This is a genomic window from Kiloniella laminariae DSM 19542 (genome assembly GCF_000374005.1).
In the GTDB taxonomy this organism is placed as follows: Bacteria; Pseudomonadota; Alphaproteobacteria; order Kiloniellales; family Kiloniellaceae; genus Kiloniella; species Kiloniella laminariae.
In genome coordinates this window covers 1-42167 of record NZ_KB893142.1, presented here as the reverse complement: position 1 = coordinate 42167, position 42167 = coordinate 1, and the positions used below count along the sequence as shown (strand labels likewise).

Annotated in this window: 51 protein-coding genes and 1 rRNA gene; 48 read left to right on the top strand and 4 right to left on the bottom strand. The window is 50.3% G+C overall.

Annotated features, from left to right (window positions below; all coding sequences use genetic code 11):
• The 28 genes from B152_RS0110355 to rplQ form a co-directional block, all read left to right on the top strand.
• Nucleotides 1–484, top strand: a 484-nt coding sequence (locus B152_RS0110355) for an EF-Tu C-terminal domain-related protein (protein WP_020592348.1), incomplete at its 5' end; no start/stop codon positions are given.
• A 159-nt stretch (nt 485–643) separates the two neighbouring features.
• Nucleotides 644–958, top strand: coding sequence for a 30S ribosomal protein S10 (rpsJ, locus tag B152_RS0110350; RefSeq protein WP_020592347.1), 315 nt, complete (start codon nt 644–646; stop codon nt 956–958).
• Nucleotides 959–961: 3 nt separating this feature from the next.
• Nucleotides 962–1675 (top strand): 50S ribosomal protein L3, encoded by a 714-nt coding sequence (gene rplC / locus B152_RS0110345; RefSeq protein WP_020592346.1) that lies wholly within the window; start codon nt 962–964, stop codon nt 1673–1675.
• A 2-nt stretch (nt 1676–1677) separates the two neighbouring features.
• Entirely contained in the window at nt 1678–2295 is a 618-nt protein-coding gene (gene rplD / locus B152_RS0110340) for a 50S ribosomal protein L4 (protein WP_020592345.1), read from the top strand.
• A complete protein-coding gene (locus tag B152_RS0110335; protein WP_020592344.1) occupies nt 2292–2624 on the top strand; it encodes a 50S ribosomal protein L23 in 333 nt (110 codons plus the stop codon). The genes rplD and B152_RS0110335 overlap by 4 nt, the downstream gene beginning before the upstream one ends.
• 4 nt (nt 2625–2628) lie before the next feature.
• On the top strand, nt 2629–3459 hold the full coding sequence (gene rplB, locus B152_RS0110330; protein WP_020592343.1) for a 50S ribosomal protein L2: 831 nt from the start codon (nt 2629–2631) through the stop codon (nt 3457–3459).
• 15 nt (nt 3460–3474) lie between these two features.
• Entirely contained in the window at nt 3475–3759 is a 285-nt protein-coding gene (gene rpsS, locus B152_RS0110325) for a 30S ribosomal protein S19 (protein WP_020592342.1), read from the top strand.
• Nucleotides 3756–4136 carry a 50S ribosomal protein L22 gene (gene rplV / locus B152_RS0110320; protein WP_020592341.1) on the top strand — a complete coding sequence of 127 codons (381 nt, stop codon included), beginning with the start codon at nt 3756–3758 and terminating at the stop codon, nt 4134–4136. The genes rpsS and rplV overlap by 4 nt, the downstream gene beginning before the upstream one ends.
• The gene (rpsC, locus tag B152_RS0110315) at nt 4136–4816 is read left to right on the top strand and encodes a 30S ribosomal protein S3 (protein ID WP_020592340.1); all 681 of its coding nucleotides are present in this window, start codon (nt 4136–4138) and stop codon (nt 4814–4816) included. Before rplV ends, rpsC begins: the two co-directional genes overlap by 1 nt.
• Nucleotides 4817–4842: 26 nt before the next feature.
• Nucleotides 4843–5265, top strand: a complete 423-nt coding sequence (rplP, locus tag B152_RS0110310; RefSeq protein WP_020592339.1) for a 50S ribosomal protein L16 — start codon at nt 4843–4845, stop codon at nt 5263–5265.
• Nucleotides 5265–5459, top strand: a complete 195-nt coding sequence (gene rpmC, locus B152_RS0110305) for a 50S ribosomal protein L29 (protein ID WP_020592338.1) — start codon at nt 5265–5267, stop codon at nt 5457–5459. Before rplP ends, rpmC begins: the two co-directional genes overlap by 1 nt.
• Before the next feature lie 12 nt (nt 5460–5471).
• Nucleotides 5472–5717 (top strand): 30S ribosomal protein S17, encoded by a 246-nt coding sequence (gene rpsQ / locus B152_RS0110300; protein ID WP_020592337.1) that lies wholly within the window; start codon nt 5472–5474, stop codon nt 5715–5717.
• Nucleotides 5718–5733: 16 nt separating this feature from the next.
• A complete protein-coding gene (rplN, locus tag B152_RS0110295; protein WP_020592336.1) occupies nt 5734–6102 on the top strand; it encodes a 50S ribosomal protein L14 in 369 nt (122 codons plus the stop codon).
• Nucleotides 6102–6422: a 50S ribosomal protein L24 gene (gene rplX / locus B152_RS0110290; protein WP_020592335.1), complete on the top strand. Its 321-nt coding sequence runs from the start codon at nt 6102–6104 to the stop codon at nt 6420–6422. The genes rplN and rplX overlap by 1 nt, the downstream gene beginning before the upstream one ends.
• Before the next feature lie 14 nt (nt 6423–6436).
• Nucleotides 6437–6982 carry a 50S ribosomal protein L5 gene (rplE, locus tag B152_RS0110285; RefSeq protein ID WP_020592334.1) on the top strand — a complete coding sequence of 182 codons (546 nt, stop codon included), beginning with the start codon at nt 6437–6439 and terminating at the stop codon, nt 6980–6982.
• A gap of 23 nt (nt 6983–7005) precedes the next feature.
• Nucleotides 7006–7311, top strand: a complete 306-nt coding sequence (gene rpsN, locus B152_RS0110280; RefSeq protein WP_020592333.1) for a 30S ribosomal protein S14 — start codon at nt 7006–7008, stop codon at nt 7309–7311.
• A gap of 15 nt (nt 7312–7326) precedes the next feature.
• Nucleotides 7327–7725, top strand: coding sequence for a 30S ribosomal protein S8 (gene rpsH / locus B152_RS0110275; RefSeq protein WP_020592332.1), 399 nt, complete (start codon nt 7327–7329; stop codon nt 7723–7725).
• Between the two features lie 12 nt (nt 7726–7737).
• On the top strand, nt 7738–8271 hold the full coding sequence (gene rplF, locus B152_RS0110270) for a 50S ribosomal protein L6 (RefSeq protein WP_020592331.1): 534 nt from the start codon (nt 7738–7740) through the stop codon (nt 8269–8271).
• A gap of 3 nt (nt 8272–8274) precedes the next feature.
• Nucleotides 8275–8637: a 50S ribosomal protein L18 gene (rplR, locus tag B152_RS0110265; protein WP_020592330.1), complete on the top strand. Its 363-nt coding sequence runs from the start codon at nt 8275–8277 to the stop codon at nt 8635–8637.
• A 9-nt stretch (nt 8638–8646) separates the two neighbouring features.
• Nucleotides 8647–9216 (top strand): 30S ribosomal protein S5, encoded by a 570-nt coding sequence (gene rpsE / locus B152_RS0110260; RefSeq protein WP_020592329.1) that lies wholly within the window; start codon nt 8647–8649, stop codon nt 9214–9216.
• A 6-nt stretch (nt 9217–9222) separates the two neighbouring features.
• On the top strand, nt 9223–9414 hold the full coding sequence (gene rpmD, locus B152_RS0110255; RefSeq protein WP_020592328.1) for a 50S ribosomal protein L30: 192 nt from the start codon (nt 9223–9225) through the stop codon (nt 9412–9414).
• 47 nt (nt 9415–9461) lie between these two features.
• On the top strand, nt 9462–9926 hold the full coding sequence (gene rplO, locus B152_RS0110250) for a 50S ribosomal protein L15 (RefSeq protein ID WP_020592327.1): 465 nt from the start codon (nt 9462–9464) through the stop codon (nt 9924–9926).
• A gap of 86 nt (nt 9927–10012) precedes the next feature.
• Nucleotides 10013–11341 carry a preprotein translocase subunit SecY gene (secY, locus tag B152_RS0110245; protein WP_020592326.1) on the top strand — a complete coding sequence of 443 codons (1329 nt, stop codon included), beginning with the start codon at nt 10013–10015 and terminating at the stop codon, nt 11339–11341.
• Nucleotides 11338–11910 (top strand): adenylate kinase, encoded by a 573-nt coding sequence (locus B152_RS0110240; protein ID WP_020592325.1) that lies wholly within the window; start codon nt 11338–11340, stop codon nt 11908–11910. Before secY ends, B152_RS0110240 begins: the two co-directional genes overlap by 4 nt.
• A 262-nt stretch (nt 11911–12172) precedes the next feature.
• On the top strand, nt 12173–12541 hold the full coding sequence (gene rpsM / locus B152_RS0110235) for a 30S ribosomal protein S13 (protein ID WP_020592324.1): 369 nt from the start codon (nt 12173–12175) through the stop codon (nt 12539–12541).
• Nucleotides 12542–12555: 14 nt separating this feature from the next.
• Complete coding sequence (rpsK, locus tag B152_RS0110230; protein ID WP_020592323.1) at nt 12556–12945, top strand: 30S ribosomal protein S11; 390 nt, start codon at nt 12556–12558, stop codon at nt 12943–12945.
• 153 nt (nt 12946–13098) lie between these two features.
• On the top strand, nt 13099–14115 hold the full coding sequence (locus B152_RS0110225; RefSeq protein ID WP_026261452.1) for a DNA-directed RNA polymerase subunit alpha: 1017 nt from the start codon (nt 13099–13101) through the stop codon (nt 14113–14115).
• A 159-nt stretch (nt 14116–14274) separates the two neighbouring features.
• Nucleotides 14275–14694, top strand: a complete 420-nt coding sequence (gene rplQ, locus B152_RS0110220; protein WP_026261451.1) for a 50S ribosomal protein L17 — start codon at nt 14275–14277, stop codon at nt 14692–14694.
• A gap of 92 nt (nt 14695–14786) precedes the next feature.
• Here the strand turns inward: rplQ and B152_RS25305 are convergent, their stop codons facing one another.
• On the bottom strand, nt 14787–16592 hold the full coding sequence (locus tag B152_RS25305) for a response regulator (protein ID WP_020592320.1): 1806 nt from the start codon (nt 16590–16592) through the stop codon (nt 14787–14789).
• An 18-nt stretch (nt 16593–16610) separates the two neighbouring features.
• Complete coding sequence (locus B152_RS25300) at nt 16611–18200, bottom strand: sensor histidine kinase (protein ID WP_020592319.1); 1590 nt, start codon at nt 18198–18200, stop codon at nt 16611–16613.
• 553 nt (nt 18201–18753) lie between these two features.
• Here B152_RS25300 and B152_RS0110205 point away from each other — a divergent pair.
• The 3 genes from B152_RS0110205 to B152_RS23260 all read left to right on the top strand — a co-directional run bounded on the left by B152_RS0110205 (nt 18754) and on the right by B152_RS23260 (nt 22290).
• Entirely contained in the window at nt 18754–20115 is a 1362-nt protein-coding gene (locus B152_RS0110205) for a DegQ family serine endoprotease (protein ID WP_211212185.1), read from the top strand.
• A gap of 50 nt (nt 20116–20165) precedes the next feature.
• A complete protein-coding gene (locus B152_RS0110200) occupies nt 20166–21458 on the top strand; it encodes a replication-associated recombination protein A (protein WP_020592317.1) in 1293 nt (430 codons plus the stop codon).
• A gap of 154 nt (nt 21459–21612) precedes the next feature.
• Nucleotides 21613–22290 carry a cysteine hydrolase family protein gene (locus B152_RS23260; RefSeq protein WP_020592316.1) on the top strand — a complete coding sequence of 226 codons (678 nt, stop codon included), beginning with the start codon at nt 21613–21615 and terminating at the stop codon, nt 22288–22290.
• Nucleotides 22291–22344: 54 nt separating this feature from the next.
• Here the strand turns inward: B152_RS23260 and B152_RS0110190 are convergent, their stop codons facing one another.
• A complete protein-coding gene (locus B152_RS0110190) occupies nt 22345–23151 on the bottom strand; it encodes a hypothetical protein (protein WP_020592315.1) in 807 nt (268 codons plus the stop codon).
• 521 nt (nt 23152–23672) lie between these two features.
• Between B152_RS0110190 and crcB the strand changes: the two genes are divergently transcribed.
• The 10 genes from crcB (at nt 23673) to B152_RS23255 (ending at nt 33150) form a co-directional block, all read left to right on the top strand.
• A complete protein-coding gene (crcB, locus tag B152_RS0110180; RefSeq protein WP_020592313.1) occupies nt 23673–24053 on the top strand; it encodes a fluoride efflux transporter CrcB in 381 nt (126 codons plus the stop codon).
• The gene (locus B152_RS0110175; RefSeq protein ID WP_020592312.1) at nt 24050–25123 is read left to right on the top strand and encodes an RluA family pseudouridine synthase; all 1074 of its coding nucleotides are present in this window, start codon (nt 24050–24052) and stop codon (nt 25121–25123) included. Before crcB ends, B152_RS0110175 begins: the two co-directional genes overlap by 4 nt.
• 74 nt (nt 25124–25197) lie before the next feature.
• Nucleotides 25198–25872: an HAD-IA family hydrolase gene (locus B152_RS0110170; protein ID WP_020592311.1), complete on the top strand. Its 675-nt coding sequence runs from the start codon at nt 25198–25200 to the stop codon at nt 25870–25872.
• Nucleotides 25873–25918: 46 nt separating this feature from the next.
• A complete protein-coding gene (locus B152_RS0110165) occupies nt 25919–26632 on the top strand; it encodes an ATP12 family chaperone protein (RefSeq protein WP_020592310.1) in 714 nt (237 codons plus the stop codon).
• Nucleotides 26633–26745: 113 nt separating this feature from the next.
• On the top strand, nt 26746–28278 hold the full coding sequence (locus tag B152_RS0110160; RefSeq protein ID WP_020592309.1) for an acyl-CoA carboxylase subunit beta: 1533 nt from the start codon (nt 26746–26748) through the stop codon (nt 28276–28278).
• Between the two features lie 78 nt (nt 28279–28356).
• The gene (locus tag B152_RS0110155) at nt 28357–30360 is read left to right on the top strand and encodes an acetyl-CoA carboxylase biotin carboxylase subunit (RefSeq protein ID WP_026261449.1); all 2004 of its coding nucleotides are present in this window, start codon (nt 28357–28359) and stop codon (nt 30358–30360) included.
• A gap of 142 nt (nt 30361–30502) precedes the next feature.
• Nucleotides 30503–30904, top strand: coding sequence for a hypothetical protein (locus B152_RS0110150; RefSeq protein WP_020592307.1), 402 nt, complete (start codon nt 30503–30505; stop codon nt 30902–30904).
• Between the two features lie 50 nt (nt 30905–30954).
• Nucleotides 30955–31242 (top strand): acylphosphatase, encoded by a 288-nt coding sequence (locus B152_RS0110145; RefSeq protein ID WP_020592306.1) that lies wholly within the window; start codon nt 30955–30957, stop codon nt 31240–31242.
• 151 nt (nt 31243–31393) lie between these two features.
• Nucleotides 31394–32026 (top strand): c-type heme family protein, encoded by a 633-nt coding sequence (locus B152_RS0110140; RefSeq protein ID WP_020592305.1) that lies wholly within the window; start codon nt 31394–31396, stop codon nt 32024–32026.
• Between the two features lie 11 nt (nt 32027–32037).
• Entirely contained in the window at nt 32038–33150 is a 1113-nt protein-coding gene (locus tag B152_RS23255) for a methyl-accepting chemotaxis protein (RefSeq protein ID WP_020592304.1), read from the top strand.
• An 80-nt stretch (nt 33151–33230) separates the two neighbouring features.
• On the opposite strand, the gene lipB is transcribed toward B152_RS23255, so the two are convergent.
• Nucleotides 33231–33920, bottom strand: a complete 690-nt coding sequence (lipB, locus tag B152_RS0110130; RefSeq protein WP_083921862.1) for a lipoyl(octanoyl) transferase LipB — start codon at nt 33918–33920, stop codon at nt 33231–33233.
• Nucleotides 33921–34090: 170 nt separating this feature from the next.
• On the opposite strand from lipB, the gene B152_RS0110125 reads away from it, so the two are divergent.
• The 7 genes from B152_RS0110125 to B152_RS0110090 form a co-directional block, all read left to right on the top strand.
• Nucleotides 34091–36376 (top strand): NADP-dependent malic enzyme, encoded by a 2286-nt coding sequence (locus B152_RS0110125; protein WP_020592302.1) that lies wholly within the window; start codon nt 34091–34093, stop codon nt 36374–36376.
• A 72-nt stretch (nt 36377–36448) separates the two neighbouring features.
• Complete coding sequence (gene mgtE / locus B152_RS24765; protein ID WP_020592301.1) at nt 36449–37843, top strand: magnesium transporter; 1395 nt, start codon at nt 36449–36451, stop codon at nt 37841–37843.
• Nucleotides 37844–38130: 287 nt separating this feature from the next.
• Complete coding sequence (locus B152_RS0110115; protein ID WP_020592300.1) at nt 38131–38811, top strand: SDR family oxidoreductase; 681 nt, start codon at nt 38131–38133, stop codon at nt 38809–38811.
• A 12-nt stretch (nt 38812–38823) separates the two neighbouring features.
• A complete protein-coding gene (locus B152_RS0110110; protein ID WP_020592299.1) occupies nt 38824–39975 on the top strand; it encodes an acyl-CoA dehydrogenase family protein in 1152 nt (383 codons plus the stop codon).
• Between the two features lie 6 nt (nt 39976–39981).
• On the top strand, nt 39982–40587 hold the full coding sequence (locus B152_RS0110105) for a 2-hydroxychromene-2-carboxylate isomerase (RefSeq protein ID WP_020592298.1): 606 nt from the start codon (nt 39982–39984) through the stop codon (nt 40585–40587).
• Nucleotides 40588–41125: 538 nt separating this feature from the next.
• Nucleotides 41126–41545, top strand: coding sequence for a DUF1489 family protein (locus tag B152_RS0110095; protein ID WP_020592297.1), 420 nt, complete (start codon nt 41126–41128; stop codon nt 41543–41545).
• Nucleotides 41546–42031: 486 nt separating this feature from the next.
• Nucleotides 42032–42167: ribosomal RNA gene (locus B152_RS0110090) — 16S ribosomal RNA — on the top strand; the annotation flags it as partial.

Below are 42167 nucleotides of genomic sequence, written 5' to 3'. Positions count from 1 at the left end.
TGGTATCGTCAAGGTTGGCGAAGAAGTTGAGATCGTTGGTATCCGTGACACGCAGAAAAGCACCTGTACTGGTGTTGAGATGTTCCGCAAGCTGCTCGATCAGGGCCAGGCTGGTGATAACATCGGTGCCCTTCTTCGTGGCGTTGGCCGTGATGATGTTGANCGTGGTCAGGTTCTNGCNAAGCCAGGTTCCATTACCCCGCACACCAACTTCAAAGCTGAAGCTTATATCCTGACGAAAGAGGAAGGTGGTCGTCACACACCATTCTTCACCAACTACCGTCCACAGTTCTACTTCCGTACAACTGACGTGACCGGCGTTGTTACTCTTCCAGAAGGCACGGAGATGGTTATGCCTGGTGATAACATCACCATGGACGTTGAACTGATTGCTCCGATTGCGATGACCGACGGTCTTCGTTTCGCGATCCGTGAAGGTGGCCGTACTGTTGGTGCGGGTGTTGTTTCCGGTATCACGAAATAAAATAAATTAAAATAACCGTTGATAGCGACGGGGGGTTCTGCTAAAGAACCCCCCGTCGCTATTTTTTATTGTGACGAATACCTAAATTAACTCTGAAAGGGGTTAACTGCGTTCCTCTGCCGATGCTGGTACGAACGGGTTAATCAAAGGTGGCTGAACATGGACAGCCAGAATATCCGAATTCGCCTCAAGGCGTACGATCACAGGGTGCTCGACCAGTCGACATCAGAGATCGTTGGCACTGCCAAGCGCACTGGTGCGCAGGTACGTGGCCCAATTCCTCTTCCTACCCGCATTGAAAAGTTTACAGTTCTGCGTGGGCCTCACATTGATAAGAAAAGTCGTGAGCAGTTCGAAATTCGGACTCACAAGCGTCTTCTTGATATCGTTGAGCCGACTCCGCAAACCGTCGACGCGCTTATGAAGCTCGATCTGGCGGCTGGCGTGGATGTCGAGATCAAACTGAAAGGCTAAGCTATGCGTACGGGTCTTATTGCGCAGAAACTTGGCATGTCTCGTATCTTCACAGAAACTGGCGAGCATGTGCCGGTTACTGTTCTGAAGCTGGACAACTGTCAGGTTGTTGCTGTTCGCACGCAAGATGCGGACGGTTATAATGCGATTCAGCTTGGCTCAGGTGATGCCAAGGTGAAAAACGTGAGTAAAGCTGAGCGTGGCCATTATGGCAAAGCGAAGGTTACTCCTAAAAAACACGTTGCTGAATTCCGTGTTTCCGCTGACGCCCTTCTGGACGTTGGTGTTGAACTGGAAGCTGGTCATTTCCTGGCTGGTCAGTATGTGGACGTTACCGGTACTTCAATCGGTAAAGGTTTCGCAGGTGCGATGAAGCGTCATAACTTTGGCGGTCTTCGTGCATCACACGGTGTTTCTGTCTCTCACCGTAGCCACGGTTCGACTGGTAACAGTCAGGATCCTGGCAAGGTGTTCAAGGGCAAGAAAATGGCTGGTCACATGGGTGACCGTCGCGTGACCACCCAGAACCTGGAAATCGTTGCCACCGATGGTGAGAACGGTCTTATCCTGGTGAAGGGCGCTATCCCTGGTTCAAAGGGTGGCTGGGTTTATGTTCGCGACGCTGTAAAGCGTGCCCTTCCTGAGGGTGTGCCTTTTCCTGCTGGCCTGAAATCTTCTGGCTCTGAAGCGCCTGTTGCTGAAGAGAAGGATCAATAACCATGAAAATCGCGGTTACATCCCTCGACAATAAAAAAGCTGGCGAAGTTGAACTGAACGCATCAGTGTTCGGTCTTCCAGTGCGCGCTGATTTACTCGCTCGCATGGTCAACTATCAGCTGGCTAAACGTCGTGCTGGCACCCACAAGGTGAAAGAACGCGGCGAAGTTTCCGGTTCTACTCGCAAGATCAAGAAGCAGAAAGGTGGCGGCGCTCGTCACGGTTCTATTCGTGCTAACATCTTCCGTGGTGGTGGTATTGTTCATGGACCTCGCGTTCGTGATCACGCTCATGACCTGACGAAGAAAGTACGTCTTCTTGCGCTTAAGACAGCTCTTTCTGCCAAGGTTGCAGAAGGCAAGCTGATGGTTCTGGAAAATACCGAAGTCAAAGGACCAAAAACTTCTGCGCTTGCCAAGCAGTTGACGGCTCTGGGCTGGTCTTCAGTCCTGGTTATCGATGGTGCTACGGTAAACGAAAGTTTTGCTCTCGCTGCCCGGAATATTCCATGCGTTGACGTGCTGCCAGAGCAGGGCGCAAACGTGTATGACATTCTGCGTCGTGACACACTGGTTCTGACCAAGGACGCCCTTGTAGCGTTGGAGGCACGTCTAAAATGAGCAGAGCACGCGCAAGAAATACCAAGCCGGTGACCGTTTCCAAAGAGCGGATGTATGAAATCATCCGTCGTCCGGTCATCACCGAGAAGGCAACCCTGGGTTCCGAGAACAACCAGGTAACCTTCCAAGTTCCGCTTGATGCTACGAAGCCTGAAATTGGTTTGGCTGTAGAAGGTTTGTTCGGCGTTAAGGTTGAAGCGGTTAACACCCTTCGCGTTAAAGGCAAAACAAAACGCTTCAAAGGTCGCCCTGGTCGTCGTTCCGACGTCAAAAAGGCTATCATATCCCTCGCTGACGGGGATAGCATCGACGTGACGACGGGAATTTAATCCGATGGCGTTGAGAAATTTCAATCCGGTCACTCCAAGTCAAAGAAACTTGGTCCTGATCGACCGTTCTGAGCTGTACAAAGGGAAACCAGTCAAGAAATTGACTGAGGGTCTCAGCAAATCAGGCGGACGTAATAATAACGGTCGGATCACCATGCGTCGTCGTGGTGGTGGACACAAACGTTCTTACCGTATCGTTGACTTCAAGCGGACAAAGTTTGATGTTGCCGCTACTGTTCAGCGTATTGAGTACGATCCGAACCGTACAGCGTTTATCGCGCTGATCGAATATGCAGATGGTGAGCAGGCCTATATCTTGGCTCCTCAGCGCCTGCAGGTTGGTGATAGTGTCATCTCTGGCGCTAAAACCGATGTTAAACCTGGTAATGCTATGCCACTTAGCGCGATCCCTGTGGGTACTATTGTCCACAACGTCGAGCTGAAGGCTGGCAAAGGTGGGCAGATCGCTCGTTCAGCCGGTACTTATGTACAGCTGGTCGGTCGCGATTCAGGTTATGCCCAAATTCGCTTGAACTCAGGCGAGTTGCGTATGGTACGCGCCGAATGCATGGCAACGGTTGGCGCCGTGTCCAACCCGGATAATTCGAACCAGAAACTTGGTAAAGCAGGGCGTAATCGCTGGCTTGGCAAGCGTCCTTCGGTCCGTGGTGTTGCTATGAACCCGGTGGACCACCCGCACGGTGGTGGTGAAGGTCGTACTTCCGGAGGTCGTCATCCGGTCACTCCTTGGGGTAAACCCACCAAGGGTGCACGCACTCGTTCTAACAAGAAGACTGATGGACTTATTATCCGTCGTCGTCATCAGAAACGCTAGTGAGGGGATGGCCATATGGCACGTTCCGTTTGGAAGGGCCCGTTCGTTGATGCCTATCTTCTACAGAAGGCAGAAACCGTGCGAAATGCGGGTCGCAATGAAATTATTAAAACCTGGTCACGTCGTTCGACCATCATGCCACAGTTCGTTGGCTTGACGTTTGGTGTGTACAACGGCCAGAAGCACATCCCTGTTCTCGTAACCGAGAATATGGTTGGCCATAAATTTGGTGAATTCGCGCCTACACGTACCTATTGGGGTCACGCTGTAGATAAGAAGGCGAAGAAAGGCAAAAAATGAGTAAGTCAAAACGTGATCGTGCGTTAGCTGACACTGAAGCTCGTGCAGTTGCTGTCAATCTTCGCACTTCCCCGCGTAAATTGAACCTGGTTGCGGCCAGCATTCGTGGGAAATCAGCAGAATCTGCTTTGGCAGAACTGACGTTTTCCAAGCGCCGTATCGCGATTGAAGTGAAAAAAGCTCTTCAGTCCGCTATTGCAAATGCTGAAAACAACCATCAGCTTGACGTTGATCGTCTCTTTGTTGCAGAGGCTTTCGTCGGCAAGAGCTTTGTCATGAAACGCTTCCGGGCTCGTGCTCGCGGCCGTACCGGCCGTCTGCTGAAACCCTGGAGCCAGCTGACAGTTGTTGTCCGCGAACGCGAGGAGGCCGCATAATGGGTCAAAAGATTAATCCTATCGGCCTTCGTGTCGGTATCATCCGGACCTGGGATTCTCGTTGGTTTGCAGATGCGAACTATGCTGACATGCTTCATGAAGATCTGAAAATCCGTGAGTTTCTGCGCGAACGCCTGAAGCAAGCTGGTCTTTCACGTATCATCATCGAGCGTCCAGCCAAGAAAGCCCGTGTTACCCTTTATTCTGCCCGTCCAGGTGTTGTGATTGGTAAAAAGGGAACGGATATCGAAAAACTGCGTCGTGAGCTTCAGAAACTGACTTCTAGCGAAGTCCATCTGAACATCGTAGAGATCCGGAAACCAGAAATTGATGCGAAATTGGTTGCAGACAACATCTGTAGTCAGTTAGAACGTCGTGTGGCTTTCCGCCGTGCCATGAAACGTGCTGTTCAGTCAGCGATGCGTCTCGGTGCCCAGGGTGTGCGTATTAACTGCGCAGGCCGTTTGGGTGGTGCTGAAATCGCTCGTACAGAATGGTATCGTGAGGGCCGTGTTCCACTTCACACGCTTCGTGCTGAAGTTGATTACGCTGAATCCCGTGCTTCCACCACATACGGTATTTGTGGTGTTAAGGTTTGGGTATTCAAAGGCGAGATCATGGAACATGATCCAATGGCCATGGACAAACGAGCTCAGGATTCACAGGCAGCTCGTTCATAACGGGCATAGCTTGAGGAAGTAAAACAATGCTGCAGCCAAAGCGGACTAAATTCCGCAAAGCACATAAAGGCCGGATACACGGCAATGCCAAGGGTGGTACCGAGTTGAACTTCGGTGCTTTCGGTCTCAAAGCCCTGACCCCTGGTCGTGTTTCTGCCCGTCAAATCGAAGCGGCCCGCCGCGCCGTCACGCGTCATATGAAACGTGTCGGTAAGTTGTGGATCCGCATTTTCCCGGACGTGCCGGTTTCATCGAAACCAGCTGAAGTTCGTCAGGGTAAAGGTAAAGGTAACCCAGAATGGTGGGCTGCCAGAGTCAAACCAGGTCGTGTAATGTTCGAACTGGACGGTGTGCCCCTGGAGCTGGCACGTGAGGCTTTCTCACTTGCTGCTGCAAAGCTGCCAATCCAGACGAAATTTGTTGTTCGTCCCGGTGAAGGAGGGAACTAATGAAATCGAGTGATCTCCGTACTAAAACGGCTGATGAGCTGAAGGTTGAGATGGTTAATCTGCGCAAGGAGCAGTTTAACCTTCGTTTCCAGAAAGCCAGCGGTCAGCTTGAAAACACTGCTCGGTGCCGTCAGGTTCGCCGCGACATCGCCCGAGTCAAAACTGTACTGCAGTCTCTGCAGGCAGCTTCTTAAGGAGTTTGCACAATGCCACGGCGTGTGTTGCAGGGTGTCGTCGTAAGCGACAAGACGGATAAGACAATTACCGTTCTTGTTGAGCGTCGAGTTATGCACCCTATCTACAAGAAGTTCATTAAGCGCTCGAAGAAGTATCACGCTCATGACGAGACCAACGCGGTTAAAGCGGGAGATGTCGTCAAGATTCGTGAGTGTCGTCCAGTTTCCAAGACCAAATCTTGGGAAGTGTTCAGCGACGCTTCTTCTGAAGCATAGTATTTAGGATAAAGCCATGATCCAGATGCAATCTCAGCTGGAAGTAGCTGATAATTCAGGCGCTCGTAGAGTGCAGTGCATCAAGGTACTTGGCGGTTCTAAACGTAAAACCGCCAGTATCGGTGACATCATCCGCGTATCTGTCAAGGAAGCAATTCCACGTGGCAAGGTAAAAAAAGGTGATGTTCATCGTGCCGTTATTGTACGTACGGCAAAAGAAATTCGTCGTGAAGACGGTACCTCGATCCGCTTTGATACCAATGCTGCTGTTTTGATCAACAAGTCAAATGAGCCAATTGGTACACGTATTTTCGGACCTGTGACTCGTGAGCTGCGTGCGCGCAGTTTCATGAAAATCGTGTCCTTGGCGCCCGAGGTGCTGTAATGAGCAAGAAGTTCAAGATTAAAAAAGGCGACCAGGTAGTAGTTACGACCGGTCGTGACAAGGGTAAAAAAGGCGAAGTGCTTCGTGTACTTCGTGACGAAGATCGCGCTGTGGTACAGGGCATCAACGTTGCGAAGAAGCATCAGCGTGCGACCCAGACATCAGCGGGTGGAATCGTCGAGAACGAAGCTTCCATTCATATTTCTAATATTGCACTCGTAGATCCGAAGTCCGGTGATGCTACCCGCGTTGGGTATCGTCAGGATGGTGATCGTAAAGTGCGCTTCGCCAAGAAATCTGGCGAAGTAGTAGATGTATAAGGCGGGTTGAAGAAATGACACAGCCTCGCTTGAAAGCACACTACAACAGTGCCGTCAAAGACGCTTTGAAAGTTGAATTTGACTACACGAACCCAATGCAGATCCCTAAGCTCGAGAAGATCGTGCTGAATATCGGTGTTGGTAAAGCCGTTCAGGACACCAAGAAGGTGAAAAACGCTGCTGAAGAGCTCGAGCTTATCGCTGCTCAGAAGCCGGTTATCACCAAAGCCAAGAAATCCATTGCGGGTTTCAAGGTGCGTGAAGAAATGCCACTAGGCTGCAAGGTGACACTGCGCGGTGACCGCATGTATGAGTTCCTCGATCGTCTCGTGACGATTGCCCTGCCACGTGTTCGCGATTTCCGCGGCGTGAAAGGCAATAGTTTCGATGGTCGTGGTAACTACAACATGGGCATCAAGGAGCAGATTATTTTCCCGGAAATCGAATACGATCGCGTAGACGAAATCCGCGGTATGGATATCACCATCTGCACCACGGCGAAAACCGATAAGGAAGCAAAAGCTCTCCTTGCAAGGTTCGACATGCCGTTCTCTAAGTAGAACGGGCAGAAAGGAATAGTACTATGGCTAAGAAAAGTGCCATTGCTAAGAACGAAAAACGCCGCCGTCTGGTCGTTAAGCAGGCTGAAAAGCGTGCTGTTCTAAAAGCGATTGCTACTGATCGTTCGGCTTCTCCGGAAGAGATCTTCCATGCAAGCCTGAAATTGGCTCAGTTGCCTCGTGACGGAGCAAAGATCCGTGTACGGAATCGTTGTGGCGTTTCCGGACGCCCACGTGGTTTTTATCGTAAGTTCAAGCTCTCACGTATCGCACTGCGCGATCTGGCCTCCGTTGGTCAGGTTCCCGGTGTGGTAAAGTCGAGCTGGTAAGAAAGGAACAGCGAGATGGCGATGAGCGATCCTTTAGGGGATATGCTGACCCGCATCCGCAATGGACAGCGGGTTGGTAAATCCGTCGTTAGCGCGCCAGCTTCAAAGCTGCGTGCTAACGTTCTTGATGTCCTGAAGCGTGAAGGTTACATCCGCGACTACAGCACAACAGAAATTCGTGCTGGCATTTCCGAGCTCTCAATCGAGCTCAAATATGCAGATGGTGATCCGGCGATCTCTGAGATCAGCCGTGTTTCCCGTCCTGGTCGTCGTGTATACTCTAAAATTAAAGAGCTTCCGCGCTTCTATAACGGACTTGGGGTTACCATCCTCTCCACGCCTAGCGGCGTAATGTCAGACCAAGAGGCCCGCGCCGCCAATGTTGGTGGTGAAGTCCTTTGCCAGGTATTCTAAGGGGGTTATGATATGTCTCGTGTAGGCAAAAACCCCGTGGAAGTCCCAGGCGGGGTCGAAGTTAAAGTAGACGGCAATGTCGTCACTGCAAAAGGGAAGCTGGGTCAACTCAGCTTCGCAGCTACGGATGATGTAAGCATTTCTCTCGAAGAGGGAAAAGTGGTCGTCAAACCAGCTAATGATAGCAAGCGCGCACGCTCCATGTGGGGTACTGCTCGCAGTCGTGTTGAAAACCTTGTTATTGGTGTGTCCCAGGGCTATACCAAGAGCTTGGAAATCAACGGTGTTGGTTATCGTGCGGCGGTTCAGGGCAATGCTCTCAATCTGCAGCTTGGTTTCTCACACGATGTGAACTACCCGATTCCTGAAGGTATCTCCATCGTTTGTGAAAAGCCGACAGCAGTGGCCGTCTCGGGGATTGACAAGCAGAAGGTTGGCCAGGTGGCTGCCGAGATTCGCGCGTATCGTCCGCCAGAGCCTTACAAAGGCAAAGGTGTTAAGTACGCTGACGAAGTCGTTCTGCGTAAAGAAGGCAAGAAGAAGTAACCCATGCGTAAGCTTACATCATTGCACGATCGCCGCAAAAGTCGCGTTCGTACACAGCTCCGGCGCACGGGTAATGGTCGTCCTCGCCTGTCAGTTTTTCGCTCGAGCAAACATATCTATGCTCAGGTGATCGACGACAAGCAGGGTGTCACTGTTGCCGCTGCGTCAACTCTGGATGGCTCTCTGAAGAGCGCGTTGAAGACTGGTGCTGATAAAACAGCAGCTACCGAAGTCGGAAAACTCGTTGCAGAGCGTGCTGTCGCTGCCGGTATCACCGAGGTCGTCTTTGACCGCGGTGGTAACATCTATCACGGTCGTATCAAGGCTCTTGCCGATGCTGCCCGTGAAGCTGGCTTAAAGTTCTAGGAGGACAGAATGGCACGTTCTCAGAAAGAAAATAATCGTGATCGTAGAGATGATCGCAATCGCGATGAACCGGAACTGATCGAAAAACTGGTTGGTATTAACCGTGTTGCTAAAGTCGTCAAGGGTGGCCGTCGTTTTGGCTTTGCCGCTATTGTCGTCGTTGGTGATGGTCGTGGCCGCGTTGGTCATGGCACTGGTAAAGCCCGTGAAGTTCCTGAAGCAATTCGTAAAGCCACGGAAGCTGCAAAGCGTAACATGGTTCGTGTTCCTCTTCGTGAGGGCCGCACACTGCACCACGACATTAAAGGTCACTATGGTGCAGGCCACGTTGTAATGCGCAGCGCACCAGCGGGTACCGGTATTATTGCCGGTGGTCCACTCCGTGCTGTTTTCGAAGCTCTTGGTGTTCAGGATGTGGTCGCTAAGTCCACAGGTACTTCGAACCCGCATAACCTGATTAAAGCATCCTTCGATGGCCTCGTGCGTTCACGCAGCCCTCGTATGGTTGCTCAGCGTCGCGGCAAGAAGGTTTCTGACATCCTTGGTTCCCGTGCTACTGGCACAGAAGCGCAGGGGTAAGATACCATGGCAGCCAAGAAACAAACCGTTACTGTGGTTCAGGTAGGAAGTCCAATCGGACGGACAAAAGATCAGCGCGCTACTTTGGTTGGTCTGGGCCTCAATAAAATGAACCGTCGTTGTACACTGGAAGATACTCCAGCTGTGCGTGGCATGATCAACAAGGTTAGCCATCTTGTGAAGGTTGAGGAGGCCTAAGGGCCTCCCCATCTCTCTCGCAAGTAGGGGAAACTGGGACCATTACCATGAAGCTCAATCAGCTTTCCGATAACCTCGGCGCGACCAAAAACCGTAAACGTGTTGGTCGCGGAACCGGATCCGGAACGGGTAAAACCGCCGGGACCGGTCACAAGGGTCAGAAGTCCCGTTCCGGTGTTGCCGTTAAAGGCTTCGAAGGCGGCCAGATGCCACTGCATCGCCGTCTGCCGAAACGTGGATTTAACAACATTTTCCGGAAGAACTTCGTTCCTCTGAACATCGGCCGTCTTCAGGCTGCGATCGACGCTAAGAAGATCGACGCCAAGAAACCGATTGATCAGGACGTTCTGGTTACTTCCGGTATCATTACCGACGCTCGTGACGGTATTCGCCTTCTGGCGAACGGCGAACTGTCTGCTAAAGTGTCTATCACTGTAGCTGGCGCTTCTGCTGCGGCAATTGCAGCCGTCGAAAAGGCCGGTGGCTCTGTCACCGTTCCTGCAAGCGAATAATTTGTAAAGGCAGGGATCTCCTCAAGCTTGGGGAGGTCCTTGCCTTTGCTTTTTTTTAAGTCATTTCTAGTACCGGGAACAGGCACATGGCATCCGCTGCCGAGCAATTAGCCTCGAACATTAATTTTAGTTCGTTTTCAAAAGCCACAGATTTGAAGAAGCGTATCTGGTTCACCCTGGGTGCGCTGATTGTTTATCGTCTGGGTACCTATATTCCTTTACCCGGCATTGATCCCTCTATCTTCAAGCAAGCCTTTAACAGCCAGGCTGGTGGCATGCTTGGGATGTTTAATCTCTTTTCTGGTGGTGCGCTCGAGCGCATGACCATTTTTGCTCTGAACATTATGCCCTATATCTCTGCATCTATTATCATGCAGCTGATGTCGGCGATCTCTCCGCAGATCGAAGCTTTGAAAAAAGAAGGTGAGTCCGGGCGCAAGAAAATCAACCAGTACACCCGTTACGGGGCGGTTATCCTTGCTGCGATTCAGGCTTACGGTATTGCCAGGGGGCTTGAGGCCTCGTCCGGATTTGGCGCTTCGGTTATCAATCCGGGGCCGTTCTTTGAGTTAACGACAGTTATCACCCTGACTGGCGGGACTGTGTTCCTGCTGTGGCTGGGTGAACAGATTACCCAGCGCGGTATCGGTAACGGTATTTCCCTGATCATTTTCTCAGGTATCGTGGCAGGTCTTCCGGCAGCACTGGCCCAGACGTTTGAGTTGAGCCTGAACAACGGCGTTGTTGCGCTGATCATTCTGCTGGTTCCTCTGGTGATTGCAGGAATCGTCTGTGTCGAGCGTGCTCATCGCCGAATCATCGTTCAGTATCCGAAACGTCAGGTTGGCAACAAGATGTTTGGCGGCGAATCTTCTCACCTGCCAATCAAGCTGAACGTTTCCGGTGTTATTCCTCCGATCTTTGCCTCTTCACTGTTGCTGATGCCGATTTCTGCGGCGCAGTTCTCTGCCGGGAGCGGTCCTGAGTGGCTGACCTGGGTAACGGCAAATCTCGGACGTGGATCACTGGGATACATTCTGCTGTACAGCACACTGATTGCTTTCTTTGCTTTCTTCTACAAAAGCATCGTTTTCAATACAGAAGATACAGCCGAAAATCTGAAAAAGAATGGCGGCTTTGTTCCAGGGATTCGCCCGGGCAAGAACACCGCCAACCATCTGGACTATATCATTAACCGGTTGACTGTAGCGGGTGCTGCGTATCTGGTTGCTGTCTGTCTGCTACCGGAGATTCTGATCTCTCAGTATGCTGTCCCTTTCTATTTTGGCGGAACGAGTCTTCTGATTGTCGTCTCTGTTACAATGGACACGGTCGGTCAGATCCATTCTCATCTGGTAGCCCATCAATATGAAGGTCTAATCAAAAAATCAAAATTAAAGGGTAGGCGTGGATGAACATAATACTGTTTGGCCCTCCTGGGGCCGGGAAGGGAACTCAGGCCGAGATCCTGGTTGAAAAGCATGGCATTGTTCAGCTTTCAACAGGGGATATGCTTCGGGCTGCTGTGGCTGCGGGTACAGAACTGGGACAGAAAGCCAAATCCGTCATGGATGCGGGACAACTGGTAGACGATGATCTGATCATCGGTATCATTTCTGACCGGATTGATGAAGCCGATTGCAAAAACGGATTCATCCTCGATGGCTTCCCTCGTACGGTCGCCCAGGCGGAAGGTCTCGACAAGATGCTTGTCGAAAAAGGCCTGAAGCTGGACAAAATTATTGAAATCGTTGTCGATGAGAAGATTCTTTTTGATCGCATCGAAACCCGGGCCCAGGCAACACCGGAAGCACAACGCCGTGCGGATGATAATGCCGAGACCCTGAAAAAACGTTTGTCCGTCTATCATGCACAGACAGCTCCAGTGTTGCCTTACTATGCAGCCAAGGGTGTTCTGAACAAGGTTGACGGGATGAAAAGCATAGATGACGTGGCGAATCAGATCGCTGGTTATCTTAAATGATTCTTGACCATTGACAGGTCGGCGGATTGGCATATAATCCGCCGCCGAATGGACATTTTCCCAAAGGAAGCCTTGATTTATCTTGGTTTTCACGCGGGATAAGAATATGGCGCTGAATCTAGGCGCCTTTCGTATTCCCGGCCTGGCCGGGGGAAATAGTCGTACGACGTCTCTCATTTCACCTCTAGAGATAGTCGCGGATTGAATTAACCCAGGGTTGTCAAATACTTGGCACCCGATCTGTGTTTGTGAGGAGAGCGTAGTGGCTCGTATTGCTGGCGTCAACATCCCGACGCAAAAGCGGGTACTCATCGCATTGACCTATATCCATGGTATTGGTCCTGCGAATTCAAAAAAAATCTGTGAAGAAGTTGGCATTCCGGCTGAACGCCGTGTTAACGAACTCACAGAAGATGAAGTACTTCGCATTCGTGAAACAATTGACCGTGGCTTTACTGTTGAAGGTGACCTTCGCCGTGAAGTTTCAATGAACATTAAACGTTTGATGGATCTGGGTTGCCTGCGTGGCCTGCGTCATCGTAAACGTCTACCAGTTCGTGGACAGCGTACCCGGACCAACGCACGTACGCGTAAAGGTCCTGCTGTTGCGATCGCTGGTAAGAAGAAATAAGGGGCTTTTAGACAATGGCTAAACCTCAGACGAAAGTTCGGCGCCGCGAGAGGAAGAATATTTCTTCCGGTATCGCGCACGTGAACGCCACGTTCAACAACACCATCATCACCATTACTGACGTTCAGGGAAATGCTATTTCCTGGGCATCTGCAGGTGGTCTTGGTTTTAAAGGCTCTCGTAAGTCTACTCCCTATGCTGCTCAGCTTGCTGCAGAAGACGCAGGTAAAAAAGCTCAGGAACACGGGATGAAGACTCTCGACGTAAATGTTAAAGGCCCAGGTTCAGGACGTGAGTCCGCTCTGCGTGCCTTGCAGGCTGTTGGTTTCACCATCACCGGTATCCGTGATGTGACCCCAATCCCGCACAACGGATGTCGTCCTCCTAAACGCCGTCGCGTTTAAGGGTACAGGGGCGGCGCACTAACGGGAGTGCCGCCTTTTCCAATCAGGTCAGAAGCCGGAGGTTCTCCGGCTTTTTGGCTTATCTATGACAGAGCATGAGCCATTGTTGTCGCCCGTTGACAATCGATAGCATGCAAGTCACGAGGTTTTACTGTGATTCAGACAAACTGGAATGTGTTGATCAAGCCTGAAAGTCTCGTTGTCGAGACTGGCAATGACAGCAGCCGTGTTGCCAAGATTGTTGCTGAGCCGCTTGAGCGTGGTTTCGGTCTTACTCTTGGAAATGCTCTTCGCCGTGTTCTCCTGTCTTCTTTGCAGGGTGCTGCGGTAACGTCCATCCACATCGATGGCGTTTTGCACGAATTCTCTTCTATTCCTGGCGTTCGTGAAGATGTGACAGATGTTATTCTGAACATCAAAGCGATTGCTTTGCGGATGGAAGGTGAGGGACCAAAACGGATGCGTTTGCGCGCCGAAGGTCCTGGTTCTGTCACGGCTGGTCAGATTGAAACCACAGGCGACATCGAAGTGATGAATCCTGATCTGGTTCTCTGTACTCTGGATGACGGTGCTCACCTGGATATGGAACTTACTGTGAATACAGGTAAGGGCTATGTTGCTGCATCGCAGAACCGTATCGAAGATGCTCCAATCGGTCTGATCCCGGTTGATTCGATCTTCTCTCCGGTTCGCAAGGTTTCTTACAAGGTTGATAACACCCGTGTTGGTCAGGTTACCGATTATGACCGTCTGACACTGGAAATTGAGACTGACGGTTCCATTACACCGGAAGATTCGATTGCTGTTGCTTCCCGCATCTTGCAGGACCAGCTGTCACTCTTCGTGAACTTCGACGAACCAAAAGTTGAAGAGATCGATGATCGTCCGAGCGAACCTCCGTTCAACCGCAACCTGTTGCGTAAAGTTGATGAGCTTGAGCTGTCTGTGCGTTCCGCGAACTGCCTCAAGAACGACAACATTGTCTACATCGGTGATCTGGTTCAGAAAACCGAAGCAGAAATGCTGCGTACGCCCAACTTCGGTCGTAAGTCCCTCAATGAAATCAAAGAGGTTCTTTCCGGCATGGGGCTGCACCTCGGTATGGAAATTGCCGAGTGGCCACCTGAGAATATCGAAGAGCTGGCCAAGCGTCTCGACGAACCTTTCTAACCAAAGGTTTGAGTTAAGCAAGTGGGGAGATTTCTCCCCACCTGTCGTACATCGGATGGATAATCCTCTCCTGAAAAGGGGCGGGAATGTCAGATCAGGCGGCGGCAGGAAAATACAATCCGTCTCGTGCGCGAGACAACAGATAATAGGAGAACAGAAATGCGTCACGGAATGAGTGGTCGTAAACTTAATCGTACCTCTAGCCACCGTAAGGCTATGTTTGCCAACATGGCACACGCCCTGATCAAACACGAGCAGATCAAGACAACCCTGCCGAAAGCCAAAGATCTTCGTCCCATCGTTGAGAAGCTGATCACCCTTGGCAAACGCGGCGATCTGCACGCCCGTCGTCAGGCAATGTCTGTTCTTCGTGATGCCAAGATGACTGGCAAGCTGTTTGATGAACTGGCAACACGTTACAAAGAGCGTCAGGGTGGTTACACCCGTGTTCTTAAAGCCGGTTTCCGTCATGGTGACATGGCAGCAATGGCTGTGATCGAATTGGTTGAGCGTAATCTTGATGCAAAAGGCCAGGATTCTGGTCCGGTTGCTTCTGATGAAGGTGAAGGCGAAGAGTAAGCTCTTTACCCTCTATCTTTTTTGTACAAAAGGCAGCTTTCGGGCTGCCTTTTGTCGTTTCAGTATCTATGTTCCTGAATTTAGGACTTCTGTCAGAACAGTTCCGTATCCCTGATGTGGATAAAATCTCCGTCGAGGCTGTTCAGAATTTTTTCTTTCCCTTTCGGGGCGTTGAGAACCATGACACGTTTTTTCTTCAGCTTGATGGTTTTGATTGCCTGAATGTATTTGGTTTTTGAATGCCGCCCCATGGCCAGGGCTTCGTGGTAATCAAGGATCAGTATGGTCACCCCCAGCATATCAAAGTGGTGATCCCCTGGCATATGGAGCTGAAGTTCTGTCGCTCCCATTTTGCAAAAGGGTCTGAGCCTTGCCATTAGGTCGCTGATCTTGGTCAGATGAATGTGGTTGGGTAACCCGGTCAGGGCGATGATCAGGCGTTCTCTGGATTTTTGCGGCAGGCTTTCCAGCAAGATCAGAACACGGTCAAATTCTTTTTTATTGGTGCAAAGTTGATAATCCAGTTTCATAATGACACCAGCTGCCGCCATGTCGATCAGGTTGGATATCATGTAGCCTGTCGTCTGGCCGATATAGGCACCCTCGATGATTAACCGACGGGGATCAGTCTCGTCGATAACCTGATCTATTTTTTGCTGACGTTCCTGCCCGAAGTCATCGAAAGAGGCCAGGGATAAAGGCAGATTGTCCCCTGCAGTATTTTGTAGCCTTGTAAATCTAATTTCAGCACGCTCAAGAATTTCCTGCAGGAAAATGTCTACTTTTTCCTGCGTTGCCCGGGCGGATTGTTCTATTCGTTTCTGAATAATATCCCAGGGATCTTTTGCTTTGGTGTATTCCTCTTCCTCAACTTCTACCTCATAGGCTTGGCCTTTGATTTCAAAAGCCTGGGCCGAAATTGCCAAATCATCTTTGTAGCCCTCTTCTCCGAGCAGCTTGATCCAGACTTCTTTGCGAATAGCATCAAGTTTGAACCGGGCTTCCACTTCATTCAGCTGGGAAAAGCAGACCATCATATCGCCATCTTCGGATATACGGCAGGAATCCAGGGGACCAATGTTTTTGGAAACGACCGACACCATAATATTATGGATCAAGCGCTGATGATGCTCCCACTTGTCTCCCACTTTTTCTTTGAGTTTGTCTATTCCCAGCAACTGAAACCGTCCGGCAACCAAACGGGCGTCGTCAGGAAAGGGAGGAGCTTGTGTATTCAATATCCCTTCTGTTTGAGGGGATGATGAAGGGATTGCAGAGGGGGAAGATACGGGAGCTGTTTGGGAGGCAGTGCCCGCTGCTTTGAGGGACGGACTTTGGGGGCGTGCGACGGTTGAGGCTGGCGCAGCTGCAGGTGTTTTTGTCACAGGAGCTGGGCGAGGTGCCAGATGTGGTTGTTGCTCCCCGGGTTTTGCAGCTTTGTTTTGAGCTGCCGCAATGCCAGCAGAGATTGGCGTTACTGTTGTTTTTTCTGTTTGGGGCTTAGCTGTCTGGGGGGCCTTGGATTGAGACTTTGCCAACTGCTTGGCAATCGTTGACAAGAGAAGGTCAAAGTTAACGGGTTTGATTATATAGTCATCGACCCCGAGTGATTTTCCTTCAATCATGTGTTTGTTATCTGACATGGCACTCAGAAACACAAAGGGGGTGGATGAAAAAGGAGCTTTTGATTCTCGTATCTTTCGTAACAAACCCATTCCATCCAGTACGGGCATCGAGATATCGCTTAATACAAGATCAAGATTCTTGTTTTCTGAAACTATCTTAAAACCTTCTGCGCCATTTCTGGCAGAAAGAACATTATATCCATAATCCGTTAGTTCTTCGACAAGGTCCTCTCTAAGGACATCTTCATCTTCAACACATAAAATTGTGGCCATATTTTCTTTCTCTGATTTTTACGATCTGGCGACAGCGATTTGATCTGCTCCGGAGAAATCGGACTCTGAAGAAATTAGGGGAACGTCAATAATCTCTGCCTGTTCCTCTCCGGCGTCTTTTATCGGTAGCATAATTGTAAAAGTAGAACCGACATCCAATTCACTCTCTACCGATATAGATCCTCCATGTAATTCTAACAGCCACTGAACAAGACACAAGCCTATCCCGGTTCCGGATATTCCTGATGTGTTGCTTGAACGGAAGTAGCGTCCAAATATTTTCGACCAGTCGTCGTGTGAAATGCCAATCCCGAAATCTTGAAAAGAGATATAGGCCCGTCCATTTTCTACATAACTTCCGATGATGATTTGTTCCGCTCCGGGCGAGTATTTGATTGCATTCGAAATAATATTTGAAAAAATCTGGGTGATTTTGGGCTTGTCGGCAAGGATGCTTCTGGGCAACCTTTGTGTATCATATATAATCTGATGATGTTCCGAATAGTCTTGATGATTAATACATGTCAACGCGAGAAGACCTGCCAAATCAATAGGCGTAAGGGACATTTCGACTTCTCCGGCCTCGATGCGTGATGCACTTAATGTACTGTCCAGCAGTTCAAGCATGCGCTGGGTTGCACCAGAGATTTTGTGTAATTTTTCATCAATAAAGTCTTTGTCTAGAGTGTCTATTCTTCGCCGAATACGTTGAACACTACTGTCTATGATGGTTAGGGGAGTTCTTATTTCGTGTGAGGCCATGGATACAAAATCACGTTGCATCGAATTTTGTACGACTTCCTTTTCCAAAGTCATGCCAAGCAAATTGGTTTTCTCTTCAAGTGTTGTCCGGGTTTTTTTGAATTCATCCATCCGGTGTTTGAAAACTTCAAGAGCAAGTGCGATTACCCCTAATTCATCTTTTCGCTTAAAGTGCTGGCTGGTTTTGGGACGTTGGTTGTTGACGATCAGAAGCATGTCATTGCTGAGCTGTGCAAGGTGCGCCCCAATCGTTAGCTTGGCCAGGATAACGATAAATAAACTGGCAAAGGAAATAATGCCGAGAGAGAGGTAGGTCTGGCTTTTTAATGAGTTGAGAAGGTGATTATTGAGGGGAGACAGGCTCCAGGTGATAACCAAAGTTCCATAAGCCTTACTGCGCAAGGTTTTGATCGGCACAGCGACAGTAACTCCTCTGTCATCAAGATGATGAAAGGTTTTTTGCGTCTTGCCCTCAAGAAGCTTTGAAAATCTCAGGTCCTGGGGGGGATGGTTAAGTCCGACATGTTCAAGTAACTTTTTGCCAGCAGGATTATATACGCGCAAGTCGAAGGGGGTGGCCTGCTCGCTTGGAGTCAGAAAGTTGAAAGAATGCCAGATGGCATTCGGTTGTTCTCTTCTTACGGCGCCACTGATCTGTGCTGCCAGTCGCTCGGTTTTTACCGTAACATTCTCTATCCAGATTTCTGTAATGCGCTGTTTTTCTATATTCCAGTTCACAGATGTAAATATTGCGAATAACACCGAGATTACCACAACAGCGACCAGCGAAATTTTTCTGCCAACATTCCAGAAAGTTTTGGTTTTCTTGAAGGGGGCGTTACTCATGTAGGTTTATCCCGGATTCATTGCCACGACTGTCCTTATCTCTCGGTCCTTAAATAGCAAAAGTTCCGGAGGTAGTAAGAGAAGACGCGGGGGAGTTGCGGTTCCGTGTAATCCGTAGAGACGTCGTCGACACCTCTATTTTGAGGGTCACCCCCGTTTTGAGAAACACTTCATCAGAACGTCATTACCTCTCATCGATACTAATTTGTAACAGAGAAGTCTTTATAAAACCTGAAGGGTTAAAGTGGTGCCGTCATGGGAAAAGAAGGAAAGTAAGTGCTTGATCCTAGACGCAAAAATTAAAACGTAAATTTAAAAATAATCCAGTTTTTATCATTTTAGCGGATTAAACCCCCAGGCTTTACCTCCTGTTTTGACTCGAGCTATTGCCTTGTACATTGGAAAGCGATAGGGCTGATGCTTTGATGTAAGATATCAATGCCAATCAGGTATAGTTATGTCCTGTACAGTCAAGGGAAGGGATGTTTGGGTGAGAACGGGAACGAGATGCATTTTGGGAATGTTGTTCTGTATCCTTGGGGGGATTTCCAGTGTGAAACCTGCGTCCTCACAGGAAGTTCCCTCCAGTCGCGAACAGATTAATCTCAGTTTTTCGCCTGTTGTTCGTCAGACTGCACCAGCGGTCGTAAATATTTTTACAAAAAAACTGGTTCAGGAGCGTCAGGTTCCATCGCTTTTTAATGATCCGTTCTTTCAACGTTTCTTTGGGAATAATCTTCCGGACAGAGAGCGTCAGAGGCAGGGAAAATCCCTTGGTTCTGGAGTGATAGTGCGCAGCAATGGTTTGGTTATTACCAATCACCACGTGATTGAGGGGGCAACTGAGATCCAAGTTGTCCTCGCTGATCGTCGGGAGTTCTCTGCCGAACTGGTCCTCAGTGATGAAGGAACCGATCTGGCTGTTCTAAAAATTGATACCGGGGGGGAAGAGCTGCCAACACTGGAGTTGATGGACTCAGACAGGATAGACGTCGGAGATCTGGTTTTGGCGATCGGTAACCCTTTTGGGGTCGGGCAAACTGTTACCAGCGGTATTGTTTCTGCACTGGCAAGAACCCGTGTCGGGATTGCAGATTATCAGTTCTTTATTCAGACAGATGCAGCGATCAATCCCGGAAATTCCGGTGGTGCTCTGGTTACCATGGACGGAAAATTACTTGGTATTAACACCGCTATTTTTGCCGCTAAGGGCGGTGGATCAATCGGGATCGGTTTTGCTATTCCGGCTAACATGGTGCGCACTGTAATACGTTCGGCCGAAGAAGGGCATGGACTTGTCCGGGCCTGGACTGGACTTATTGGACAAAATCTTACATCTGATCTGGCTCAGGGATTTGGATTGTCCCGCCCTGGCGGCATAGTCGTCAGCAGTGTCTTTCCGGATGGGCCTGCGGATCAGGCTGGTCTGAAGGCGGGGGATGTTATTCTCTCTGCTGCGGGTCAGGAAGTCACGAATGTTGATTCGTTACGCTTTCGGATCGCAACGATTCCTGTCGGGGATGAAATCCAGCTCGGGATCTGGCGGGGACGGAAAGCCCAGACCTTACAATTTGTCGCAACCCAGGCTCCTGAAATTCCGCAAAGGGATATGCGGGAAATTCTCGGTTCAAATCCTTTGGCCGGGGCAACCATTGCCAATCTTTCTCCTGCCTTGTCAGAAGAACTGGATATCAGCGGGCTTTGGGAAGGGGTTATTATTAGCAATATCGCCCGTCGCAGTCCGGCGCACAGGATAGGGCTGCAGCCGGGGGATATTTTGCTGGGGGTTAACGGCGGCTCTGTTAAACTTGTGTCCGATGTTGAGCCCGCGCTGGCCAGGGAAACCGAGAAGTGGCAACTGGTTATCAGAAGAAACGGGCGCCAGAGGCTACTTGAGTTTTCACGTAATAAATGATGGTTTACCGATTGATTATCATGCGTTATTTGCAAAGATAAGGGTAGGTTGTGACGGGACTTTTTGAAAATCAAGCTACACGTCCTCTGGCTGACCGGTTACGTCCACGCAGCTTGGCTGAAGTCGTCGGACAGGATCATCTTGTCGGTGAGAACGGACCAATTGGACGGATGGTTCGCGCAAGGCGACTGGCTTCGATGATCCTCTGGGGGACACCAGGCTGCGGCAAAACCACGATTGCCCGGTTACTGGCTGATGTAACTGATCTTCATTTCGAACCTCTTTCAGCCATTTTTTCAGGCGTAGCAGATCTGCGTAAAATCTTTGAACGGGCCAGAGAGCGACGGGCAATGGGGCAGGGGACCCTATTGTTTATCGATGAAATCCACCGTTTCAACCGGGCTCAACAGGACGGATTTTTGCCGCATATGGAAGACGGCACAATTGTTCTGGTTGGTGCCACGACTGAAAATCCTTCTTTTGAATTGAATGCGGCGTTGTTATCCCGATCCCAGGTAATGGTTCTCAAGCGGCTTGATGAAGAGGGTATGGATGATCTTCTGCGCCGGGCAGAGCAGGAAATGGGGTTCGAACTCCCGCTGAGCGCTGAAGCACGGCAATCAGTGATTGCCATGGCAGACGGGGATGGGCGCTATCTGCTGAATATGGCGGAAGAGCTTTTCACTTTACCGCCCGGGCAGGAACTTGATAGTGGGGATCTTGCCGGTGCAATCCAGAAGCGGGCACCGATCTATGACAAAGGACAGGAAGGGCATTATAACCTGATATCCGCCTTGCATAAGTCTTTGCGCGGATCAGATTGTGATGCGGCGCTTTATTGGCTGGCCCGGATGCTGGCTGGGGGAGAGGATCCTAATTTCATAGCTCGAAGACTACTACGTTTTGCTGTAGAGGATATTGGACTGGCCGATCCGAACGCGATGTCTCAGGCGCTCCATGCCTGGCAGACTTTTGAAAGGTTGGGATCACCCGAAGGAGAGCTAGCGTTGGCACAAGCTGTGATCTATCTTGGGACAGCTCCCAAGTCCAATGCCGCATACAAAGCCTATAAAAGCAGTGTCAGGGCGGCTGCCGAGACGGGCTCACTTTCCCCGCCAATGCATATTCTCAATGCGCCAACCAAAATGATGAAGGACCTGGGCTACGGCAAGAACTATGCCTATGACCATGATGCCAGGGATGGATTTTCCGGGCAAAACTACTTTCCGGATAGCCTGCCGAGGGAGAAATACTATCTTCCGGTTGAGAGGGGGTTTGAGCGGGAGGTGAAAAAACGCCTGGCCTATTGGGACAAGCTGCGCCAGGAACGGCAGAAATCCTGATGTTATTAAGAGAAATGCATTATACGCGTGTCTGCTATGAACTAGTGGCGATTGCGGAGGTGTGACATTTTGGTGTTTGTTGTAGGGGTACTTCCTACAACAGACTGTTTTGTTCTTCCGGATAAAATAACGTCCCAGCAGGTAAAGGTTACAGATGACAGAGTATCTACGTCCGCAAAAAGATCACGCAGCACTGATAACGCTATCGATCCAGAGGGATTATATTCTTCCCTCGTCACCAATTCGTGCTTCTGGTCTTTCCCGTGTGATCCCGACAATGACCAGACTGGTCCAAGGGGTTCGGGAACGCGACGTTCCTCTCTATCATTCGATCCGCCTGTATAAGCCCGATGGTTCCAATGTCGACCTCTGCCGCCGTTCCGCTGTGGAAGAGGGCCTGCGCATTTTTATGCCTGGTAGCCTGGGGGCCGAGCTGGTTGATGAAATCCAGCCGGAAGGTGAGGAAGTCCGGATTAATCCTGATATTCTTTTTGATGGGAAATTTCAGGAAATCGGCCCGGATGAATCTATTTTCTATCGCCCGCGCTGGGGGGCTTTCCACGGAACCTCCCTTGAGCAGGAATTGCGTTCACGCGGCGTTGATTCTCTGATCCTTTGTGGTTTCTCTTTTAATACGGCAACGCGAGCCACAATCTATGAAGCCAGTGCTCGTGATTTTAAGGTCGTCGTTGTTCCTGATGCGCTTTGTAATGCCAGTGAACAAGGTCTTGAAGAACTGGGAAGAATGGGTGTTTACCTCATGGAAGCTGATGAGGTTCTCTCCTGGCTCGGCACGCCAAAGCAGAATGGTAAAGAAGACAAGGCTGCTTAAACCTTCATTTATTCTTTATCTGCTTATGCAAATCCGTGTTTCATCTGAAGTTGCTTATTGTATTACATTTGCAAGTTTTTTCTTGTCGATGAAATAATCGATGGTGGTCCGCCTGAACTCAACATCTTTGTCATTCCACTCCTCGTGATAGGCAAGGAATTTCAACAGGATTTCTTCTGTGAGCAGGCGGTTGACCTTTTCAATGACCTCTTTCCCGAAGTCATCATTTTTGCAGGCGACATAGACGTTTTTATATAGATTATGTTCCTTGATTCGATAGGCAATATAGTCGTCACCCAGGTTGTTTATACGTTTTTGGGTCGTGATAGTGCTGGGATAACCCAAGGTGTAGTCTGCTCTGCCGTGCCCCAGTAATGCCAGATTTATCGTGTTTTCACTTCCATTTCGCTCCATTAAGTTCACTTTCCCGACATAGGGAGCCAGATAGGGATAGAGAACCGGATACCGGCTTTGTCTGGCCTTGTCGTTAAAGTCCAGGGGCATGATGACAAGCGTCAGGTCGTTTTGTTGGAGCAGCTCAGCCAATGATACCATCGTCCCCTGGGGGCCGATGCGCGCCTGATGCCGTTTGTGGAAGATTGCGACATGGGGCGGTGTGAAGCTGTATGGCTTCGACAGGAGCAGCTGATCAGGAAAGAAACCACCCCACAGATGGGCCGAGCAACGGTTCGGTAACAAAACCTCCCTGCTCCAGCGGGGGATATTGACGTGACGAACGCTGTGTTCATACTCCGGCAGATGTTTGATAAAAAAATCTAGAAATTTGTCAGCATACCCCTGATTTTTCCAGGGACCGGTTTGAATGAACTCGGGAGCAAGATCCCAGACGAACCAGATCAAAGGTTCTTTTTCTGACCTGCCGGGATCTGCTTCCTGGGCGTGACCGGGTAAAGCAAAAGAAACAAGGCAGAGAATAACAAAAAGAGACTGGAATGTTTTTTTTGAGTATTTTCATCACAGTCCTGAAAATGAGACAAGATCCAACCCAGTTCTGAGTTGATGTTATGACAATCTTGCCGTTCCAGGAAGTGATTATCGATTTGTAGGGCCAAAATACTGCTGCGATTACTGAACTGCATATGATTATTAAAGTCAGGTTTTGCTTTTGGGAGGTTTATAGAATACGCCTCTTGTTGTTTGAGAAATTTATCTGTTTCTAACCGGTTGGACAGACTGAGAGTACTGTGCCGAAGTTTGTAACAGTGCTTTTGCCAAGTGCCGATTTCTTTGATAGGTAATGATTGCATTATTGGGCAAAAGCAGTTTTGTCCTGATGATATCGCCCTGAAAAAAATCATCTTTGCACATAACTCACAGCGAATAGACAAAGAGCACACAGTGATCGCGATGGCAGGTGGAATATGAAAATGCTGATAGCTGTTGCGTTCGGCGGTGCTGTTGGTGCTGTTGGGCGTTATCTGGTTTATATCCTGATGGGATCACTGGTGGGGTCCCAGATCCCCTCGGGGACACTGGCTGTAAACATTGTCGGGTCCTTTGTTATGGGGCTTCTGGTTCCCTGGCTTGCAACCGATGGCTCAGTTCCTCCTGAAATCAGAGGGTTGCTGACTGTGGGGTTGCTTGGGGCTTTTACCACCTTTTCCACCTTTGCCATGGATACTTTTGTTCTGATTGAGCGTGGGGCCATGGTGTTGGCCGTGGTATATGTCTTGCTATCGGTATTTCTATCTATCACAGCCTTTGCAGGCGGGTTTTTTATGATGAGGTCTTTTCTGGCATGAGTGCAGTAACAATGGTCATGGTTGCGCCTGATGATGGTGGTGTTCGGCTCGATCGGTGGTTCAAAAAGCACTATCCGGCTTTCAGCTATATTCAGGTTGAAAAGATGCTGCGCAAGGGGCAGATCCGTATAGATGGCAAACGCGCCAAAGCGGCAACGAGGCTGGAACCCGGGCAGGAAATCAGGGTGCCGCCGATGCCTGAGCGATCGGCCGAGGATCGCCCGGCTACTAAAGCCTCAAATGAGCAGCTGATGAGCCCTGAGGAAATGCAGGCCGTGAGAGATCTTGTGATTTACAAGGATGATTCTGTCATTGCGATCAATAAACCTGCCGGATTGGCAGTTCAGGGCGGGACAGGCTTGAGCACGCACCTTGATGCGATGCTTGAAGCCCTGCGCTATGAAAAACAGGAAAAACCCCGTCTTGTTCATCGGCTTGATAAAGATACAAGTGGCGTACTTCTTCTGGCAAGAAATGCTCTGGCTGCGCGAAAGCTGACTGAGGCTTTCAAAGGGAAATCAGCTCGCAAGGTTTACTGGGCACTGGTTTCGGCTGTTCCGCCACAGAAAAAAGGCTGGATCTATCTGCCGCTTGAAAAGCAGGCAGGGGGACAGGGCGAAAAGATGGTTGTTGACTATGACAACGGCAAGGAAGCGCTTACGCTGTACAGTATGATCGACAAGGCTGGTCGCAAGGCTGCCTGGGTTGCGCTGATGCCTTTGACCGGACGTACTCACCAGTTGCGCGCTCATTGTGGCGCGCTTGAAGCCCCGATCCTCGGTGACGGGAAATATGGTGGCAAGAAGGCCTATCCTCTGGGCGAAAATATTCCAAAAGATATGATGCTGCATGCTCGTGAAATCGCGGTGCCTCACCCTGATGACGGAACAACCCTGCGTATACAGGCTGCTCTGTCTCCGCATATGGTTCAGGCCTGGAATACGCTGGGGTTCAGTCAAGCCCATGGGGAAGGGGCTACAGAGTTACTGGAAGGTTATGCAGCAGATTTGGCTCACTGTCCTCCCCGGGAACTTGGGGATTTCTTCAAGCCCAAAAAACAACGTTATTAATCGGTTCAGGCAAGGCGTCATCGGGCGCTTTGGTTAATCATTACATCTAATTATTTAGCTGGAATTTTGCACATATGAATGCTCATCGTTTCAAGTTGGTGGTGTTTGATTTTGATGGCACGCTGGTCGACAGTCAGGCGAATATCCACAGCTGTATGGCCCAGGCTTTCGTCACCAATGCTCTTCCTGCACCAACAATTGAGCAGGTAAGGCGGATTGTCGGGCTCAAGCTGGAATATGCAGTGGCTGAAATTCTGCAGCAAGACGGTGACTGGGATCTAGCCTGTGCGATCAGTGATTCTTACCGCCAGGCCTTTCTCAAGGCCCGGGAATTGCCGGATTTCCATGAGCCCGTTTTTGCGGGTGTGCACGAGATGCTGCAACGTTTAAGCGGGACAGAGGCTTTGCTGGCAGTCGCAACGGGAAAGAACCTCCGCGGTTTGCAAAAAAGCCTCGCTCATCATCAGTTCGAAGATTATTTTGTCACGCTCAAGACGGCTGATGACGGGCCAAGCAAACCCCATCCCGAAATTCTTCTTCAAGCCATGAATGAAAATGGGGTTGATCCCGCTGATACTGTCATGATCGGTGATACGACCTATGATATCGAAATGGCCCGTGCGGCAGGGGCTGCTGCGATAGGGGTATCCTGGGGATATCACCATCAGGATGAACTTCTGAAGGCCGGGGCGCATTGTATTGTCCAGTCGTGTGATGATCTGCCCGCAGCTTTTACAGATCTGCTATAGTCATAACAAACCTTCACTGGGCCACACTTCAAGGATTTTCTGTGCAATGTCTTCTTCTCTTGGCTTGAAACGCTTTTATAAAACCGCTTCGGCAGAACAACAGGGGGACGGGTATGTTGTTCTGCTGGATGGCAGAGTTGTTAAAACACCGGAACAGGAACCCTTGTTACTGCCAACGATGGGTTTGGCGAAGGCCGTTGCAGCAGAATGGGACGCCCAGGGCAAAGAAATCAAGCCGTCAGAAATGCCGATGATGACCCTGGCCTGTACGGCAGTTGATTGGGTAGGGGCAGCGCGTCCTCCCGTGGAAGAGAGCATTTCAGCCTACGCGGCTCATGATCTGGTCTGTTATTGGGATGCCAGTGATGCTGAGCTTCTCTCAAAGCAAAAAGAAGTCTGGCAACCGCTGCTGGACTGGACTGCTCTGACTTTTGACGCCCCGCTTGTAACGACAAGTGGTCTTATCAGTATAGATCAGCCAGAGGATGCCTTGCGTGCCCTGCATAATACAGTGTGCACATTTTCCAATATGGAATTGGCAGTTTTGTCCGCAATTGTCCGAACCGGGGGATCGCTGGTTATCGGGCTGGCTTTGTTAAAAGGTCATCTGAATGTTGAAAAGGCCCAGCAGGCGGTGCTTTTACACGAGATGTTCCAGATCGAACGCTGGGGAGCTGACGAAGAAGCAGAGCAACGGCATGTTAATATTTTAACAGAGTTTCGCACTGCAATGAAATTTTTGACCCTGTCACGTGACTGAATTGTTACGAGGCTCTGGCGTTGCTATAGGGTCCATGTTATCAAGGACAACCTGTTTTGTCGCAGTGCAATACTGCGCCTCAAATATAACAACACAACAACGTGGGGGCACACGTGCAGGACATCATTCAAAAGCTGGAAGCAAAGCGACAGGCTGCCAGAACTGGCGGTGGTGAGCGTCGGATAGAAGCTCAGCATGGCAAGGGCAAACTCACCGCCCGTGAGCGTATTGATATACTGTTGGACGAAGGATCCTTTGAAGAATGGGATATGTTCGTCGAACACCGCTGTATCGATTTTGGCATGGAAGGCCAGAAAGTTCCCGGTGACGGTGTCGTTACCGGACACGGTACGATCAACGGCCGACTGGTCTTTGTTTACAGCCAGGACTTCACCGTTTTTGGCGGGTCACTCTCCGCATCCCATGCGGACAAGATTTCCAAGATCATGGACAAGGCCATGGAAGTGGGCGCACCGGTTATCGGCCTCAACGATTCTGGCGGCGCACGTATCCAGGAGGGAGTAGACTCTCTTGCCGGTTATGCCGAGATCTTTCAGCGCAATGCCATGGCATCAGGTGTTGTCCCCCAGATTTCCATGATCATGGGCCCCTGTGCCGGCGGTGCGGTTTATTCCCCGGCTCTGACCGACTTTATCTTTATGGTCAAGGACAGCTCCTACATGTTCGTGACCGGCCCTGATGTGGTCAAGACTGTCACCCATGAAGAAGTGACGGCAGAAGAGCTGGGCGGTGCTGTTACCCATACCAGCAAATCCGGTGTTGCCGATCTGGCTTTTGAAAATGATGTTATCGCGCTGCTTGAACTGCGTCGCTTTATGGACTTCCTGCCTTCGTCCAACCGCGAAAAGGCACCGGCAAGACCAACCGCGGATGCTGCCGATCGCGATGAATATTCCCTCGATACGCTGATTCCGGACAATCCGAACAAACCCTATGATATGAAAGAGCTGATCATCAAGATGGTTGATGACGGGGATTTCTTTGAGATCCAGCCCGATTACGCCGGGAATATTCTGGTCGGAATGGCCCGGATCGACGGAGAAAGCGTCGGGATTGTTGCCAACCAGCCGATGGTTCTGGCGGGTTGTCTGGATATTGCTTCCTCGATCAAGGCCGCGCGCTTTGTTCGTTTCTGTGACTGTTTCAATATTCCGATTGTGACGCTGGTTGATGTGCCTGGCTTCCTTCCCGGTACGTCCCAGGAATACAACGGAATTATCAAACACGGGGCAAAGCTGCTCTACGCCTATGCGGAAGCAACTGTTCCCAAGGTAACAGTGATCACGCGCAAAGCTTATGGCGGGGCTTATGATGTGATGGCCTCCAAGCACCTGCGCGGGGATGTCAACTATGCCTGGCCGACGTCGGAGATTGCAGTCATGGGGCCGAAAGGCGCAGTGGAGATCATTTTCCGTCAGGATATCGGGGATGCGGCAAAGATCGAGGCACGGACAGAAGAATACCGTACCAAGTTCGCCAATCCTTTTGTCGCCGCTTCCCGGGGCTTTATTGACGATGTGATCATGCCGCACGGCACCAGACGTCGTGTCGCAAAGGCTTTGCGCATGTTGCAGAACAAGCAGCAGCAGAATCCGTGGAAAAAACACAACAACATGCCACTGTAATGAACTGGAAAGGGCCGTTGATGGCTGATCCGATTTTATACAGTGTCGCAATGCAGCAGGGGGCTTGATACCGTGGCCTTGTTTGAAAAGATCCTAATTGCAAACCGTGGCGAAATTGCTTGCCGCGTCATCCGTACCGCCCAGCGCATGGGCATCAAAACGGTTGCCGTTTATTCTGACGCAGATGCCTCTTCGCTCCATGTGAAAATGGCTGATGAAGCTGTTCGTATCGGACCTGCCGCATCTGCGGAAAGTTATCTGGTGATCGACAAGATCATTGCTGCCTGTAAAGAGACCGGGGCGCAAGCGGTTCATCCCGGCTTTGGTTTCCTGTCCGAAAATGCGGCCTTTGTGAAGGCGCTTGATGATGCTGGTGTGGTCTTTATCGGCCCGCCAACCAAGGCCATCGGTGCCATGGGCGACAAGATAGAATCAAAACATCTGGCCAAAAAGTCCAATGTCAGCACCGTTCCGGGCCATATGGATCTGATTAAAGATGCAGAAGAGGCCGTCCGGATTTCTTCTGATATTGGCTATCCTGTGATGATCAAGGCTTCCGCTGGTGGCGGTGGCAAGGGTATGCGTGTGGCTTATAATGATGCAGAAGCCCGTGAGGGATATCGTTCTGCCCAGAATGAAGCGCGTTCCAGCTTTGGCGACGACCGTATCTTTATCGAGAAGTTTATCGAAGAGCCCCGGCACATCGAAATTCAGGTGATCGGTGATAAACACGGCAATATCATTCATCTTGGCGAGCGGGAGTGTTCTATTCAGCGTCGTCACCAGAAGGTGATCGAAGAAGCGCCATCTCCTTTCCTTGACGAGAAAACCAGGGCGGCGATGGGATCGGAAGCTGTCGCGCTTTCTCGCGCAGTGGACTATTATTCCGCTGGTACCGTCGAATTTATTGTCGATAAGGACAAGAATTTTTACTTCCTCGAGATGAATACCCGCATTCAGGTCGAGCATCCGGTGACAGAGCTGATTACTGGCATCGATATTGTCGAATGGATGATCCGGGTTGCGGCGGGTGAGAAACTGGCCCTGACCCAGGATCAGGTCAAGCTCGAGGGCTGGGCTGTGGAGTCCCGGGTTTACGCTGAAGATCCCTTGCGCAATTTCCTGCCCTCCATTGGCCGTCTGGTGCGCTATCAGGCTCCGGAAGCTGAAGGCGATTTGAATGGTCGCCCTTTGATCAGAGTTGACAGCGGGGTTGAGGAAGGATCAGAGATCTCCATGTTCTATGATCCGATGATCGCCAAGCTGGTGACCTATGGTCCGGATCGTCTTTCCGCGATCAAAACCATGCGCACGGCGCTTGATTCCTTCTATATCAGAGGCATCAACCACAATATGGGCTTTCTTTCGACGGTGATGTCCCAGGACCGTTTTGTCGAAGGCCGCCTGACCACAAACTATATCGTCGAAGAGTTTCCAGATGGTTTCCTGGGTATCGAACTGGACAAGGACAATCTGAACCTTCTGGTGTCTGTTGCTGCTGTGCTACAAACCAACCTGTCAGAACAGGTCGCGCTTGCAGCACATATCAATGGTTATCGGGGTGTTGATATTCCGGTTGAACTGACGGTCTTTATCAATCGGGAAGGTCACCCCGTCGTCATTGATTTGCAGGATGATGGATATCTGGTTTCCGGTGATGGTTTCGAAACACTGATCCGTGGTGACTGGGCGCCTGATCAGCAGGTCTTCTTTGCCGAGGTCAATGGTGAAGAAACTGTGGTTCAGATAGATCGTCATGGGGCAAACCTATCACTGACCCTTTCCGGTGTCACAGTAGAGGCGCTGGTTATCGAAAGCCGCCTTGCCAGATACAACGAATTGATGCCGGAAAAGTTACCCCCGGATCTTTCCAAATTTTTGCTTTCTCCTATGCCGGGCCTGCTGGTTTCGGTTGCTGTCGAAGAGGGGCAGACGGTCAAGGCAGGTGAAGAACTGGCCGTGATTGAGGCCATGAAAATGGAAAACATCCTGCGGGCAGGAAAAGATCTGACCGTGGCAAAGATATCGGCATCGGCTGGTGAAAGTCTTGTTGTAGATCAGGTGATTATCGAGTTTGAATGATTCTTTACGTCATCGGATTGTTTTTTTTGAGGGCTGCATTTTTTTGCAGCCCTTTTCTGTAATGTCTTCTGTAGTATGATGGAAATCAACATCGGTCGTCTGCCTTTTAATCAGAAGGTGGACCAGAAAAAGTGGAACGAGAATGGATCAGCTGGAACTGCCCCGCGATGTCATCTGGTCAGAACGTCGCTTCTGGTTCGAAGAGCTGGAGGCAAAATACAGTGAGGCGGGTTCCCCTTCTCCGGGGGAGCAGGCCTGCGCCCTGATGATTGATTTGCAGGCAGTTTTCTGTACAGGCGCCTGGGCGGCAACGGTTATTTTGGCTTCGTCCATTATACAGGCCCAGATCAAGGAATGTGGTGGCCATCTTGACTGGATTGAGCCGGATGATCTTTCCTGGATCAACAAACTGCGCAACCGTCTGGTTCATGGGGACAAGCGCAAACCGGGGCTGACCATCCAGGATCAATGGCTGAAACGGCCGGAGTGGGAAGCCTATGCCCGAAAATCGGTTGAAGTAACCTTCAGAGCGCTATATCGATAGGCTGCTTAGACATAATCGACGTGAAGTAAATTGGCAGGTAGCGAGGAAAAATGGCAGACAAACAGATCCGGGTTGTCGTTACTGGTCGCGTACAGGGGGTATGGTTCCGGCGCTGGACAGTTGATAAGGCAAGAGAATTGGGTCTGTCAGGATGGGTCCGGAATCTGGCAAGTGGTCAGGTCGAGGCCATATTCAAGGGGCCGGAAAAGAAGGTAGTCCAAATGCTTGAAGCTTGCCAGGAGGGGCCGGATTTGGCCGAGGTTACCCTGCTGGAGCAGTTTTCAGATAGCTCTTCTCTTTCTCCTGAGGGGATTTTTGTTCAGCTTGCGGATAAATAACTGCCTTCCAGGGACAGATCAGGCCTTCGTTAAAGAGTATTTCATCTTTTTTGATTATTAAGGAATGTATAGCTCGTATATTAGTCCACGTGTGTAACCGCCCGGTAAAGGGGGAGGGGCGTTTCCTGAAACGGTAACAGGATAATATGCTATGTTTTCCAACACGAATATCCACAGCTTTATCTGGAAACTGGTTTTACCCGTCCCCATTTTCCTCGTTATTGGCCTTGGTCTGTTATGGTTTTTTGTTCCTCAGTCAATCCAGAATAATATTGTTGTTTCTACTCAGGAATCTGCAATTCAGACGGCCCGGCAATTCAAAACAGTTCGCGGGTATTACACCAACAAGGTCATCAAAAAGATTGTTGAGGACGGAAGCCTTACTCCGACTTCCAACCACGAAGCTGAAGAAGATGGAGTTCCGCTGCCTGCTACCTTTATTCACGATGTCAGTGCTTTGTTATCCAAAGAAAAAATATCGATGAATCTCTATAGCGGTTTCCCCTTTCCCAACAGGAGTGATCGTAAACTGGACGATTTCCAGAAGGAAGCCTGGGCATTTTTGAGTAGCAATCCTGAAGGTGTTTTTACGCGCCAGGTAAATCTGGGGGAGCGCAGTTACATGCGTGTGGCAAGCGCTGATCTGATGATTGCTGACGCCTGTGTTGATTGTCACAATTCACGTGCGGATTCTCCCAAAACAGACTGGAAACTGGGAGATGTAAGAGGTGTTCTGGAAGTATCAACCGATATTACGGATCAACTGGCTGCTGGACAGGGGTGAGCAGGAACATCATGATTTCTCTCCTGATCGCCGGGATTATGTTGACCGCGATTACCTTCTTCTTCTCGTTGCGGGTTTCTCAGCCACTGGGGCGTATCCTTGGTTCAATCACCAGGCTTTCAAAAGATGATCCTTCAGTGGAAGTTCCTGAAACCGGTCGCAAAGATGAAATTGGGTCGATCGCGCGTGCGGTCGAAATTTTTAAACAGCATCGTGTTGAAATGGAAACGATGCGCAAGGAGCGGAAAGAAAAAGATCAGCAGGTTGCAGAAGATCGGCAACGGGTTAAAGAGTCTTTGGCTGCGGAATTCCGTAACACCGTTCTGTCTATAGTTGATCACATGGCTGTTTCCGCAGAGAAATTCAAAATTTCTTCTGAGCAGGTATCAGATTCCATGGGGCTGACAAACAATATTGTTTCATCTGTTTCCTCGACGACAGACAAGTTGTCGAAGAACATGACAGATGCCAATCAGGCGACCAGTACAATGGCAGATTCCATCCGGGTGATCTCAGAAAAGATGGCGCAAACGAGTGCTGTCGCTGAAGAGGCTGTTCAGCAGGCAGAACAATCGAACAGCAAGGTGACAAGTCTGGTGTCTGCAGCGGATCGAATAGGCGAGGTTATCCGTTTGATCTCTGATATTGCAGAACAAACCAACTTGCTTGCGCTTAATGCAACTATTGAAGCTGCAAGGGCCGGGGATGCTGGCAAAGGTTTTGCGGTGGTGGCAAGTGAGGTTAAATCCCTTGCCTCTCAAACGGCAAAAGCAACTGAAGATATCAGTGATCAGGTAGCGCATATCCAGTCCGCAACCAATGAAGCAGCTGAAGCCATTGCCGCAATTGGAAAAACAATCACTTCCGTGAATGAAATTACTGGTGGTGTCACTCATTCAATGCGTGAACAAGGTGATGCAGCAACAACGATGTCTTCAATAATCGGGGATGCGTCGCGACGTACAGGCGATGTTGCCGGCAATGTGGAGCAGATCACTCAATCGACAGACAGTAGTAAATCAGCCTGTGATCAATTGCGCGATTCCTCGCGGGACCTTTCCCAGACAGTTGAATCCTTGAAAAAGGAAATTGGGAATTTCCTTGAGAAGATAACAGCGGCCTGATGTTTATATTTAGCAACCGCTTGAAGTATGTGCTTCCACTCATACTTCAAGCCGGATTGTAGGTTGGAAAGAGATTTTGCTTATTCTGATTCTGAGGAGGGAGAGAATACCTCGTAAAAGGCCTCTTTCAGGGCAACATCGAGATCTTCCATGGAGATACAAAGTCCCAGATCGACCAGTGACGTTACGCCATGTTCGTCGATGCCACAGGGGACGATGCCCTGAAAATGCGACAGATCCGGGTCAAGATTGATCGAGATACCGTGGAAGGAGATCCACTTGCGAACTCGAACGCCAATGGCAGCGATCTTGTCTTCCCGTCCATTACCGCGATCAATCCATATTCCCACGCGCCCTTCGCGGCGCTCCCCGCGAATGTTGAACTTGGCCAGAGTCCGGATAACCCATTCTTCCAGATTGAAAACGAACTTTCTGACATCCTTGTTGTAGAGGTTGAGGTTAAGCATCACGTAGGCGACGCGCTGTCCTGGGCCATGATAGGTATATTGCCCACCTCGTCCGGCATCAAAAACCGGGAAGCGATTGGGATCGAGCAAATCACTGGAATCGGCAGATGTTCCCGCGGTGTAGAGTGAAGGATGTTCTAGCAACCAGACAGTCTGGGGCGCTGATTGGGTAAAGATTTCCCCAACGCGTTGATCCATAAAATCAAGGGCATCAGGGTAATCGACAGGCTTTTCCGAATTTCTCCATTCGATTCCCTGATCCCCTTTTATAATCACCTGTGAATTTTTCAAGATTTTGCTCATCCTGTCTATGGCAGCGGGGCAGTTGTTATGTTTTAATCACGACAGGGTGTCGCGCTTCGGCGCCACTCTGTCAAGACCATCACAGGCAAGCACGCTGCTTCCCCGGCAGTCTGACGAATAAATATCGAAAATACACAGGGTACCGCCAGCCCCAAGGAGCAAAAAAGTTTATGACGCAAGACCTGCGCGATGCCGCACTGTTTTACCACCGTTATCCCACTCCAGGAAAATTGGAAATTTCGGCAACCAAACCTCTCGGTAACCAGCGGGATCTGGCTTTGGCCTATTCGCCGGGTGTTGCTGCGGCCTGTGAAGTGATCGTTGAAGACCCTGCAGAGGCCTCGACTGTCACTGCAAGGGGAAATCTTGTCGGGGTTATCACCAACGGTACAGCTGTACTGGGGCTGGGGCCTATTGGCCCGCTGGCGGCGAAGCCGGTGATGGAGGGCAAGGCGGTCTTGTTCAAGAAATTCGCCGGGATCGATGTTTTTGATATCGAAATCGATGAAAGGGATCCTGACCGTCTGATTAATGTTATTGCGGCGCTGGAACCGACCTTTGGCGGAATCAATCTGGAAGACATCAAGGCACCGGAGTGCTTCATCGTTGAAGATGCGCTGCGCAAGAAGATGAACATTCCAGTGTTCCACGACGATCAGCATGGCACCGCGATTATTGTTGCTGCTGCGATCTATAATGCCCTGCGTCTGGTCAACAAGGACATGAAGCAGGTCAAGGTAGTGGCTTCCGGTGCTGGCGCTGCTGCCCTTGCATGTCTTAATCTTCTTGTTTCACTTGGATTTGATCGCAGTAATATCTGGGTTACGGATATTGAAGGTGTCGTCTACAAAGGGCGTGAAAAGCTGATGGACCCTTGGAAGTCGGTGTTCTCCCAGGAAACGGACGCCCGAACGCTGGGGGATGTGATCGGAGGCGCTGATATTTTCCTTGGTTTGTCAGCGCCCGGTGTGCTCAAGCCGGACTATGTCAGATCAATGGCTGCCAACCCGATTATTATGGCCTTGGCCAACCCGACGCCGGAAATCATGCCTGAAGAGGTCAAGGCCATCCGCGATGATGCCATTATGGCGACCGGGAGATCGGATTACCCTAACCAGGTCAATAACGTTCTCTGTTTCCCTTATATTTTCAGAGGGGCGCTGGATGTTGGGGCAACGGCCATCAACGAAGAGATGAAAGTGGCCTGTGTCAAAGCGATCGCTGATCTGGCGATGGAGGAACAGGACGAGATTGTTATCAAGGCCATGGGCGGGGAAGCAAAGAATTTTGGTCCGGAATACATTATTCCAAGTCCCTTTGATCCACGCCTGATCTCGATCATTGCCCCGGCAGTAGCCAAGGCAGCTATGGAAACGGGGGTTGCCAGTCGTCCGCTGGACAACCTGGATGCCTACCGCGAAAAACTGAGCCGTTTTGTCTATCGTTCCGGTCTGGTGATGAAGCCGATTTTCGAGCGGGCAAAAAATGATCCCAAGCGTGTGATCTATGCTGAAGGCGAGGACGAAAGAGTTCTTCGGGCGGTTCAGGTTGCTCTGGATGAAAAATTGGCTATTCCGATTGTTGTTGGGCGGCCGGACGTGGTTCAGATGCGGCTTGACCGCGTCGGGATCAAATTGACGGTGGGCAAGGATTTCGAGATCATCAATCCGAACGATGACCCCCGCTTTAATGATTACTGGACCACCTATCACCAGCGCATGGAACGCAAGGGAATTTCCCCGGAAAACGCCAAGGTTATTGTCAGAACCCGCAACACTGTCATTGCGGCGCTGGCGGTTTACCTCGGAGATGCTGACGCCATGATCTGCGGTGTAACCGGCAGTTATCATCGTCACCTTAACCACATCCGTGGAGTGATCGGTTTGCAGGAAGGCGTGAGCGATCTTTCCTCGCTAAACCTTCTGCTGATGCAGCGCGGTACATATTTTATGGCCGACACTTATGTTACCGAGAATCCGACATCGGAACAAATAGCTGAAACGACCATTTTGGCAGCAAAACATGTAAGCCGTTTCGGAATAGAACCGCGAGTGGCCCTGTTGTCTCATTCCAATTTTGGCAGCTCAAACAGCGAATCCGCCTGCAAGGTACGCAGGGCACTTTCCCTGATCGCCGAACGGGCACCTGATCTTGAGGTGGATGGGGAAATGCATGCCGATGCGGCTCTGGATGTTGAACTCAGGCAGCGGGTTTTCCCGAATTCCAACTTGACCGGCCCTGCTAATCTCTTGATTTTTCCGACACTAGATGCAGCAAACATTGCCTTTAACCTGCTCAAAACAGTCGAAGACGGTCTGCCTGTTGGCCCGATCCTGGTGGGAACAGCCCAGCCTGCCCATATTCTTACTGCCTCGGTAACGGGCAGGGGGGTTGTGAACATGACCGCGATTGCGGTAGTTGATGCTCAGAACAGAGAAAGGCGCAAAGTCAAATAGACGCCTTGGAGTCTTCGCCTGCGCATCATGCAAGCGGTGGGTGAGATAACGGGAATACAAGGGGGGTAGCAGGTGAGCGAAGATCTGAAAGACGAGAAGCAAACCCCCAATTCCCCCGACGAAGAGGGTTACGGCTTTTCAGCGGATTTGTTTCACGCTGTTGAGGATGCCCTCGAAGAAAGCCGTGTTGCCGAAGTTGAGGATCTGGTTGAAGGTCTTCATGAGGCCGACACGGCTGATCTTCTGGAAAGTCTTGGCCGCGAAGAACGCCAACTGCTCATGGAAATCATGGGTGCCGGATTTGATCCGGAAATTCTTCCCTATCTAGATGAAACCGTTCGGGAAGAAATTGTCGAATGGTTGGGCCCGGCAGGTTTTGCCAAGCTGGTTCAGGCACTTGATAGTGATGATGCGGTCGAGCTTGTTCAGGAGCTCGACGAAGACATGCGGATCCATATTCTTGCCGCTCTGCCGCAGGCCTATCGCCGGGTAATCGAGGAAAGCCTCAGTTATCCCGAAGATTCCGCCGGTCGTTTGATGCAACGTGAAATTGTTGCGGTACCCTCGGTCTGGACCGTCGGGGAGACCATAGATTACATGCGGGTGACGGACAGTTTGCCCGATGATTTTTACGACATCTATATTGTTGATCCCCGTCACCATCCCGTTGGATTTATTCCTGCCAGCCGGATGATGCGTTCTGTTCGTTCGGTTCGCCTTGACCGGATCATGGAAGAGGACATGCGGGTGATTCCTCTCGATCTGGATCAGGAAGATGTCGCGCACATGTTCCGGCAATATGATCTGATCTCGGCCCCGGTGGTGGAAAAAAGCGGACGTCTTGTTGGGGTGATTACGATTGATGACGTGGTTGACGTGATCGATGAAGAGGCCGGTGATGACCTTATGAAAATGGGGGGGGTGAACGAGGCTGATTTTTATGATGATGTTGCTGACACCACAAAATCCCGCTTTACCTGGCTCGCGGTAAATCTGGTCACAGCTGTGATGGCCTCAGCTGTAATCGGTTTGTTTGATGCCACGATTGAAAAGGTTGTGGCCCTTGCTGTGCTTATGCCGATTGTGGCTTCGATGGGTGGGAATGCAGGAACCCAGACGCTGACAGTTGCTGTGCGTTCACTTGCCATGAAAAACCTGTCCGAGATCAATGCATCCCGCTTTATCAGTAAGGAACTGATTATCGGCTTTATTAATGGTGGGCTTTTTGCACTCCTGACGGGCTCTGTTGCTTGGTTTTGGTTTGGGCAACCGGATCTGGCGCTGGTTATTGCCGCGGCCATGATTATCAATATGGTTGTAGCTGGACTCTGTGGGGCTCTTATTCCGCTGGGGCTGGAACATTTTAAAATTGATCCGGCTGTTGCTTCGTCGGTTTTTCTGACCACCGTGACCGATATTATCGGATTTTTTGCTTTTCTCGGTCTGGCGACATTTTTTCTTCTCTGAAGTCCTGTTTGTCTTATTCTTGTCCAGGCAGAGATGTTTTATTGCGTAAGGTAAGAGCAAAAACCGACAGGATAACAAGCTGCTAATTGTTCGCTTTTTGGGTTCTCTTCCCGGGGGAGTTTCTTTATTTCTTTGTTTTACCCGTCGAAATAACAACTTCAGGATAAAATGAAAAATGAGATTTCCCTGAACAAGATTCTGCCTTTGTTGACTGATTCGGCGAAAGGCGTAAGGTGCGCCTGTAGGGCTTTCTTGCCTTGAAAGATTAACTGTTATGGAGTGGCTGCGTGCCAACTGTCTTGATCACAGGTGCCAACAAGGGCATCGGCCTCGCTTTCGCCAAATCTTTTGCCGTTGATGGATGGAAAGTTCATGCCTGCTGTCGTCAACCCGACAAGGCTGTTGATCTGAAAAGCATTGAGGGCAATGTTGCCTTGCACAAGCTCGAGGTGACGGATGGTTTGCGGCTGGCCGGCCTGGCGCGCGAGATCGTCGACGAACCCATCGACATCCTGATCAATAATGCCGGCTACTTTGGGCCGCGCCTGCCTTTTGGCGAAACCGATTACGATGACTGGGCCTACACCTTTCTTGTCAATTCCATGGGGCCCTTGCGCATGGCCGAACATTTTGTCGAACATGTCGCCAGAAGTGAGCGGCGTCTGATTGTGAATATCTCAAGCAAGATGGGCTCGCTGGCTGCCAATGAAAGTGGTGGTGGCTATGTCTATCGCTCTTCCAAGGCCGCCCTGAACATGGTGAGCAAAAGCCTTGCCATTGATCTTCAGGAGAAGGGCGTCTCTGTTATCACTGTTCATCCCGGGCATGTTCAGACCGATATGGGCGGTGAGGATGCACCGGTAAGTATTTCAAAGTCTGTATCCGGTCTGCGCAAGGTTATCGCCAATGTGACCGAGGCAGATACAGGCAAGTTTTATAATTATGATGGAAGCATTATTCCCTGGTAGAAAGGATGTCCTATGTCTGTATTGCTGAGTGAAGAGCATATTCTCATTCGTGAAACTGCGCGCGATTTTTCCCGCGAACAGCTGGCCCCTTTTGCCGCCGAATGGGATAAAAAATCTCTCTTCCCAAAAGATGCCATCTCGGCCATGGGCGAACTTGGTTTTATGGGCATGCTTGTGCCGCCAGAACTGGGAGGCGCAGGGACGGATCATGTCTCTTATGTCCTGGCGCTGATCGAGATTGCAGCAGGGGATGGCTCCTGCTCCACGGTCATGTCGGTTCAGAACTCGCTGGTTTGTGCTCCGATCCAGAATTATGGCAATGAAGAGCAAAAAAAACGCTATCTCGAACCACTGGCCCGCGGCGAAATGCTCGGCTGTTTTGGCCTTACTGAACCGGGGGCCGGTTCTGATGCGGCAGCGCTAATGACCAAAGCCCGTCGCGAGGAAAATGGCTATGTTCTATCCGGCAGCAAGCAGTTTATCTCGACCGGCAGCAATGCGGATCTCGCCGTTGTTTTTGCTGTAACTGATCCGGCAGCGGGCAAAAAGGGGATTTCAGCTTTTCTGGTCCCGACAGATACAGCAGGTTTTTCCTGTGCCAAGATTGAGGAAAAACTCGGTCAGCACGCTTCGGATACAGCTCACCTGGTTTTTGAAGACTGTCACATCCCGCTTGAAAACCGTCTCGGCGAAGAGGGGGAGGGCTATAAAATTGCCTTATCCAACCTTGAGGGCGGGCGTCTGGGGATCGCTTCCCAGTCGATTGGCATGGCAAGGACGGCCTATCAAGCTGCCCGGCGCTATGCAAAAGAACGCAAGACCTTTGGCAAGGCCATTGCAGAACATCAGGCTGTTGCCTTCCGTCTGGCAGATATGGCAACCCGTCTGCAGGCGGCAGAATTGATGGTTCTCGAAGCTGCCCGCCTGCGTGATGCTGGCCTTCCTTGTTTGAAAGAAGCTTCCATGGCCAAACTTTTTGCCTCGGAAATGGCAGAACAGGTTTGTTCCGATGCGATTCAGATCCATGGGGGTTATGGATATCTGCGCGACTATGAAGTCGAGCGGATCTACCGTGATGTCCGTGTTTGTCAGATCTATGAGGGCACATCGGATATACAGCGTTTGATTATCAGCCGACAAATTTTGCAGGAAGATGAAGGTTAAGCTGCAATGGATCGGCGGATAGATTTTTATTTTGATTTTTCCAGCCCCTACGCCTATTTCGCGGCACTGGAAATCAATGGGCTGGGAAAAAAGCATGATTGCCCTGTCCATTGGCATCCTGTTCTGCTCGGCGCTATTTTTAAGACGACTGGCGCAAAACCCTTGCTCCAGATGCCTCTGAAGGGGGCCTATGCCCAGCATGACCTGGAACGGACAGCCCGGATGAAGGGGCTGCCGTTTTGTTTGCCTGCTTCGGTTCCCTTTGTGTCCCTTGCCGCAAGCCGGTTGTACTACTGGATCACAGATGAGCGGGACGCCGCACTGGCCCAGAGCTTTGCCCGCAATGTTTTCAAGGCGGGATATCAAATGGGTATGGATATCTCTGCACCTGGGGTCATCAGTGATATCGCTGTTGCTCTTGGCTTGTCGCGTGAACAGGTGGAAGAGGCACTTGTCAGCCCTGTGGTTAAGGCAACATTGCGGGCGGAAGTGACCGCAGCCGAAGAGCAGGGGGTCTTTGGCAGTCCCTTCTTTCTGATCGAAGGAGAGGCTTTCTGGGGATATGACCGCATGCCTGTGCTGGATAGCTGGCTTTCGCGGGGTGGTTGGTAGGTTTCACTAGCCTCGCCGGGACACTGTTGGCAAAGGCTCTCCTGCGTGATTAAGATTAATCCTTCACATAAGGCAAAGTATCTCAGGCTGTTTCCTGTTTTAGGTCGCTTCTCTTTGGGGGGGCATGATCAGGATCTTTTTCTGGAAATCGGAAGTGACAGAAATCCGGACGTAACAGAAATCCGGACGTAACAGAAATAAGGACAAATTGAGGGGCGCGTGGGGATTCGAAGTTAAAGCTCGTCTACCTTTATTTTCCCAGTTCAATAATTTCTTTCAAAGAAAACGGGATTTTGGCGATTTGGCTGATTTCCTCTTCACTTCTATCCAGAGCCAACCCGGATATCCCTGCAACTTGCTATCGCAACGGCTGCGATTCTGTTTCTGGCATATTCCGGGAGAACCGGTATGCAATGACGCTTTGTGTTTGGATGTCCTCTGTGCTTCATGCGTTTTTCAGGAGTCGTTGTCTCTCCAAGGAACAAGAGGTATTAGTTTCTGAGCGATAATTTTTTAGTTGTTCCCGAGTAAAGCGTCTATGCCCCTAAATTTGATCAAGCTCTCCGTTGGTACAGAAACCCCGGAAACCCTGGAAATTTTTCAGGCACAAAGAAAGCGGGATTACGGTGTGATCTTTCATCAAACCCGCATGTTTCCCAAACGCCGGGATGAGATTATCGCGGGAGGATCTATCTACTGGGTGATCAAGGGACAGATTCGGGCCCGTCAGCTGGTGACAGATATTATCCGGGTCGAAGATCAGGATGGACGCGCCATGACCCGCTTTATTCTCGATTCCAAACTGGTCCTGGTTCATAACAGACGCCACAGGGCGTTTCAGGGGTGGCGCTATTTCCGGGAAGAGGATGTGCCGCCTGATTTTGGCGAAATCGATTCTCTTGAACATGATTTGCCTGAAGATATGGCGCTGGAGCTAGAGAAACTGGGGCTTCTATAGGAGAAAAACTTCTGTTTGGGGCGTGTGCTTAAGGGCCTTGAGCAAAAAAAATCAACTTTATTGGTTTTTTGTGTTTACAAGGTCCGGATAGGTCCTTATAACCCGGCTTCACCAGCGAGGAGCTACGGCGAAACACTGGCGGGTCACAAGGAAAGCAAGAGAGTTCTTGCACTTCGAAATGACCGACCTTATACTGGTCAACCCAGGCGACCTGAACACAGGAAGCCATTTCCGGGAAGATCTTTAATATAAGAAATACCTTGACGGAAGGTTCCTCCGGGTTCTATATCGTCGTGCTCTTGGGGGCTTTGGTTGCCGGGAGATGTTTGGTTGTTTGACATTGTAGATATGAAATTGGAAAGGATGCGTGGACGGCGGTTTGTTGTTTTGGCAACGAGCTGTCTAAGTTCATGTAATCTTATCTTATTAAGTTACACAAAACCTAGTCAGTAATATTTGAGTTCTGTTTTAAGACAGAAGTCAGGTCAACTTGAGAGTTTGATCCTGGCTCAGAACGAACGCTGGCGGCAGGCTTAACACATGCAAGTCGAACGAGAATGTTCTTTCGGGAACAGGACAGTGGCGCACGGGTGAGTAACGCGTGGGAATCTACCATGGAGTG

Coding starts and splice junctions, on each gene's coding strand:
- crcB (WP_020592313.1), top strand. CDS start 23,673: ATGAAAATGCTGATAGCTGTTGCGTTCGGCGGTGCTGTTGGTGCTGTT.
- B152_RS25300 (WP_020592319.1), bottom strand. CDS start 18,200: ATGAGTAACGCCCCCTTCAAGAAAACCAAAACTTTCTGGAATGTTGGC.
- rplB (WP_020592343.1), top strand. CDS start 2,629: ATGGCGTTGAGAAATTTCAATCCGGTCACTCCAAGTCAAAGAAACTTG.
- rpsS (WP_020592342.1), top strand. CDS start 3,475: ATGGCACGTTCCGTTTGGAAGGGCCCGTTCGTTGATGCCTATCTTCTA.
- B152_RS0110240 (WP_020592325.1), top strand. CDS start 11,338: ATGAACATAATACTGTTTGGCCCTCCTGGGGCCGGGAAGGGAACTCAG.
- rplD (WP_020592345.1), top strand. CDS start 1,678: ATGAAAATCGCGGTTACATCCCTCGACAATAAAAAAGCTGGCGAAGTT.
- rpsC (WP_020592340.1), top strand. CDS start 4,136: ATGGGTCAAAAGATTAATCCTATCGGCCTTCGTGTCGGTATCATCCGG.
- B152_RS0110170 (WP_020592311.1), top strand. CDS start 25,198: ATGAATGCTCATCGTTTCAAGTTGGTGGTGTTTGATTTTGATGGCACG.
- B152_RS0110175 (WP_020592312.1), top strand. CDS start 24,050: ATGAGTGCAGTAACAATGGTCATGGTTGCGCCTGATGATGGTGGTGTT.
- rpsJ (WP_020592347.1), top strand. CDS start 644: ATGGACAGCCAGAATATCCGAATTCGCCTCAAGGCGTACGATCACAGG.
- B152_RS0110125 (WP_020592302.1), top strand. CDS start 34,091: ATGACGCAAGACCTGCGCGATGCCGCACTGTTTTACCACCGTTATCCC.
- rplR (WP_020592330.1), top strand. CDS start 8,275: ATGCGTAAGCTTACATCATTGCACGATCGCCGCAAAAGTCGCGTTCGT.
- rplX (WP_020592335.1), top strand. CDS start 6,102: ATGAGCAAGAAGTTCAAGATTAAAAAAGGCGACCAGGTAGTAGTTACG.
- rpsE (WP_020592329.1), top strand. CDS start 8,647: ATGGCACGTTCTCAGAAAGAAAATAATCGTGATCGTAGAGATGATCGC.
- rpsH (WP_020592332.1), top strand. CDS start 7,327: ATGGCGATGAGCGATCCTTTAGGGGATATGCTGACCCGCATCCGCAAT.
- lipB (WP_083921862.1), bottom strand. CDS start 33,920: ATGAGCAAAATCTTGAAAAATTCACAGGTGATTATAAAAGGGGATCAG.
- rplC (WP_020592346.1), top strand. CDS start 962: ATGCGTACGGGTCTTATTGCGCAGAAACTTGGCATGTCTCGTATCTTC.
- B152_RS23260 (WP_020592316.1), top strand. CDS start 21,613: ATGACAGAGTATCTACGTCCGCAAAAAGATCACGCAGCACTGATAACG.
- B152_RS0110335 (WP_020592344.1), top strand. CDS start 2,292: ATGAGCAGAGCACGCGCAAGAAATACCAAGCCGGTGACCGTTTCCAAA.
- rplP (WP_020592339.1), top strand. CDS start 4,843: ATGCTGCAGCCAAAGCGGACTAAATTCCGCAAAGCACATAAAGGCCGG.
- rpmD (WP_020592328.1), top strand. CDS start 9,223: ATGGCAGCCAAGAAACAAACCGTTACTGTGGTTCAGGTAGGAAGTCCA.
- B152_RS0110105 (WP_020592298.1), top strand. CDS start 39,982: ATGGATCGGCGGATAGATTTTTATTTTGATTTTTCCAGCCCCTACGCC.
- secY (WP_020592326.1), top strand. CDS start 10,013: ATGGCATCCGCTGCCGAGCAATTAGCCTCGAACATTAATTTTAGTTCG.
- rpsN (WP_020592333.1), top strand. CDS start 7,006: ATGGCTAAGAAAAGTGCCATTGCTAAGAACGAAAAACGCCGCCGTCTG.
- B152_RS0110165 (WP_020592310.1), top strand. CDS start 25,919: ATGTCTTCTTCTCTTGGCTTGAAACGCTTTTATAAAACCGCTTCGGCA.
- B152_RS0110095 (WP_020592297.1), top strand. CDS start 41,126: ATGCCCCTAAATTTGATCAAGCTCTCCGTTGGTACAGAAACCCCGGAA.
- rplF (WP_020592331.1), top strand. CDS start 7,738: ATGTCTCGTGTAGGCAAAAACCCCGTGGAAGTCCCAGGCGGGGTCGAA.
- B152_RS0110150 (WP_020592307.1), top strand. CDS start 30,503: ATGGATCAGCTGGAACTGCCCCGCGATGTCATCTGGTCAGAACGTCGC.
- B152_RS0110110 (WP_020592299.1), top strand. CDS start 38,824: ATGTCTGTATTGCTGAGTGAAGAGCATATTCTCATTCGTGAAACTGCG.
- rpsK (WP_020592323.1), top strand. CDS start 12,556: ATGGCTAAACCTCAGACGAAAGTTCGGCGCCGCGAGAGGAAGAATATT.
- rpsQ (WP_020592337.1), top strand. CDS start 5,472: ATGCCACGGCGTGTGTTGCAGGGTGTCGTCGTAAGCGACAAGACGGAT.
- B152_RS25305 (WP_020592320.1), bottom strand. CDS start 16,592: ATGGCCACAATTTTATGTGTTGAAGATGAAGATGTCCTTAGAGAGGAC.
- B152_RS23255 (WP_020592304.1), top strand. CDS start 32,038: ATGATTTCTCTCCTGATCGCCGGGATTATGTTGACCGCGATTACCTTC.
- rplO (WP_020592327.1), top strand. CDS start 9,462: ATGAAGCTCAATCAGCTTTCCGATAACCTCGGCGCGACCAAAAACCGT.
- B152_RS0110140 (WP_020592305.1), top strand. CDS start 31,394: ATGTTTTCCAACACGAATATCCACAGCTTTATCTGGAAACTGGTTTTA.
- rplN (WP_020592336.1), top strand. CDS start 5,734: ATGATCCAGATGCAATCTCAGCTGGAAGTAGCTGATAATTCAGGCGCT.
- rplV (WP_020592341.1), top strand. CDS start 3,756: ATGAGTAAGTCAAAACGTGATCGTGCGTTAGCTGACACTGAAGCTCGT.
- rplE (WP_020592334.1), top strand. CDS start 6,437: ATGACACAGCCTCGCTTGAAAGCACACTACAACAGTGCCGTCAAAGAC.
- rplQ (WP_026261451.1), top strand. CDS start 14,275: ATGCGTCACGGAATGAGTGGTCGTAAACTTAATCGTACCTCTAGCCAC.
- rpmC (WP_020592338.1), top strand. CDS start 5,265: ATGAAATCGAGTGATCTCCGTACTAAAACGGCTGATGAGCTGAAGGTT.
- B152_RS0110145 (WP_020592306.1), top strand. CDS start 30,955: ATGGCAGACAAACAGATCCGGGTTGTCGTTACTGGTCGCGTACAGGGG.